Annotated in this window: 57 protein-coding genes (2 of these 57 cut by a window edge); 21 read left to right on the forward strand and 36 right to left on the reverse strand. The window is 40.0% G+C overall.

The window, feature by feature from the left end; translation table 11 throughout:
• Positions 1–538, forward strand: partial view of a bile acid:sodium symporter family protein gene (locus tag AC1M9I_RS10625; RefSeq protein WP_481594531.1) — the 3' portion only. The gene continues 428 nt to the left of window position 1, outside the view; the window shows 538 of its 966 coding nt (coding positions 429–966); its start codon lies beyond the left edge, outside the window; the stop codon is at positions 536–538.
• A 6-nt stretch (positions 539–544) separates the two neighbouring features.
• On the opposite strand, the gene AC1M9I_RS10630 is transcribed toward AC1M9I_RS10625, so the two are convergent.
• The 9 genes from AC1M9I_RS10630 to AC1M9I_RS10670 form a co-directional block, all read right to left on the reverse strand.
• Positions 545–1,009, reverse strand: a complete 465-nt coding sequence (locus AC1M9I_RS10630) for a 2-thiouracil desulfurase family protein (protein ID WP_035264844.1) — start codon at positions 1,007–1,009, stop codon at positions 545–547.
• Between the two features lie 60 nt (positions 1,010–1,069).
• A complete protein-coding gene (glmS, locus tag AC1M9I_RS10635; RefSeq protein ID WP_481611028.1) occupies positions 1,070–2,908 on the reverse strand; it encodes a glutamine--fructose-6-phosphate transaminase (isomerizing) in 1,839 nt (612 codons plus the stop codon).
• Positions 2,909–2,920: 12 nt separating this feature from the next.
• Entirely contained in the window at positions 2,921–4,285 is a 1,365-nt protein-coding gene (glmU, locus tag AC1M9I_RS10640; protein ID WP_481592787.1) for a bifunctional UDP-N-acetylglucosamine diphosphorylase/glucosamine-1-phosphate N-acetyltransferase GlmU, read from the reverse strand.
• Positions 4,286–4,311: 26 nt separating this feature from the next.
• Positions 4,312–4,788, reverse strand: coding sequence for a phosphatidylglycerophosphatase A family protein (locus AC1M9I_RS10645; protein WP_081403227.1), 477 nt, complete (start codon positions 4,786–4,788; stop codon positions 4,312–4,314).
• A gap of 10 nt (positions 4,789–4,798) precedes the next feature.
• Entirely contained in the window at positions 4,799–5,728 is a 930-nt protein-coding gene (thiL, locus tag AC1M9I_RS10650; RefSeq protein WP_481594523.1) for a thiamine-phosphate kinase, read from the reverse strand.
• A 12-nt stretch (positions 5,729–5,740) separates the two neighbouring features.
• On the reverse strand, positions 5,741–6,190 hold the full coding sequence (gene nusB / locus AC1M9I_RS10655) for a transcription antitermination factor NusB (RefSeq protein ID WP_035264834.1): 450 nt from the start codon (positions 6,188–6,190) through the stop codon (positions 5,741–5,743).
• A 3-nt stretch (positions 6,191–6,193) separates the two neighbouring features.
• Positions 6,194–6,664 carry a 6,7-dimethyl-8-ribityllumazine synthase gene (ribH, locus tag AC1M9I_RS10660; RefSeq protein WP_035264832.1) on the reverse strand — a complete coding sequence of 157 codons (471 nt, stop codon included), beginning with the start codon at positions 6,662–6,664 and terminating at the stop codon, positions 6,194–6,196.
• A 24-nt stretch (positions 6,665–6,688) separates the two neighbouring features.
• Positions 6,689–7,810: a bifunctional 3,4-dihydroxy-2-butanone-4-phosphate synthase/GTP cyclohydrolase II gene (ribBA, locus tag AC1M9I_RS10665; protein WP_035264829.1), complete on the reverse strand. Its 1,122-nt coding sequence runs from the start codon at positions 7,808–7,810 to the stop codon at positions 6,689–6,691.
• A gap of 284 nt (positions 7,811–8,094) precedes the next feature.
• Entirely contained in the window at positions 8,095–9,366 is a 1,272-nt protein-coding gene (locus AC1M9I_RS10670; RefSeq protein ID WP_481592789.1) for a hypothetical protein, read from the reverse strand.
• 77 nt (positions 9,367–9,443) lie between these two features.
• Here AC1M9I_RS10670 and serB point away from each other — a divergent pair, with 77 nt between their 5' ends.
• The 3 genes from serB (at position 9,444) to AC1M9I_RS10685 (ending at position 12,062) form a co-directional block, all read left to right on the forward strand.
• Positions 9,444–10,664, forward strand: a complete 1,221-nt coding sequence (gene serB / locus AC1M9I_RS10675) for a phosphoserine phosphatase SerB (RefSeq protein WP_180028375.1) — start codon at positions 9,444–9,446, stop codon at positions 10,662–10,664.
• 413 nt (positions 10,665–11,077) lie between these two features.
• A complete protein-coding gene (aciT, locus tag AC1M9I_RS10680) occupies positions 11,078–11,392 on the forward strand; it encodes a ciprofloxacin tolerance protein AciT (protein ID WP_035264816.1) in 315 nt (104 codons plus the stop codon).
• Positions 11,393–11,582: 190 nt separating this feature from the next.
• Positions 11,583–12,062 (forward strand): SCP-2 sterol transfer family protein, encoded by a 480-nt coding sequence (locus AC1M9I_RS10685; protein ID WP_481592791.1) that lies wholly within the window; start codon positions 11,583–11,585, stop codon positions 12,060–12,062.
• Positions 12,063–12,154: 92 nt separating this feature from the next.
• Here the strand turns inward: AC1M9I_RS10685 and dtd are convergent, their stop codons facing one another.
• Complete coding sequence (dtd, locus tag AC1M9I_RS10690; protein WP_481592792.1) at positions 12,155–12,595, reverse strand: D-aminoacyl-tRNA deacylase; 441 nt, start codon at positions 12,593–12,595, stop codon at positions 12,155–12,157.
• 233 nt (positions 12,596–12,828) lie between these two features.
• Between dtd and AC1M9I_RS10695 the strand changes: the two genes are divergently transcribed.
• From AC1M9I_RS10695 to asd, 5 genes are all read left to right on the forward strand, one after another.
• A complete protein-coding gene (locus tag AC1M9I_RS10695) occupies positions 12,829–14,343 on the forward strand; it encodes a catalase (RefSeq protein WP_481592793.1) in 1,515 nt (504 codons plus the stop codon).
• Positions 14,344–14,536: 193 nt separating this feature from the next.
• A complete protein-coding gene (locus AC1M9I_RS10700; RefSeq protein WP_481592881.1) occupies positions 14,537–14,986 on the forward strand; it encodes an ankyrin repeat domain-containing protein in 450 nt (149 codons plus the stop codon).
• Between the two features lie 113 nt (positions 14,987–15,099).
• Positions 15,100–16,302: a nicotinate phosphoribosyltransferase gene (gene pncB, locus AC1M9I_RS10705; protein ID WP_035264803.1), complete on the forward strand. Its 1,203-nt coding sequence runs from the start codon at positions 15,100–15,102 to the stop codon at positions 16,300–16,302.
• A gap of 111 nt (positions 16,303–16,413) precedes the next feature.
• Entirely contained in the window at positions 16,414–17,262 is an 849-nt protein-coding gene (locus AC1M9I_RS10710) for a sulfurtransferase (protein ID WP_180028378.1), read from the forward strand.
• Entirely contained in the window at positions 17,259–18,107 is an 849-nt protein-coding gene (gene asd, locus AC1M9I_RS10715) for an archaetidylserine decarboxylase (protein WP_035264801.1), read from the forward strand. The genes AC1M9I_RS10710 and asd overlap by 4 nt, the downstream gene beginning before the upstream one ends.
• 41 nt (positions 18,108–18,148) lie before the next feature.
• Here asd and phoR read toward each other — a convergent pair whose 3' ends face one another.
• The 3 genes from phoR to AC1M9I_RS10730 form a co-directional block, all read right to left on the reverse strand.
• The gene (gene phoR / locus AC1M9I_RS10720; protein WP_035264800.1) at positions 18,149–19,510 is read right to left on the reverse strand and encodes a phosphate regulon sensor histidine kinase PhoR; all 1,362 of its coding nucleotides are present in this window, start codon (positions 19,508–19,510) and stop codon (positions 18,149–18,151) included.
• A 10-nt stretch (positions 19,511–19,520) separates the two neighbouring features.
• Entirely contained in the window at positions 19,521–20,231 is a 711-nt protein-coding gene (phoB, locus tag AC1M9I_RS10725) for a phosphate regulon transcriptional regulator PhoB (protein ID WP_035264799.1), read from the reverse strand.
• A gap of 228 nt (positions 20,232–20,459) precedes the next feature.
• Positions 20,460–21,146 (reverse strand): TetR/AcrR family transcriptional regulator, encoded by a 687-nt coding sequence (locus AC1M9I_RS10730; protein ID WP_035264798.1) that lies wholly within the window; start codon positions 21,144–21,146, stop codon positions 20,460–20,462.
• 198 nt (positions 21,147–21,344) lie between these two features.
• Between AC1M9I_RS10730 and AC1M9I_RS10735 the strand changes: the two genes are divergently transcribed.
• On the forward strand, positions 21,345–22,190 hold the full coding sequence (locus tag AC1M9I_RS10735) for an SDR family NAD(P)-dependent oxidoreductase (protein WP_035264797.1): 846 nt from the start codon (positions 21,345–21,347) through the stop codon (positions 22,188–22,190).
• A gap of 51 nt (positions 22,191–22,241) precedes the next feature.
• Here the strand turns inward: AC1M9I_RS10735 and AC1M9I_RS10740 are convergent, their stop codons facing one another.
• From AC1M9I_RS10740 to AC1M9I_RS10750, 3 genes are all read right to left on the reverse strand, one after another.
• Positions 22,242–23,609, reverse strand: a complete 1,368-nt coding sequence (locus AC1M9I_RS10740) for an MATE family efflux transporter (RefSeq protein WP_092766554.1) — start codon at positions 23,607–23,609, stop codon at positions 22,242–22,244.
• Between the two features lie 104 nt (positions 23,610–23,713).
• Entirely contained in the window at positions 23,714–24,877 is a 1,164-nt protein-coding gene (locus tag AC1M9I_RS10745; RefSeq protein ID WP_481592794.1) for a methionine aminotransferase, read from the reverse strand.
• A 155-nt stretch (positions 24,878–25,032) separates the two neighbouring features.
• Positions 25,033–25,905 carry a LysR family transcriptional regulator gene (locus AC1M9I_RS10750; RefSeq protein WP_035264791.1) on the reverse strand — a complete coding sequence of 291 codons (873 nt, stop codon included), beginning with the start codon at positions 25,903–25,905 and terminating at the stop codon, positions 25,033–25,035.
• 97 nt (positions 25,906–26,002) lie between these two features.
• Here AC1M9I_RS10750 and AC1M9I_RS10755 point away from each other — a divergent pair, with 97 nt between their 5' ends.
• From AC1M9I_RS10755 to thrH, 3 genes are read left to right on the forward strand one after another with little or no spacing between them, the layout of a single operon-like run.
• The gene (locus tag AC1M9I_RS10755) at positions 26,003–26,773 is read left to right on the forward strand and encodes a 2OG-Fe dioxygenase family protein (protein WP_481594522.1); all 771 of its coding nucleotides are present in this window, start codon (positions 26,003–26,005) and stop codon (positions 26,771–26,773) included.
• A 3-nt stretch (positions 26,774–26,776) separates the two neighbouring features.
• Positions 26,777–27,385, forward strand: coding sequence for a LysE family translocator (locus AC1M9I_RS10760; RefSeq protein ID WP_035264787.1), 609 nt, complete (start codon positions 26,777–26,779; stop codon positions 27,383–27,385).
• A 12-nt stretch (positions 27,386–27,397) separates the two neighbouring features.
• Positions 27,398–28,030, forward strand: coding sequence for a bifunctional phosphoserine phosphatase/homoserine phosphotransferase ThrH (gene thrH, locus AC1M9I_RS10765; RefSeq protein WP_092766549.1), 633 nt, complete (start codon positions 27,398–27,400; stop codon positions 28,028–28,030).
• A 187-nt stretch (positions 28,031–28,217) separates the two neighbouring features.
• Here the strand turns inward: thrH and AC1M9I_RS10770 are convergent, their stop codons facing one another.
• The 3 genes from AC1M9I_RS10770 to AC1M9I_RS10780 are packed head-to-tail and all read right to left on the reverse strand — an operon-like array spanning position 28,218 to position 30,692.
• On the reverse strand, positions 28,218–29,525 hold the full coding sequence (locus AC1M9I_RS10770; protein ID WP_481591972.1) for a DUF445 domain-containing protein: 1,308 nt from the start codon (positions 29,523–29,525) through the stop codon (positions 28,218–28,220).
• A 37-nt stretch (positions 29,526–29,562) separates the two neighbouring features.
• Complete coding sequence (locus tag AC1M9I_RS10775; RefSeq protein WP_481594520.1) at positions 29,563–30,117, reverse strand: CC0125/CC1285 family lipoprotein; 555 nt, start codon at positions 30,115–30,117, stop codon at positions 29,563–29,565.
• A 35-nt stretch (positions 30,118–30,152) separates the two neighbouring features.
• Positions 30,153–30,692 carry a DUF924 family protein gene (locus AC1M9I_RS10780; RefSeq protein ID WP_035264779.1) on the reverse strand — a complete coding sequence of 180 codons (540 nt, stop codon included), beginning with the start codon at positions 30,690–30,692 and terminating at the stop codon, positions 30,153–30,155.
• Positions 30,693–30,904: 212 nt separating this feature from the next.
• Here AC1M9I_RS10780 and gshA point away from each other — a divergent pair, with 212 nt between their 5' ends.
• Together gshA and AC1M9I_RS10790 are read left to right on the forward strand one after the other, a co-directional pair.
• Entirely contained in the window at positions 30,905–32,482 is a 1,578-nt protein-coding gene (gene gshA / locus AC1M9I_RS10785; RefSeq protein WP_481611029.1) for a glutamate--cysteine ligase, read from the forward strand.
• Between the two features lie 18 nt (positions 32,483–32,500).
• A complete protein-coding gene (locus tag AC1M9I_RS10790; RefSeq protein WP_481592799.1) occupies positions 32,501–33,001 on the forward strand; it encodes a disulfide bond formation protein B in 501 nt (166 codons plus the stop codon).
• Between the two features lie 43 nt (positions 33,002–33,044).
• Here the strand turns inward: AC1M9I_RS10790 and AC1M9I_RS10795 are convergent, their stop codons facing one another.
• The gene (locus AC1M9I_RS10795) at positions 33,045–34,376 is read right to left on the reverse strand and encodes a PGAP1-like alpha/beta domain-containing protein (protein WP_481594518.1); all 1,332 of its coding nucleotides are present in this window, start codon (positions 34,374–34,376) and stop codon (positions 33,045–33,047) included.
• 248 nt (positions 34,377–34,624) lie between these two features.
• Between AC1M9I_RS10795 and AC1M9I_RS10800 the strand changes: the two genes are divergently transcribed.
• The gene (locus AC1M9I_RS10800) at positions 34,625–35,209 is read left to right on the forward strand and encodes a YqiA/YcfP family alpha/beta fold hydrolase (protein ID WP_481592801.1); all 585 of its coding nucleotides are present in this window, start codon (positions 34,625–34,627) and stop codon (positions 35,207–35,209) included.
• Between the two features lie 14 nt (positions 35,210–35,223).
• Entirely contained in the window at positions 35,224–37,104 is a 1,881-nt protein-coding gene (parE, locus tag AC1M9I_RS10805) for a DNA topoisomerase IV subunit B (protein WP_481592802.1), read from the forward strand.
• Positions 37,105–37,148: 44 nt separating this feature from the next.
• Here the strand turns inward: parE and AC1M9I_RS10810 are convergent, their stop codons facing one another.
• The 9 genes from AC1M9I_RS10810 to urtA all read right to left on the reverse strand — a co-directional run bounded on the left by AC1M9I_RS10810 (position 37,149) and on the right by urtA (position 46,083).
• Positions 37,149–37,445 (reverse strand): FmdB family zinc ribbon protein, encoded by a 297-nt coding sequence (locus AC1M9I_RS10810; RefSeq protein WP_035264759.1) that lies wholly within the window; start codon positions 37,443–37,445, stop codon positions 37,149–37,151.
• Between the two features lie 121 nt (positions 37,446–37,566).
• Positions 37,567–38,745 (reverse strand): formamidase, encoded by a 1,179-nt coding sequence (gene fmdA / locus AC1M9I_RS10815; RefSeq protein WP_092766540.1) that lies wholly within the window; start codon positions 38,743–38,745, stop codon positions 37,567–37,569.
• A 39-nt stretch (positions 38,746–38,784) separates the two neighbouring features.
• Positions 38,785–39,900 carry an AAA family ATPase gene (locus tag AC1M9I_RS10820; RefSeq protein WP_481611030.1) on the reverse strand — a complete coding sequence of 372 codons (1,116 nt, stop codon included), beginning with the start codon at positions 39,898–39,900 and terminating at the stop codon, positions 38,785–38,787.
• Positions 39,901–39,938: 38 nt separating this feature from the next.
• Positions 39,939–40,982 (reverse strand): aliphatic amidase, encoded by a 1,044-nt coding sequence (locus AC1M9I_RS10825; protein WP_035264753.1) that lies wholly within the window; start codon positions 40,980–40,982, stop codon positions 39,939–39,941.
• Between the two features lie 213 nt (positions 40,983–41,195).
• The gene (gene urtE, locus AC1M9I_RS10830) at positions 41,196–41,894 is read right to left on the reverse strand and encodes an urea ABC transporter ATP-binding subunit UrtE (RefSeq protein ID WP_035264750.1); all 699 of its coding nucleotides are present in this window, start codon (positions 41,892–41,894) and stop codon (positions 41,196–41,198) included.
• A 9-nt stretch (positions 41,895–41,903) separates the two neighbouring features.
• A complete protein-coding gene (gene urtD, locus AC1M9I_RS10835) occupies positions 41,904–42,662 on the reverse strand; it encodes an urea ABC transporter ATP-binding protein UrtD (protein ID WP_092766538.1) in 759 nt (252 codons plus the stop codon).
• Positions 42,659–43,825, reverse strand: a complete 1,167-nt coding sequence (gene urtC, locus AC1M9I_RS10840; protein WP_481590162.1) for an urea ABC transporter permease subunit UrtC — start codon at positions 43,823–43,825, stop codon at positions 42,659–42,661. The genes urtD and urtC overlap by 4 nt, the downstream gene beginning before the upstream one ends.
• Positions 43,826–43,844: 19 nt before the next feature.
• Entirely contained in the window at positions 43,845–44,765 is a 921-nt protein-coding gene (gene urtB / locus AC1M9I_RS10845) for an urea ABC transporter permease subunit UrtB (protein ID WP_035264743.1), read from the reverse strand.
• Between the two features lie 79 nt (positions 44,766–44,844).
• A complete protein-coding gene (gene urtA / locus AC1M9I_RS10850) occupies positions 44,845–46,083 on the reverse strand; it encodes an urea ABC transporter substrate-binding protein (RefSeq protein WP_179999684.1) in 1,239 nt (412 codons plus the stop codon).
• Between the two features lie 202 nt (positions 46,084–46,285).
• On the opposite strand from urtA, the gene AC1M9I_RS10855 reads away from it, so the two are divergent.
• The 3 genes from AC1M9I_RS10855 to AC1M9I_RS10865 all read left to right on the forward strand — a co-directional run bounded on the left by AC1M9I_RS10855 (position 46,286) and on the right by AC1M9I_RS10865 (position 51,196).
• Complete coding sequence (locus AC1M9I_RS10855; protein ID WP_481611036.1) at positions 46,286–49,762, forward strand: hybrid sensor histidine kinase/response regulator; 3,477 nt, start codon at positions 46,286–46,288, stop codon at positions 49,760–49,762.
• Positions 49,763–49,765: 3 nt separating this feature from the next.
• Complete coding sequence (locus AC1M9I_RS10860; protein WP_481595713.1) at positions 49,766–50,686, forward strand: response regulator; 921 nt, start codon at positions 49,766–49,768, stop codon at positions 50,684–50,686.
• A 108-nt stretch (positions 50,687–50,794) separates the two neighbouring features.
• On the forward strand, positions 50,795–51,196 hold the full coding sequence (locus tag AC1M9I_RS10865) for a nuclear transport factor 2 family protein (RefSeq protein ID WP_481611031.1): 402 nt from the start codon (positions 50,795–50,797) through the stop codon (positions 51,194–51,196).
• Positions 51,197–51,264: 68 nt separating this feature from the next.
• On the opposite strand, the gene AC1M9I_RS10870 is transcribed toward AC1M9I_RS10865, so the two are convergent.
• Both AC1M9I_RS10870 and alc read right to left on the reverse strand, forming a co-directional pair.
• Entirely contained in the window at positions 51,265–51,762 is a 498-nt protein-coding gene (locus AC1M9I_RS10870; RefSeq protein ID WP_481611032.1) for an ureidoglycolate lyase, read from the reverse strand.
• Positions 51,763–51,855: 93 nt separating this feature from the next.
• On the reverse strand, positions 51,856–52,863 hold the full coding sequence (gene alc / locus AC1M9I_RS10875; RefSeq protein WP_481611033.1) for an allantoicase: 1,008 nt from the start codon (positions 52,861–52,863) through the stop codon (positions 51,856–51,858).
• Between the two features lie 212 nt (positions 52,864–53,075).
• Between alc and hpxO the strand changes: the two genes are divergently transcribed.
• Positions 53,076–54,233, forward strand: a complete 1,158-nt coding sequence (gene hpxO / locus AC1M9I_RS10880) for an FAD-dependent urate hydroxylase HpxO (RefSeq protein WP_481611034.1) — start codon at positions 53,076–53,078, stop codon at positions 54,231–54,233.
• A gap of 32 nt (positions 54,234–54,265) precedes the next feature.
• On the opposite strand, the gene AC1M9I_RS10885 is transcribed toward hpxO, so the two are convergent.
• The 5 genes from AC1M9I_RS10885 to uraD form a co-directional block, all read right to left on the reverse strand.
• Positions 54,266–54,772, reverse strand: coding sequence for a GNAT family N-acetyltransferase (locus AC1M9I_RS10885; RefSeq protein ID WP_092766530.1), 507 nt, complete (start codon positions 54,770–54,772; stop codon positions 54,266–54,268).
• A 95-nt stretch (positions 54,773–54,867) separates the two neighbouring features.
• Positions 54,868–55,617: an outer membrane protein OmpK gene (locus AC1M9I_RS10890; protein WP_035264928.1), complete on the reverse strand. Its 750-nt coding sequence runs from the start codon at positions 55,615–55,617 to the stop codon at positions 54,868–54,870.
• Positions 55,618–55,739: 122 nt separating this feature from the next.
• Positions 55,740–57,098 (reverse strand): nucleobase:cation symporter-2 family protein, encoded by a 1,359-nt coding sequence (locus AC1M9I_RS10895; protein WP_481591961.1) that lies wholly within the window; start codon positions 57,096–57,098, stop codon positions 55,740–55,742.
• A 34-nt stretch (positions 57,099–57,132) separates the two neighbouring features.
• Entirely contained in the window at positions 57,133–57,459 is a 327-nt protein-coding gene (gene uraH / locus AC1M9I_RS10900) for a hydroxyisourate hydrolase (RefSeq protein ID WP_481588786.1), read from the reverse strand.
• Positions 57,456–57,671, reverse strand: the final stretch of a protein-coding gene (gene uraD / locus AC1M9I_RS10905; RefSeq protein ID WP_035264722.1) for a 2-oxo-4-hydroxy-4-carboxy-5-ureidoimidazoline decarboxylase. It continues 288 nt past the right edge of the window; the window shows 216 of its 504 coding nt (coding positions 289–504); its start codon lies beyond the right edge, outside the window — the gene reads right to left on this strand; it ends in the stop codon at positions 57,456–57,458. The genes uraH and uraD overlap by 4 nt, the downstream gene beginning before the upstream one ends.

Raw genomic sequence — 57,671 nt, forward strand, 5'->3', positions numbered from 1 at the left:
TTTTTATCTCTTAGCGAGTCAGTGGATCGATATAGATGCGGTAGCAATGCTTGTATCGGTAATGCAAGTGATTTTGTTCCCTATCATTTTAGGGGTGATCGTGAGCGGCCTATTTAAGCAAAAAATAGATCGATATATCGCAATGATGCCTATGGTTTCAGTCATCGCGATTGTATTGATTGTGGCTGCGATTATTGCTGGAAGCAAAATGCAAATTTTACAGTCAGGGTTACTGATCCTTGCTGTTGTAATTTTACATAATGGATTAGGATATTTTATAGGTTATTGGGCTGCAAAATTATTGCAGCTCAATCAAGCAGATGCTAAAGCAGTTTCGATAGAAGTAGGGATGCAAAATTCTGGCTTAGGCGTTGCTTTAGCTGCGGTTCATTTTGCGGCAACCCCCATTACAGCACTTCCAAGTGCAATTTTTAGTTTGTGGCACAATATTTCTGGACCCGTCTTGGCAAGTTATTGGGCGACGCGTGACAAAGCTCACCTTAAAAAACATGAATATGACGATGATGTGATTAAGTAGCTGATTTTATTTCATTAACTGATCTAGAAATTCTTTTTCAGTCATGATGTGAATACCATGTTGCTTTAAAAGCGCTGCTGTAACACCGTCCGCATTTATTTTTGACCCCGAAAAAGAGCCATCATAAATCTGACCAAAACCACATGATGGACTTTTAGCTTTCAAAATCGCATGAGTAATCCCATGTTTTTTCGCAAAAGCTAAGGTCTGTTTGGCACCTAAAATAAATGCTTCGGTAACATCTTTTCCCGAAAGATCAAATACTTTTGCATGGCCACTCAAAACATCGGAGCCTGTTCCTTTTTGAATTTCAGCAGGGGCTCTGGGAGTGCTAAGTCCTCCAGAAATTTCAGGGCAGATTACGACGGCCTGATCGGTATCAATCAGCGTTTTAATTTTTTCTTGAAGGCAATGTTGACCATCGTAGCGAACTGGATGTCCGACTAAACATGCACTGATAAGATATTTCATTTGATAAAAAAAGACCGATAATTTTCATTATCGGTCTTTTTAAGTGTAGATCAAATTGAATTATTCAACCGTAACTGACTTAGCTAAGTTACGCGGCTGATCTACATCGGTACCGCGTAGTACAGCGACGTGATAGGACAAAAGCTGCACAGGAATACTGTATACGATTGGTGATAATAGTGCTGAAACGCTCGGAACTTGAACAACGTGTTGGCGCTCTTTTTCCTTAATGCCACTATTTTCATCTGCAAATACAAACAGCTCACCACCACGTGCTTGAACCTCTTCCATATTTGATTTGAGCTTATCAAGCATGTCATCCTGAGGAGCAAGAATGACAACAGGCATATCATTATCAACTAAGGCCAATGGGCCGTGTTTCAACTCACCAGCTGCATAACCTTCAGCATGAATATATGAAATTTCTTTCAGTTTAAGCGCTCCTTCAAGCGCGATTGGGAACTGTGTTCCACGACCTAAAAATAGGCAATGTTGTTTTTCAACAAACAATTCAGATAGGCGTAAAATTTCTTTATTACATTGTAATGTGTCAAGAATCACTTTAGGTGTATGCCACAATCCAGTAATGATTTCAGTTACTTGTTCATTAGAAATCGTTTGTTTAACTTGACCGAACTTAAGCACGAGAAGCATCAAGGCAGCAAGTTGTGTGGTGAATGCTTTGGTCGACGCAACCCCAATTTCTGGACCTGCTAATGTCAATAAGCTGTAATCTGTTTCACGCACCATGGAAGATGTTGCAACGTTACAGATCGTCATCGTGGTGATATTAATATTTTTCGCTTTGGCACGTTTTTGTGTATCACGAAGAGCAGCCAATGTGTCGGCAGTTTCACCTGATTGAGAAATACACACATAGAGTGTATTGTTCACGATGACTGGAGTGCGATAGCGGAACTCACTTGCAATTTCAACTTGGCAAGGTACATCAATCAGTTGTTCAAACCAATATTTTGCGATCATGCCTGCATGGTAACTGGTACCGCAAGCGATGATTTGAACTTGCTGAATCTGAGAAAAATCTTCTACAGCATTTGCAAGAAAATCATCACGTAAGTGATCGGCATTTAAGGCTTGAGAGATGGTTTGCTTGATCGCTTCGGGTTGCTCATAAATTTCTTTCAGCATGTAATGCTTATATTCACCTTTTGAAGCATTACTCACTGTCGCATCAAGTTCTTTGACAGGGCGTTCAACGCGCTCACCTTGTACATAGACTTCAATCGTATCACGTGTTAAACGCGCAATATCACCTTCTTCAAGGTATATAAAACGATTGGTAATCGGTAATAGGGCCAATTGATCAGAACTGATAAAGTTCTCACCAATTCCCACGCCGATCACGAGCGGTGAACCTTCACGAACAGTGATCAATTCATTTGGGTAATCTGTATGTACGATACCGAGTGCAAATGCACCTTTGAGTTGAGGCACAACTTGTTCAACGGCTTTAAGCAGGTTAGGAGCAGACTTCAGTGCATCATGAACTAAGTGTGCAACAACTTCAGTATCTGTTTGGGATGTAAACACATATCCTAATGCTTCAAGATCATCTTTAAGCTCTTGGTAATTTTCAATAATACCGTTATGTACCACAGCGACTTGACCAGATATATGCGGATGTGCATTATTTTCTGTAGGTTTGCCATGAGTAGCCCAACGTGTATGTGCGATACCAAGCGCGCCAGTGATCGCTGCTTCTAAAACCGCTTCTTCAAGGTTGATAACTTTACCGACACGACGTTCACGTAAAACTTGACCTGCATTGATTAAAGCTAATCCCGCTGAGTCATAACCACGGTATTCAAGACGCTTTAAGCCTTCAATTAGAATATTCGTTATGCTTCGTTCTGCTACACCGCCGACGATACCACACATATTGTAATCCCCTTAATTCTTAATCTTTTGTGGACGTGGATAATTGTCTTTCACAAATTGTTTAGAGCGTTCTACCGCTAAACTATGATCATCCACATCACGAGTAATCGTCGATCCAGCACCAACTGTTGCACCATTACCAATTTTAACCGGCGCGACTAAAGAGCTGTTTGAACCTATAAAGGCTTGGTCACCAATGATCGTTTTAAACTTGTTGGCACCATCATAATTACATGTGATCGTACCCGCGCCGATATTTGAACCCTCACCCACTTCAGCATCACCTAAGTACGTAAAATGATTGGCTTTAGAGCCTAAACCAATGGTGGTGTTTTTCACTTCAACAAAGTTGCCAATGTGTACTTCATTTGCCAATTTAGCACCAGGGCGCAAACGTGCGAATGGTCCAATTTGAGTCTGCTCACCCACAATGGCTGAATCAAATACGCTATACGGTTGAACTTTCGTGCCTGCAGCAATTTTGGAGTTTTTAATTACACAGCCTGCACCGATTTCGACATTGTCACCAAGTTCACATTCGCCCTCGATAATGACATTGATATCGATACGTACATCTTGACCAACCTTGAGTGAACCTCGGAGATCGAAACGACTCGGGTCGATCAAATGTACACCTTGCTGCATCAGTAATTTCGCTTGGTAGTTTTGGTATTCTCTTTCCAATGCTGCCAATTGCACACGATCATTTACACCTTCAACTTCGAAAGCTAAAGCAGGTTCAACTGAGGCAATTTCGAGTCCATCGTCAATAGCCATTGCTACGATATCTGTTAAATAATATTCGCCTTGCGCATTATTATTATTCAGACGTGGCAACCACTCGTGCAATTTGGCATTGCTTACTGCATAAATGCCAGTATTAATTTCTTGAATTAAACGTTGCGCTTCAGAAGCATCTTTATGTTCAACAATGGCTTGGATTTTACCATTTTCTCTCACGATACGACCGTAACCTGAAGCATCGTCTAGTGTAAGTGTGACTAAGCCAATACCTTTAGATTGTGTTGCTTCAAGTAATTTTTGTAATGTATCGGCTGTAATACAAGGCACATCGCCGGATAAAATTAAAGAAATACCATCTTTGGGTAAGACAGGTAAGGTCATTTGAACAGCGTGACCTGTACCAAGTTGTTCAGCTTGTTCAACCCAGTCAATATTTTCTGTCGAAAATGCTTGTTTAACTAGAGCGCCGCCGTGACCGAAAATAGTAATAATATTTTCAGCTTGTATTTTTTTTGCGGTTTCAATGACATGCCCTAAGAGTGGACGTCCTGCTAAAGGCTGTAATACTTTTGGTAGTTTTGAACGCATTCGCGTCCCTTTACCTGCAGCAAGAATAACAACTGTGGTTGACATACAACATCCTTTCTTTGGAGCTTGGCTTAAGCCATATCAATATAGAGATAAATTATAATACAAAGTGCTGCCCACAGACCTGCGATCAGGTCATCAAGCATAATGCCGAAACCACCGTCGACTTGACGATCAATGACGCGAATCGGCCAAGGTTTCCAAACATCAAAGAGACGGAAAAGTGCAAAACCAATAAAAAGCCATACCCAATTCATCAGGCCTAGGTAGATTAAAGGGAGAAACGTGATCGATTGACCCGCAAATTCATCCCACACAATTCGTCCGTCATCATGGACGCGCATTATATCAGCGGCTCTTCCACAAATATATATCCCAATCAATGACATAACGATTATGGCAATCGTGCTATACAAAAAACCTATTGCCATGAAAGCAGGGATAAACAACAAGGCAAAAGCTGAACCAAAAGTACCAGGTGCTTTTGGCGCTAAACCAGAACCGAATCCAACGCCACAAAAAACAATGAAACGTTCAGACCAAGTCATCGTTTTAAAATTAATTGGTTGTTTTTGCAAAGTGCTGATATCCCTGTAATTCTAGTTCTTGTGGTTGTTGATGATGATAAAAATCTAATTGCTGTGTCTCTTTTACGACACCAATCACCGTGATCGGTGTATCGCAGTGTCGAGCTTTTAATTCATCCAAGGCAGGTAAAGGAATGGTAAAACACAATTCATAATCATCACCACCTGCTAAAGCCAATTTCCATTTTTGCTGATTGGACAATGCTTGTAAGGCAGGACTAAGTGGAAGTTGATCTAAGTGTAGGTCGGCACCAACATAAGATGCTTTGAGAATATGTCCTAAATCTTGTGCTAAACCATCGGATACGTCAATCATACTATGCGCCAATCCTTTAAGCGCTTGACCGAGTTCACAACGTGGAGTGGGATAATCGAGACGTTTTTTTAAAGCATGATCGGGATATTTTAATCCGAATGCAGCATCACCGACAGTGCCGGATACACAGATTAAATCACCTGCTTGAGCACCAGAACGTGGCACGGCTTTTCCAATATCCACCCAGCCTAGAGCGGTAACTGATAATGTGAGATGTGGGCTTTGCGTTGTGTCGCCGCCAATTAAACTTACTCCAAATTGATCGCAACAATCATACAAACCCTGACTAAACCCTTTTAGCCAATCATGATCAATTTGGGGTAGACTCAATGCCAAGAGAATGCTTTGAGGTTTTGCACCCATGGCTGCAATGTCTGAAAGATTCACAGCTACAGATTTCCATCCAATCGCATGGGGATCTGTATCGATGGGGAAATGTCGACCAGCAACGAGGGTATCGGCACAAATGACCAATTGTTGCTGTGGAGGTGGGGTGAGCAGGGCTGAGTCATCACCGACACCTAAATCGACTGAAGAATAACTCGGTCGATTGAAATAGGTGTCAATAATAGAAAACTCAGCCATTTCAACAACAACTTATTTTGCTTGTTGCTTTTCTGCTTCACGCAGGCTTTGTGCCAAACGGTCTAATACACCATTGATGTATTTGTGACTATCTGCACCGCCGAAGTGTTTAGCTAATTCAATTGCTTCATCGAGAACGACGCGATATGGAATTTCAAGATGCTCTTTCAATTCATACGCGCCAAGACGCAAAGTAGCTAATTCAACGCCGTCCAGTGCCGAGATCTCACGATCTAGTACTGGAATTAATAACGCATCCAATGCTTCATGATTTGCAATCACTTGTGTGAGCAACTCGTGATAATAGCTGAGATCCACTTTATGCATGGCATTTTCAGCACGTGTACGTGCTTCAATTTCATGCACAGGGTTGTGGCTCATTTGCCATTCATAAATCCCTTGTACAGCAAAACGACGTGCTTTGCGTTTAGCTGCATAAGTAGCTTGGAGTGTCTGCGACATGCTTTAGATCGCCTTTAGCAAGTTAACCATTTCAATTGCAGTCAAGGCAGCTTCACCACCTTTATTACCTGCTTTTGTACCTGAACGCTCGATGGCTTGTTCAATGCTGTCTGTAGTCAATACGCCATTGATTACAGGTAAACCAGCTTCTAAACCAACAACACCAAGGCCTTTTGCACATTCACCAGCAACAAAGTCAAAGTGAGGAGTGCTACCGCGAATAACTGCACCAAGTGCAATTACCGCATCAAACTTACCAGAATTTGCGAGTTTTTTCGCCACAACCGGAAGTTCCCAAGCGCCTGGCGCGTGAACGACAGTGATATTATCGTCTTTAACACCATGTCGATGCAATGTATCAATTGCACCTTCTAATAAATGTTCAACAACAAAGCTGTTAAAACGACCAACTAGAATCGCGTAACGATCTTCGCTCGCGAGATGTAATAAACCTTCAATACGGCGAATCGCCATAGCAACCTCGATATTTAATAAGAGTTATGAATGAGAGCTCTGATCAGCTGTGATGTATTCGACCACTTCTAAATTAAAGCCAGACAATGCATTGAAGCGTAAAGGTGAGCTCAGGAGCTTCATTTTCTGTACGCCTAAATCACGTAAAATTTGTGCACCCACACCAATCGTTTGGTATTGCTGCGATAAGGCAGCATTTGACTTGGCTGGTTTTGGCGCAGTTAATGCTTCTAATGCTGGACCTAAATCAGACGGCTGACGTTGTCCAATCCATACCAAGACACCACGATCGCTTTGAGCAATTTCTTTTAAAGCACGATCTAAATTCCAAGCTGCTTCACCATCTTGCTTATTAAGCTTTAATAAGTCTCGCGCCGGATTGAAGCCATGAACGCGAACAGTCGTCACACCCTCTTCAGGTTGACCTTTAACCAATGCCAAATGAATATCAGGATTCCCGACTTCACGATAACGGTAAAGATCAAAAGTACCATACTCGGTATCGAGTTTTTGTTGATCCAAACGCTCTACCGTTTGTTCATTGGTCATACGGTAGTGAATAAGATCAGCAATTGTACCAATTTTTAGACCGTGTTTTTCAGCAAAAATTTCAAGGTCAGCACGACGGGCCATAGTCCCGTCTTCATTGATAATTTCACAAATCACAGAAGCTGGTTCAAGACCTGCAAGACGAGCTAAATCACAACCTGCTTCGGTATGACCTGCACGATGGAGCACACCACCTGGTTGTGCCATGAGTGGAAAAATATGGCCTGGCTGAACGATATCTGCTGGTTTTGCATGTGCCGCAACTGCTGTTTGAATCGTGTGCGCACGTTCTGCTGGAGAAATACCTGTAGAAATGCCATTTGCAGCTTCAATAGAAAGCGTGAAGTTTGTCCCGTGTTGAGCGCCATTCGCATCAACCATCAACGGTAAATTTAATTGTTTGCAGCGTTCACGGCTTAAGGTTAAACAAACTAAGCCACGAGCATGCGTGATCATGAAATTAATGTCTTCAGGTCGTACGTGCGTTGCAGCAATAACGAGGTCGCCTTCATTTTCACGATCTTCATCATCCATCAGGATGACCATTTTTCCTGCACGGATATCTGCTACAAGTTCTTCTACAGTATTGAGCGACATCAACCTTCACCTTTTTGTTATGTCATTCTGACATTTGAATAAATTTGTTGCGCCATAGTCTAACGCTTTTTTAGTCAGTTTGCCTATGCTTATGACTGTACCATTCAACACAGTCCAACTTACACCTTCATAGCACATTGAAAAGAGAGATAAAATTACCAAAAGAGCAATTTTGTATAGAAACTAGACGCTTAGTCTAACTTTTCACGACTGTGAGCTTTAAAAAAGAAAAACCAGATTTAACTTAGCATCAAATCTGGTTTACTTATTAAAATTTAATCTAATTAAGAGCTGATTGTGCGATCCGTCGAAGAGCTTTGAGCTTTGCCTTTCAAAATTTCAGTACGGATATTTTGTGCAAGTTCGGCACAGGCTTCGTTCATACCATTAATCATGAAAGCGTGACGTGTTAACACACTGGTTGGATTCGGCATCGGAACCAATTGATAGCATTCACCAATATGCTTTAACTGATCGTGGGTCAAATATAGCGCCATTTCTTTCGCAATCAGGTGATGTGTGAGTCTTTCCGCCGCTTGTACTGAGTCGAGTTGCATTGCTTCCACTGGCGCGGTTACAGCACAGCGCGTTTGTAATACGAACCGTTTATCCTCACGGTAACGTTTATAGAGTACTTCTGACAATAATTGAAACACCGAACCAATCATTAAGATGCAAGCAATCGAGTTATTCTTGAGTGAAGAAATACTGATGACAGCGCCTTGTTGATCAAAACTACGATTCACAACGATATCATCAACATTCAAATGATAATGCGCTGTACACAGTTCGATACTCTTATTTAAGAAAATTTGACATAAATTAAAATAAGGTAAAGAGACAGATTTGTTGACCGTATTAATTAATTGTTTCGGATCATAAAATTGGATATTCAGTGATAAAGCATCCTGATTTAACTGCAGAGTCGGTACTTTTGGCGTAATTGCAGCTTGTTCTTTATTTTGCTCTGGCGTATGAGGTTGTTTAGGCTGACTCTTTTCCAGTTCTAATGCTTCAGTGAGCAGTTTGATCTCATGACGTAAACGGGACTCATTATTTAATCTCGCAAGATATTCGCTACGAGTAGGGCGAGCAATGGCACGATAAGCCAACCATAATAAGCCATGAATAAAGAGTGACGAGAGGATCGCCAGCCATTGTGTTCTTAATATTTCACCGATACTTGATTTAACCAATGTGATTTCCACACTGCCAATTTTCTTTTCATTTTGTAGTGCATCTCGAACGAAGATTTCACCCTGACGCGTCTTAGACAAGCCTGCAGTCGCGAGAACTTGATCTCCTGTGCCAAGAATACGTATATATGCAACACTTGGATTCGTTGCATAGCGGTTGGCTAATAATGCAAGAGATACAGTATTGGCAGGTTCAAGTTCAGTTAAGCTATCTGCGACCAGTTGAGTCGTCATTAGCAAACCTTGGCTTGCACGGTTTTCATTTAATTGATGTGTCGTTGCAATAACCAATAAAAAGGTATGCAAGGCAAAACTTACAATCAGCAGGCTAGCAAATAGCCCTTGTCTAGGCGCATTCAACGTAAACTTCCAAAGAAAATTAATTCAATTTCGATTATGATTCTTACAATATTCGTAGCTCAGACCCGAGTCAATTCATGCGAGAAATCATTCTTATTTCATTTTTAGGACCTGACCAACCGAATCAGTTTACTCGATTGATGCAGGTGTTGTCCGTACATTCTTTGCAAATTTTAGATGTAGGACAAGCAGTTATCCATAACCAATTGACTCTCGGCATCGTGGTTGCTTCCGAAGACCAGACAGCAACGGCTTTGGCCATGAAAGATATTCTGATTTTAGCACACGATATTGGTCTTACTGTGCGCTTTAAACCGATCGATTCAGAAGATTATGAGCAATGGGTGAAAGAGGGTGGACGTACACGATATATCGTGACGGCATTGGCACCTGAACTTACCGCAGCACATTTGCAAGCAGTGACTAATATTGTTTCAAGTCAAGGGTTTAATATTGAAACAGTCACTCGTTTGTCTGGTCGCCCAACGTTGAATCATTTTGAAAATGAACCAAAACGTGCTTGTGTGCAATTTGGTTTGAGCGGTCAGATGTTAGATGCTGCAGCGATGCGAGCGGCATGTTTAAGTTTATCAAATGACCTTAGTGTCGATGTTGCAGTACAAGAAGACACGCCGTACCGTCGTAATCGTCGTTTAGTTTGCTTTGATATGGATTCAACGCTGATCGAACAAGAAGTGATTGATGAGCTTGCAATTGAAGCAGGTGTCGGTGCACAAGTCGCAGAAATTACTGAGCGTGCTATGCAAGGTGAGCTGGACTTTCAGAGCAGTTTCCGTGCGCGTGTGGCGCTACTGAAAGGTATGGATGCTTCTGTATTGCCTAAAATTGCAGAACGTTTAACGATTACTGAAGGTGCAGAACGTCTTATTTCAACCCTGAAATCTTTGGGTTATCGTACGGCTATTTTATCTGGTGGCTTCCAATACTTCGCTGAATATTTACAAGAAAAACTTGGGATTGATGAAGTTCATGCCAATATCTTGGATGTTCAAGATGGGCAGGTCACTGGCGAAGTTAAAGGGCATATTGTGGATGGCGCTCGTAAAGCATTTTTATTAGGCCAAATTGCGGATGAAATGGGCATTTCACTTGAGCAAACGATTGCAGTAGGTGATGGTGCGAATGATTTGCCAATGCTCTCTATAGCGGGCTTGGGCGTTGCATTCCGTGCTAAACCATTGGTGCGTCAAAATGCAAATCAAGCCATCTCAAGTGTTGGGTTGGATGGTGTTCTGTACCTGTTAGGTGTACATGATAAAGATTTAAGTCGAGCTTAAAATCAAAAAAAGCTTATTAAAAAGGCGACCAAATGGTCGCTTTTTTTTATCTAAGTGAATCATTCTTAGACAAATTTTAATCAGCTAAGTTCAGACGAAAAAACAGATGGTCATCATCGAAAAAAAGATGTTTTTGACAAAAAATTACGAGGTATTTTTTTGTAATGACACGCCAAGTTTGACTGATTCTGACTCTATGAAAAATGTCTAATCTTAAAAAATGTAATGACAAAAGAATGTTGCGACAATATGTGTCGCTTACAAAAGCATCAGGTCTTTTTTTCTGAAAAAAACTCACCATAATGCTTTCATAAACGCCAACAAGACCATTGAAGAAAGTGAAGCGTTATTTAATTTGTTGTGAAACACCATTAGGCAGTATTTGAAACATCTAAATTTTGACGGAGATTTTTATGGTCACTTTAACTTTTGCAACGATACTCGGATTTGCTCTGATCGCTGTAGCATTGGCGGCCGTATTCTTTTCACCTTATCGTCATTGGCTAGGGTTTATGTTGGCGGGTATGGTCTTCTGGGGTTTACTTGAAGGTATTCGTTATAGTGTCCAACACGTCTTTGACATGTCTTTGGCATATAGTTATTTAACAGCGATTAGCTTAGCCATGGTGGCTTTAACGGCTTTCTTACTTCGCGAAGATAGTCGTGCGCAAAAGGCTTTAGAAAATCGTCGTTATATTGAACATACTCCTGTATATGAGGACGATTAAATCCTACTCATGACAAATGATATGTAGACCAAAACTGCGTGGTAACAATTTTATATTTAAAGGTGTATCAAAATGATATACCTTTTTTTTGCCTATACGTTTTGTTAAACAAAGCTGCATTTCCTTACTTATAAGATATGCTAGGATGAATCAATTATTTTTGATATTAAAAAAACGGACTTAAATTGTCATGAAACTATCTTCAATACCTGTTGTGAAATTACCTATCGTTGATGCAAGCACAGATCCACTAGACCTTTTGGTGTTAGGTTTGGCGTTGCGTATGAAACAATTGTCACGTACGAGTCCAAAATTTATTGAGTTAATTCATGATCGTCAGTTCCGTATTCAAATAGGTACAGATCTAGGTGTTGCACGTCAGATTTTAGTCAACAATGGTCAGATTGATTCTGTTTCAGGTGATGCAGAGAAAGCAGATTTCGTACTTCAGTTTGCTGATAGCGAGCAAGGTGTTAAAACCCTGTTGAAAGGTGATCCAACTGCATTCATGACGGGTATGCAAAATGGCAGTATTAAAATGGAAGGTGATTTCAGCTTATTGGTATGGTTTAACCAAGTCGCTAAATTAATTCCACCAAAAATTCCTAAACCTGTAAAAGAAAAAATACAATTTGCTCGTCAATTTATTAAAGAAAAGACAGGTAAGTAATACAGCACCTAAATACGGACTTTTCTCGTTTTGATTCTAGAGATGAGTATTGAAATGCAAGAAAAAAAGCCCTCATCAGAGGGCTTTTCTAGTCATTCAACTTCAAGATTGAAGGTTACCGGACCATCATTGATGAGATGCACTTTCATATCCGCTGCAAAGATTCCGGTTTGTACATGTTCAAACTGAGATTTTGCGTATTCAACTAACTGTTCATACAGTTCTTTTGCTTCGAGAGGCGGCATTGCAGGGCCGAAGTCAGGACGCAAACCTTTTTGGGTTTGTGCCATCAGGGTAAATTGCGAGACTAATAATAATCCGCCTCCGACTTGGCTAAGATTCCAACCCATTTTTCCTTGGTCATCATCAAAAAAACGGTATTTTAAAATCTTATCGATGAGCTTCTTACCTTTTTCAAAGTTATCTTCTTTGCCAATACCAATAAAAACTAAAATCCCTTTTTCGATTTGACCAGTAATCTCACCATCCACAACGACTTTCGCTTCAAGGACGCGTTGGAGTAAAGCACGCATAATTCAACCAAGTTTGATGTTTTTTAATTCAAATGAATTGTATCAAATTGGAAAAAAGAAAAGGGATAAAGTCGTCATCTATCCTAATAAGTCATTGATAAAAAAATAATTAATCGGAGTATATACTTTTAATCTAATAAAGCGATTGAAATAATAAAAATTAACCTTTTTACCAATTTTGTTAAAGAAGGTAATTTACGCGTGCAGGAAAGGTAAATTTGAGAGAGAAAACGATGTTTAAGCGTTCAATGTTGGTTGCAATGCTTGCAACTGCGACAGCAGCATCAGCTGCACCATTAACAAAAGATAACGGCGCACCAGTGGGTGATAACCAAAACTCAATCACTGCAGGTCCAAATGGTTCTGTATTATTACAAGATGTACAGTTGATTCAAAAACTTCAACGTTTCGGTCGTGAGCGTATCCCCGAGCGTGTTGTACACGCACGTGGTACGGGAGCTTATGGTGAATTCGTTGCAACTAAAGATTTATCAGATCTTACTATTGCTTCACTTTTCAAAGCAGGTACGAAAACTCCAGTATTCTTACGCTTCTCTACAGTAATTCATGGTAAGCATTCTCCAGAAACTTTACGTGACCCACATGGCTTCGCAATTAAGTTTTATACTCAAGAAGGTAACTGGGATTTAGTTGGTAACCAAACGCCTGTATTCTTCATTCGTGATGCGATCAAGTTCCCAGACTTCATCCACGCAATGAAACCAAGCCCAATTGACAACGTTCAAGACGCTAATCGCGTATTTGACTTCTTGTCTAGCCAGCCATGGGCAACAAATATGTTGACTTATGTATATGGTAACCAAGGTGTTCCTACGAGCTACCGTGAACAAGACGGTTTCGGTGTACATGCATTTAAATTGTACAACGACAAAGGCGAATATAAATACGTTAAATTTAACTTCCGTTCTAAGCAAGGTGTTAAAGGTCTAAACGTTAAAGAAGCTGCTGAATTACAAGGTAAAGACTTCAACCACTTAACGAATGATCTTTATAAGAACATCAATGCGGGCAATTTCCCGAAATGGGATCTTTATATCCAAGTGTTGGATCCTAAAGATTTGAATAGCTTCGATTTCGATCCACTTGATCCAACTAAAATCTGGCCTACTGATTTAGTACCAGAAACAAAAGTGGGTACTTTGACATTAAATCGTATGCCGAAGAATTTCTTCCAAGAAACGGAACAAGTTGCTTTAGCACCAGGTAATTTAGTACCAGGTATCGAGCCATCAGAAGACCGCTTACTTCAAGGTCGTATCTTCTCTTACTCTGATACACAAATGTACCGTTTGGGTGCAAATCACCAGCAAATTCCAGTAAACCGCCCATTGGTAAATGTGAACAACAATAACCAAGATGGTTATATGAATGTTGGTGCAACTTCATCTAACGTGAACTATGAACCAAGCCGTATGGAGCCAAAACCATCTACAGCGAAAGCTCGTGCTGTTGAAACTCCACTTTCTGGTACGGTTCAGCAACGTGGTGTGAAGGAGCAAAACTTTAAGCAAGCGGGTGATTTATACCGTTCATACTCTGCTAAAGAGAAATCTGACCTCATTATGAACTTAGCAGCTGATCTTGGTAACGTAAAAGATTCAGAAACTAAACACATCATGTTGTCTTATTTCTATAAAGCAGATGCGGATTACGGCACACGTATGACTAAAGCTGTAAACGGTAACTTAGCGACTGTTAAAGCGAAAGCGGCAGCTTTAAAAGACTAATCAAGATTAGTCCTTGGATTGGTGATTAGGGTCTAAGGTGTCACCTCAAAAAAGTCCTGTAAAACTCAATTCCTTTCCTGCAACCCTAGGGGAGTTTTACAGGCATTCGTTATCGAATTTAAACTCAGGTGAGGGAAGAATGAAAAATATTGTATATAGTTTATTAATCGCTTTACTGAGTTTAAGTTCAGTAATGCTTCACGCTCAAACGACGTCTGTCAGTAGCTCACAACAATCAGATCAGAAAGAAGTGATTGACTTATTTTTTGCAGCAGCGAAAACAGGAAACAAAGAAGTTATTCATGAATTTTTGAAACATGGTTTTCCAGTCAATATTAAAAACCATGCTGGTTTTACACCATTAATGATGGCGACCTACTATGGTCATCAAGATATTGTAACGACTCTATTGGAAAACGGCGCAGACCGCTGTGCTCGTGATAATAAGGGTAATACAGCTTTGATGGGTGCTATCTTTAAGCTTGAATGGTCAATTGCCAAACAATTACGCCAGGTCGATTGTGATGCTCAAGCAAAACAGACAGGACACAAGACCACAGAAGAATTCGCAAAAGTTATTGGGCAAGATAAAGCATTGAAAGCTTTGACTGAGTCATATAGTCAAGACAATGCAAAAGAATAATCAGTTTAAGTTTTAGTAATTAGTCGAATAATCTTCGACAATTACTAAAACGAGCTATGAATCGCAACAAAATGTGCTTTAATGCAATAAGTTGCTAAAAACTGAAAAATAATATGTCTGCCATTATTCAATCCTTACTTGATACTGACTTGTATAAATTCACGATGCTACAAGTGGTATTACATCAATTTCCTCAAACGGATAGTGTCTATCAATTTCGTTGTCGTAACCTTGAAGATACAGCCTATCCACTCGTGGATATATTAGAGGAACTGAACGAACAGTTAGATTTACTGTGTCAGCTCAAATTTAAAGAAGATGAATTACAATATTTAAGAAGTTTACGCTTTATTAAAAGTGATTTTGTAGACTATTTAGAATTATTCCAACTTAAGCGCCGCTTTATTAAAGCCAGTATCGATGATCAAGGTCGTTTAGATATTCGTATCGAAGGACCTATGGTTCAAGCAATGATGTTTGAAATTTTTGTGCTTGCAATCGTCAATGAACTCTATTTTCGTCGTATTCGCGATGAGCAGGTATTGGCAGAAGGAGAGCGCCGTCTTAAAGCTAAAATTGAATTGTTGAAACACTATGAAAGTAGTCAACAACCCAATGATCCACCATTCCTTGTTTCCGATTTTGGAACACGCCGTCGCTATAGTTTTGACTGGCAGAAACATGTGGTGGAAGAGTTTAATAAGGCTGCACCACATATTTTTCGTGGCACAAGTAATGTTTTATTGGCAAAGCAGTTGGGTATTACACCCATTGGTACGATGGCGCATGAATTTTTACAAGCTTTCCAAGCACTTGATGTTCGCTTACGTGATTTCCAAAAAGCTGCACTTGAAACTTGGGTGCAGGAATATCGCGGAGATTTAGGCATTGCACTGACAGATGTTGTTGGTATGGATGCATTCCTAAGAGACTTTGATTTGTATTTTGCCAAATTGTTTGATGGTCTACGACATGACAGTGGTGATCCATATGAGTGGGGCGATAAAGCCTACGCACATTATAAAAAATTAAAAATTGACAGCAAAACTAAAATGCTCACTTTCAGTGATGGTCTAAACTTAGAGAAGGCATGGGATTTGCATCAATATTTTAAAGATCGTTTCCAAGTCAGTTTCGGGATTGGTACTAACCTCACCAATGATATGGGACAAACTGCTTTGAATATTGTTTTAAAGTTAGTCGAATGCAATGGTCAATCGGTAGCTAAACTCTCTGATAGTCCAGGAAAAACGATGACTGATAATGATACCTTCCTCGCATATTTGCGTCAGGTATTTGATGTTGAGTCTCCTTAATCATAATTTCCCTTTTCTGATTTTTTGCTAATACCATGCAAAAAATCAGAATAATTTTGAAAAAGTCTTGTGCTAAGATTTGAACAAGGCCAATAGAACTATTCAATAAATATGACCACTAACGCTTTTGATTTCGGTCTGCTCATTGAAGCAGAACAACTTGTTCCTCATTTAGGAAGTGAAAAGTTACGTATTGTTGATTTGACCCGAAGTTCGGTCTATGAGCAATTACATATTCCGCATGCTATACATCTGAAGCCAAAATTTTTAGTGCGCCAAGAGGAACAAACTACGGGTTTATTGCCTGATGATGAAGGGCTTCAGCAGCTAGTCCAGATATTAAACATATCACCTGAGCATCATGTCGTGGTCTATGATGATGAAGGTGGGGCATGGGCTGGTCGATTGATCTGGAATCTACACTGTATGGGTTTTTATAACACCAGTTTATTAAATGGTGGTATTCATGCATGGTTAGGCGCCAACTATCCTACTTCTTCAGAAGTTGAAGAGGTTCAGCCAGTCACATGTCTTTTTCAAGTTAAGACATCCAATGTTGATCAACACCGTATTGATTATTCAACTTTAATAAAAAAAATTGAAAATAAAACTTGCCAAGTATGGGACTGCCGAACGGCTGAGGAGTATACCGGGCAACGTCTCGCGGCACGTCGTGGTGGACATATTCCAACGGCTAGACATTTTGAGTGGAGTACTGCACTTAATCGTCAAAATCATTTAAAATTGCACCCCTTAGAACGCACGCAACAACGTTTAGAACAATTGGGCTTTCAATTTGATCAGCCAGTCGTCGTATATTGTCAGTCTCATCACCGTTCAGGTTTAGCTTACATTATTGGTCGATTACTGGGTTGGGATATCCAAGCTTATGATGGTGCGTGGAGCGAGTGGGGCAACCGCCTCGACAGTCCAATCATTACTGGAGAGTCACCTGAGTGAGTCTGACAAATTTAAAAAAGAAACTATTTATTCAAGCGCAGCAAATCGTCCCGCAACAAAAACTCAGCCGTTTGGTGGGTAAAGTCGCAGCTAGTGAAAACCCAGTATTAAAGAATGTTGTCATTCAAGCATTTAAAGCAAAATATGGCATTGATATGTCAATTGCTGAGCAACAAAATGCCTTGAAATTTAAATCCTTTAATGAGTTTTTCACTCGCTCTTTGAAAACAGGCGTTCGTTCAATTGATCCTAATCCTAAAAGTGTCGTGTCACCTGCAGACGGTGCAATTTCACAATTAGGTAAAATCAATGAGGGCGATATTTTTCAGGCAAAAGGTCAAAGCTTTTCAGTTGAAAAGTTAATTGGTGATCCTCAATTGGCAGCACCATTCAAAAATGGTGAATTTGCAACAGTGTACTTATCACCGCGTGATTATCATCGTGTGCATATGCCTTATTCTGGTACATTGACTGAAACTTTATATATTCCAGGTGAATTATTTTCAGTCAACCAAACTACAGCTGAAAATATTCCGGGTTTGTTTGCACGTAATGAACGAATGGTATGTTTATTCGATACTGATATTGGTCGTATGGCTGTTGTTTTAGTTGGCGCAATGATTGTTGCTGGAATTGAAACTGTTGCGACAGGTAAAGTAAAACCAACAGGTCGCTTAGAGCTGAACCATCATGCGATGAAACTTGAAAAAGGTGATGAGCTCGGACGTTTTTATTTGGGTTCAACGGCTGTAGTTTTGTTTGAGAAAGATAAAATGCAATGGGACCAAGCATTTAAGGCGAACTCAACTGTAGTAATGGGTGAAGCGTTGGGTCATCTTATTTGAGTATATCTTTTGAATAAGAAAAGCGCCTAAGGCGCTTTTTTTTATTCGTGCATTTTATACAAGCGTTCTTTGGGAAACACGGCAATAAATGTAGAGCCTTCGTTTTCTTTCGACTCGATTTCAATATGTGCGCCATGTTGCATAAGTACGTGCTTAACGATGGCAAGGCCTAAACCAGTACCACCTGTTTGACGACTGCGTGCACTATCCACACGATAAAAACGCTCAGTTAAACGCGGTAAGTGTTTTGGATCAATTCCAATACCAGTATCCTGAACAGAAAAATAGCCACGTTCTCCATCATCATGCCAGCCGATGGTGATGGTGCCACCTTTCGGGGTGTACTTTATGGCATTGGTAATTAAGTTGCTAAATGCACTCGCCAATTCCATATCTGAACCAATTAAGTCACAGTGGCTGTCTATATCAAGGTTAAGTGTATGACCATAATCAATATTGTAAGCTTGCGCATCATCAAACAGATGGTTCATTAAACTTGGCATTTCGATAATTTGATTTTTCGCAATTTGTTTTTCATTTTCTAAACGAGACAAAAGCAAAAGATCATTGACCAATGCATTCATGCGTTTAGTTTGCGATTGCATTTGTTCAAAGGCACGTTTCCAACGCGGATTGATATCTTCTTGATCTGTGAATGTTTCGATATACCCACTTAACACTGTGAGTGGTGTTCTTAATTCATGTGAAATATTGTCAACAAAATCTGAACGCATTTGCTCGAGATTTTTCATACGCGTAATGTCGTGCGCAACTAAGAGGCGACTTTCATTGCCAAAGCGAGTCAGTTTGATTTGCGCGTACTTATTATCATGGTTCACCAATTTAATTTTTACACCATCTGGTGCTTGATGGGTATTATGAAAATATTCAATAAAATCTGGCTGGCGAATAATCGTGAGCAGGTTGCGGCCACGATCAACAGCTTGAATGCCAAATAACTTTTCCGCAGCAGGATTCCACCATTCGATTTGATGGGAATCATCCGTAAGAATAATCGCTTCTGATAAAGCCACGAGAGAAGATTGAGTTCGATCGATCAGTCCAACCATTTCAGACTGAACAATACGTTCTTGGCGTTGAGCCCGATATACATTGAACAGTAATGCCCCCCAGATTCCATTTAAATTTGGTGGTACATCGTAAGGACGATTCGAAATCCAATCATTGACTAAATATAATGAGCGTAATTGGATACCAAAAAATATGAGACAGGCAATGCCTAAGCATATCCAAAGATAGCCAATCCCTAACCCGATACAGCCCGCAATAATCAGTAGAAATACCAGTAAACGTAAGTCTTGCTTGGCAAAAGTCCATAAACTGCTATATAGAAACTTTTGATGTTCACGTGCCAATTCTGGGACGGGGTAGGGTTCGTACATAAAATCTAAATTAACCTAAAGCAACATCAGCTCGTGTTGAAAAACGATAGCCAGTACCACGCACAGTTTGAACATAACGGTCTGCACCATAAGGTTCGAGCACCTTACGTAAGCGACGGATATGGACGTCGATGGTTCTGTCTTCAATATACACATTTCCACCCCATACCTGATCAAGTAATTGAGCACGGGTATAGGCACGTTCTGGATGAGTCATAAAGAATGCCAATAGACGATATTCTGTTGGCCCCATATCAAGAATATTTTGATTATAGCTGACACGTTGGCTTACTGGGTCAAGAATTAAGCCATTTGCATCAATGGTTTTTTCGCCATTTAACGCATTTGCACGTCTTAACACCGCTTTAATACGGGATACCAACTCACGTGTTGAAAATGGTTTCGTCATATAGTCATCTGCTCCAGCATCAAGACCTTGAACTTTATGGTCTTCTTCGCCACGCGCAGTCAACATAATGACTGGAATTTCGGAAAGTGTTTCATCACGCTTAAGGCGACGACACAAATCTACGCCACTCACGCCACCCGGTAACATCCAGTCGAGTAGGATAAGCGCTGGACGTTGATCAACAATCATTTGATGTGCTTGTTTCGCATCTTCTGCTTCCAAGCATTGAAAGCCTGCCATATCTAAAGAAGTATGGATCATTTCCCGAATTGGGAGCTCGTCGTCGACAATTAAAATGTAGTCATCTTTCACAACGCAATATCCTATGATGAACGGTGAACCGTTTTATATTTATGACAGGCTTATTACAAAGATTAATTATGACAGTATCATTGCAAGATGGAAATCGAAGTTAAATATAGCAATGTTTTGTGACAATTAGGCTGATATTTTGGCTCATTGATATTTATTAATTTGAAATTAAATCAATATCTTAAATTTACTTACGATTTGTCACAATTTCTTCATCTTAATTTGATGCTACTTTTTCATTAGATCATTCAATAGGGCGAGAAAAACGGTTTTACATGCCTGAACGACCTCAGCACGTGGAAGTTTAAAACCACCTACTACCCAGCGAACAGCAACTTGAGTGACATAGCCATTTAGACCAGTTGCAATCAAGGAGATCTCTTTTTCAGTGAGATGGGTATGTGGCATCATTAATGTGACAAAGGCATGAATCATTCGGTCGAAACGGCCCATTGTTTCTTGAATGGTTGCATGATTATGAAGTTCTTGGACGAGCATTGCATCAATATAAATAATCCGAGCGGTACGCGGATCATCTTCTAAAAAACTAAAGAACGCATTTAGACCTGCATCAATCATGTTTAGAGGCTCAGGAGAGGCTTTCATAATAGCTTGCATTAATGTTTGTTGAAGCTTCTCAATCAGTTCTAAAAAGATCGTTTGGAATAAGTTTTCACTTTTCTTAAAAGATTCATAAAAGTAACGTTCAGTTAATTTCGCTTGTGTGCAAATATCTTTAACGGTTACTGAGAAAAAACCATGAGTTCCATATGCTTCAATACCCGCTTCAATAAGTTTCTCACGGCGTGCTTGTTTGCGTTCAGTTAAGGACATCCCTTTAAATTGACGCTCTTTTGCGGGAGGCTTTTCAATCGCTTGCTCGTGTTCTGATGGAGTGAGGTTCTCTGGGTTCATAGCAATTCGAGTCTTTTTATAAAAGTGTTATGCTGCGGTCAGTATAGAGTACTGATCAGCTAAAGATACTAAATTGGCCTATAGTAACAATAAAAATGGTCGATAGTTACATTGACAATAATAATTGTCAAAATTATAGTGAACATGAATGACCCAGATCAACGCTGTGGTGCATAAAAATCAAAAAAAGGATTCACAATGAAAAATTTTAAAAACAAAGTGGCTGCAATCACAGGTGCAGGTTCTGGTATTGGTCAACAACTTGCGGTGTTACTGGCTAAGCAAGGTTGTCATTTGTCTTTAAGTGACGTAAATGAAAAGGGCTTAGCAGAAACAGTTGAACTGACGAAGAATGCAAATGTACGAGTCACAACCAAAAAAGTAGATGTTGCGAATCGTGACGAAGTTAAAGCATGGGCGGCTGAAACTGTACAGAATCATGGTTCAGTGAACATGATTTTCAACAATGCTGGGGTGGCATTGGGTTCGACCGTTGAAGGTGCAACATACGAAGAGTTGGAATGGATTGTTAATATTAACTTCTGGGGTGTCGTATACGGCACCAAAGAATTCTTACCATATATTAAGAAAACAGGTGATGGACACATTATCAACATTTCAAGTTTATTCGGTTTAACTGCGCAACCAACTCAGTCTGCTTATAATGCAACTAAATTTGCTGTACGTGGTTTCACTGAATCTCTTCGTCAAGAGCTAGATATTGAAAATGTGGGTGTGAGCGCGCTTTGCGTACATCCAGGTGGCATTCGTACCAATATTGCGAAAGCTGCAAAAATGAATGACAGTTTAAAATCTTTGGGCATGAATCCACAGAAATCTGCACAGACATTTGATAAATTATTACGTTGTCCACCTGAAGAAGCAGCGCGTCAAATTCTAGAAGCAGTGCAAAAAGATCGCCGTCGTTTACTGATTGGTAACGATGCGAAAGTGATTGATTTAATGCAACGTGTGATGCCAACGGGCTATCAAAAAGTGACTGCATTTGCGACTAAAATGAGTAAACGTTTCGATTCTAAATAATCGTTAAAAAAACCCGCGTCATGCGGGTTTTTTATTTTCTTGATTTCTAATTTAAATCAGTACTTGAACAGTTTTCTTTTTCCAAACAAATTGATAATACAAACCTTGCATCACACATAAGCAAACGAAGGCCAAAGCATAAGCGTACCAGATTCCCGCCAGCCCCCACCATGCGCTAAATAGATAAGCTGCTGGGAGTTCTATACAGAGTATGGCTACAATATTGATGATCATTGGCATAGTCACAGTGCCACTTGCACGCATAATTGAGGCGAAAATAGCACTCGCGCCAAAAAATAAAATTGACCACAGCACAATAAACAATAATTGTTGCCCGAGTATCACGACTTTTTCATCTGTAATAAATAATGCCATGAGATATTTTGAGAACAAATAAGCCAAGATTACGAGCCCGCCTGTAAAGACAAAATTCATGCCCAGTGCTGTTTTAGTTACACGTGATAAAGAATCCGCTTTACCTGCACCAATCGCTTGAGCCCCAAAAATAGAAGCGGCAATTGCGATAGACAGAGCAGGGAATTGGATATAGTTCAAAACCTGATTGACTGCGCCATAAGCAGCTGTTGCTTCTGAACCATAGCGATTGACCAAGCCGACAATGACTAAACCTGCCACAGAAGTCGTGACCATTTGAATGCCAGTAGGAACGCCAAGCCTGAGAATAATTTTGCTTAGTTCAGGATTGTGGCGTACATGTTTACACATTGCTAAATCTGGACGTAATGGATGATTTTTTTTATTTAAATAAACGTACAGAAAAATAAGCACGGCCAGATAACCCACAATCGTGGCGATGGCAGGTGCAATGATACCCAATTGAGGAAATCCAAAATATCCAGCGATGAGAACAGGGGTAATAAAGAGCCCAATTAAACTGGTCATTCCCAAAGCGATGAGAGGTGTAATGCTATCACCGACACCACGTAAGATAGAGGTATAAATAATATAAATAAAAAGGAGTGGGCTACCTGCTAACATCCATTGAACATAAGGCAAAGATAAATGCATGACACTTGGGTCTGTGCCCAAGGCCTCAAGAATGTGGCGTGCAGATAGAACACCTAAAATGGCAATAATCGTCCCGCCGATCAATGTCATAAAAATAGTAGAGCCGACAACCGCTCTTACTTTTTCTAAATTTTGTGCTCCCCACGCTTGACCAACCAATACCGTCGAGCCAGCCGAAAGCCCAATTACGAAAGCCAAGAGACAGAACAAAATAGGGAAGAAGACGGAAACAGCAGCAATTGCTTGGACGCCCATCATTTGCCCGACGAAGATCGTATTAATTGTGCCTGATAAATTTTGCAGGATATTGGTTGCAATCAGCGGAACTAAAAAAACTAAAAAAACTTTCCAGAAACCAGGTTCATCAATCGGCCGTAAGGTTCTCGCCATATATAAGTCTTATCCATTATTGTTTTCTATATCAACGGATTGACCTTAACACCTTATCATTCAAATTGCTTTAGTAATAAAGTAATCCGTCTCGTCTCTTTTCGTTATTGTGATTGAACCTTCGTTAAAATTTCTCCTGCAAGATGCAAGGTTTCCTCTCGTTTTGCAAAACAGACCCGAACGAGCTTCAGATCTTGAGGTGGCTGTTGATAAAACACTGATATAGGAATCGCTACCAGTTTGTGTTGTTCTGCAAGATATTGGCACATTTCTATATCTGTGAGCTCAGGTCTTAGTGTACTGAAATCTAAGTTTTGAAAATAAGTTCCTGGTGACGGCAGATATTGAAATTTTGAATGTTGAATTCCATGGATGAATAAGTCACGTTTAGCTTGATAAAAATTGGGGAGATCTAAAATATGTTCAGGATGTTGTTCGATGAATTGATTAAGCGCGACTTGAATCGGATGGACACCACAGAAATTGGCAAATTGATAAATTTGACGAAATACTTTCATCAGTGCCTGAGGTGCAACGCAATATCCAGTTTTCCAACCAGTAACATGAAACGTTTTTCCGAATGAACCAATCACAAAACTACGATCTCGAAGTTCAGGAAAACTAAGCGCAGAATAATGTTGTTGACCATCAAACACTAAATGTTCATAGACCTCGTCAGAAAGTACACAAATGTTTTTATCCTGAATCAACTCGATCAGTTGTTGCCAATCTTGCTTGGACCAAATTGCACCTGAGGGATTATGTGGTGTATTTACAATGATTAATCGCGTTCGTTCATTTATTCGATCTTTCACCACATTCCAGTCAACATGGAAGTCTGGATGTACCAAGTTGATATGGATCGCTTGCGCCCCAGCGAGTTTCACTGCAGGTGCATAACTGTCATAAGCAGGATCGAAAATAATTACTTCATCTCCAGCATTTACAACAGCTTGAATCGCACACAAAATTGCAGTCGTTGCACCAGGTGTAATGGTAATTTCGCTGATCGGGTCTAAATGGACTTGGTCTCGTTGGCAGAATTGGGCTGCAATTTTTTGTCTTAAACTCAGCAGACCGTCACCAGGTGGATATTGGTTATAGCCTTGTTGTGTGGCTTGAGCTAAAGCTGCAATTAATTCAGGAGGAGGTGGAAAATCAGGAAAACCTTGAGAAAGATTTAACGCGTTCAACTTTTGGGCGAGTGCTGACATCACGCTAAAAATAGTGACACCTAAGTCTGGTAATTTAGATTCAATTTTAATCATGCTGGATAGTAATATTTAGCCCGTTTCTTCGTAGTTTAGCAGTTGAAATGCCTGCACTAAATACAAATATCTGCGACATATTCGTTTTAATTTTCATAAGATTCTAATGATCTTCAATTAAGTTTAAAACCTTAGATGATCTATGTGATCTCATGTTAAAAATGATTGATCTGACTTTGCTTCATTTCATTTTTTAACCAATTTAAAAAAATAATCTTCCGAGGATCTTCAATAAATCTAGTATGGGACAGTAGATAATAGGCAGAACCATCCTGAAGAATTGGTGTTATTTTTTTTACAGACTTGAGCTCTAATTCTTTTTCAATCATGTAGATAGAAATGATCGTCTTTCCTAAGCCAGCCAAGCAGCCTTCTAAGCATAAGTAAAAATGCTCTAATTCTATTTTGGAATGTTTCTTCAGAATATCTTTGAGTTCATCCAATTGGTGTAATTTTTTTGAAAAATAAGGGCGTGATTTAGAAATTAACAATTCTTTGGTTTTAGGGTGGTGAGATGCTTGGACTGCCACAATATATTCATCGCCAATTTTCTCACTAAACAGATGCGATCCCCATTCAAAATCATTTCTTCGTATTGCGATATCGATATTATCTTTTTCAAAGTCGACTACACCACCACCTGTGAGCAAAACCACTTCAAAATCATGTCCAAGTTTTTTAAATTCAACAAGTCGTGGAATTAACCACTTCATCGAAATGGTTGGTTCACAGGACAGTACCAATTGTTTGTTTTCAGTTTTATTTTGAGTTAGTCCAATTAAACAATCATCCAATTGATTGAAAATATTCTGAGCGCAATGAAAAAGAGTTTCTCCTTCTTTGGTGAGTATCAAGGTTTTATTTCGTCGTTCAAATAATGTGATATTTAATATTTCTTCGAGATTGTAAATTTGCTTACTGACGGCACTTTGCGTAACAAATAATTTCTTTGCTGCAATCGTGACACTGCTGTATTTAGCGACAAAATAAAAAAACTTCAGTGAATTCAAAGATATTTTTTCTATCATTCCAAAAACTCATATATTTTTAGTCGATTTTATTGATTTTATTTTTTTAACTTTTGTTCAAAATGAAGATTACCAAAAGCAAAATAAAGCTAATACAATGGAAAATATATTAAAATTCAGTCCATTTAACAAGCAGCATCTCCATGAATACACATATTCAAAAGAGATAATCAAAAAGGGTTATGCGTTTATTGATTTAAATACATTCCAAGAAATACAGAAAAATAATAATTTTCACGATGTTAATGAGCAAGATGTCAGTGATTTTATAGACAGTTGGAACGCTCTAGATTTAGATCAATTTATGTCGGATAAAGGTAAATATCGAACAAGAAAACATGCAACTTTTACTATTAATGATAAGCATAAAATTTTACTGAAAAATTCTTATATTCCTCATTTTCAGACGATTGAATACAACACTTTGAATGGTGGAATTGCGAGATATTTTTCAGAGATTGATAAAAATACAATTGAAAATCCAATTTTTAGAAATTTACTACAATTCGCATATCTCACCTTTTCAGAAATTGAAACTGAAAATTGGTTTATCGAAGCGCATCAATTTCGCATTGAAGCAAAATTTAACGATAGTGGTAAGCCAACCCCTGAGGGGATACATCGAGATGGGGTGGATTTCGTTTTAATGGCCATGATCAACCGTCAAAATGTTCAGGGTGGAATGACCCGAATTTATGACTTAAATAAGAATTTGAAAGCAGAATTTATGCTTGAAAATTTTTTAGATATCGCACTTGTGGATGATCATCAGGTCTATCACAGCGTAACGGAAATCAAAGTCAATGATTTTACGTTGGGTGATATTGGATTAAGAGATGTATTAGTGATCACGTTTAAAAAGGCATAATGAATGGGTGAGTTTATAGCAGTTATTCTCATCACCATACTCGCTGTTGTGAGTCCTGGTGCTGATTTCGCTATCGTGACAAAAAACAGTTACTTATATGGTAGAAGGATAGGTGTTCTCACTTCACTGGGAATTTCTTTAGGTGTGTTGATTCATGTGACTTATACGCTCATTGCTGTCGCATTTGTCATGGCGTATACACCTCAAATTCTAAATATTGTGAAGTATATTGGAGCCATCTATCTCATCTATATCGGTTATAAAACTTTTGTACAAAGTCCGGTTGTCGAGACGTCATCAACTGCTGCAATTAATCCTTTTCAAGCAGTGAAATATGGCTTTTTCACCAATGCACTTAATCCTAAAACGACTTTATTTGTGATTAGTACATACACTCAGATCATCAGTGTGAGTACGCCGAAAGCGATTCTGGTCGGTTATGGGCTATTTATGTCTTTTGCTCATTTTTTATGGTTTGGATTGGTGGCTTTGCTTTTTTCATCGATTGTTTTAAGACAGAAAATGTTAGCTAAGCAAGTACAGATTAACAGAGTGATTGGAACTGTATTATGTCTGCTAGGGATAGCACTTCTGTTTGCTAAATTTCAATAATAGGGTAGCAATATGAAAAAGATGGCTTTTATCGATATGGAAGGTGTTCTTGTCCCTGAAATATGGAAACACTTTTCAAATGTATACAATATCCCAGAGTTGGCGATTACAACTCGAGAAGTCGCAGACTATAAGTCTCTGATGGAATTTAGAATTAATTTACTGAAAGAAAATAAAATTCCTTTAAAACAATTAATCGATGACATTAAAGAACTGGATGTCATTCCAGATGCTAAGGAGTTTTTAGAATATTTGCAAAAGGCTGAAAATTTTGAAGTTAACATTATTTCAGATTGCTTTTATGAGTTTTTATTTCCCTTTTTTGAAAAATTAAATCTTCCTGTTAAAAATACATATTGTCATCACTTAGAAATTGGACCAGATGGATTTATAGAAAATGTTCTGTATACACGAGATAAAGGGAAACATGAAATTATTGTAAAGTTCCAAAAAGAAAACGTTTCAATGACCAATAGTATTGCGATCGGTGATGCATTCAATGATTTTTCGATGTTGCATTTAGTTGATTATGGTTTTTTATTTCAACCCTCAGAAGACGTGAGAAAGAACTCCCCAGCTTATTTTTGTAAAGTAGACTCTTATCAAGATATTATTTCACATTTAAATCGTAAAAAAATTATGTAACCTTATAATATTATTATGGTTTATATAAGATGAAGTAGATAGGAATGACTCTAGTGATAGCTTAGTTCTTTAAATGGATTAAGAATAATAAATACAGCCCATTCATGCAGAAATGGGCTTTTTGATGACGTCAATTCACAATGAATTCAATTTTAGTCAGCGACCAAATTTAAATTTCATTTCTAAGTTAAATCAAAAATTCAACTGCTGCTCGGATGATCCCTAACACTAAACCGATAAATGCACCAACGACAACACCGTTGACGCGAATCATATGTAAGTCACCACCGACTTCATTTTCAATTTTATCGATCATTTCTCGTGAGTCCCATTCGTGAATGCGTTCACTGATAAATAAAATGACTTTTTCGCTGTATTGATCACTGAGATTGACTGCCATTGAACTCATTTTTTCATTTAATAATTGGCGTAATGCAGGATTGGAAATGATGTTTTGACCGACTTGTTGAATCGCAACACGTAAATTTTCAGCTATACCTGAATCTGCTTTCTCCAAATCTTCACGAATGGCATTGCACAGAATGACGACGGCACCAGTAATAAAATTTAAAACTTGAGGACTATCTAACAATGCATTTTTAGTTTCATTTAATTTAAGACTCGCCTGACTTTCAGGATTTGCGAGTTCAGTCATTAAATGCTGTGCAATACTCTCAATTTTTTGACGCCATGGATGCTCTGGATCTGCCAACATTGACTCGACACGCTCTATTAAAGAGTCAATCGTTCTTTGTTGAACATCGATACCGATCCAACTTGCGCCTTTGGCTAAACGCCACACTCCGAGTTCTTTAAATAGGGTGCGGGTTAGCTCCCGAGTTTGTTCAGGATGTGAAGTCACCCAACCGTGCGCAACATCGAGACCACGTTGTAAAACATCTTGGTGGAAGTCATTTTCTAATACGGCACGAATCATTTCACTGGCCAGGGTATTGATTTGAGTGTTCTTTACCCATTGCACACTGTTAGTTTGAATAAACCTACCGACTTGTTCTTGTCCAACAAACTCAAAAACTTTAGGCACTGTCTGTTGAATCACTTGAGTCACTTGACGATTGTTATCTGGATTGGCTAGCCATTGTCCTACTGCCAAACTCACATCTGTTTGACTCAAGCTTTTTGCCACAATCTGTGGCGATAGGAAGTTTTCTTGAACAAAACGTCCCATGGATTCTGCAATACGCGCTTTGTTACGTGGAATAATTTCGGTGTGATCTTTTAAAAACTTAGGAATAGGGATACGGCCGAATGGGTTCCGAAACAAAACCGTAATGGCATACCAATCTGCTAAACCACCAACCACACCTGCTTCAGCAGACAACATTAAAATATGAATAAGCCAAACATATTCTGGAAAAATTTTGGCAGCCACCATGAGCGATATCCAAGCCAATACAGCGACAACCAGTGCGATCATGGCAAACCGTTTGCTTCGATCCAGACTAGGGGTAGTCATTGTTGGTGATACACTCATGCATAATTCCTATGTAAGTTGTTGTATTAATATTATTTTATTGTGATTGAGAAGGCTGTGTTTGTACAGGCAGTATGTCGCCTGTAGCACTTAAACCATATTTAGACCCTAAGGCCTGTAAAATTAAACGTGCATCAAAAGCATCTTGAGGTGCTGTTTTTTGATCTTTAAAACAGGTGATGGTATAGGCTACTTGAACTGGCTCTAAACTGACCACCTGTGGCACATCATAAAAAGGATCAAAGAACATAGGATGTCTACGATATCCATAACCATACGGGTAAGGATTGGAATAAACCACAGCTTGACGAGGTGGTTGTTGTGTGCGATTGCTTGGATCATCTTGGACTTTAAAAAAATGAAAGCTCTGTTTGACTGTTGTTTGTGCAGCTTTAAGTAAGGTTATTTCTTCAGCTGTACCATAGCTCATGTTAGATGAGCCTTGAAAACTAATACGATACGTTGATTGGTTCAAGGGAATAGTTGCGAATTGCCCAAGCTGATCAAATGTACGCGGTTTACTTGGCGTCGTGACACAACCAGACAGCAGGAGCATGCCAGATAATCCCAAAATCATGCATAAGTTTTTCATTTCGCTCTCCTGAAGTCTGTTGTGTCAATATCAATTTAGAAGCTACTGTTTGGCTGTTTTAAGAATTCTATTTCCTCAGGCGTAGAGAGACGATTTAAAATTTCATTACGATGAGGATAGCGGCCGAAACGTTCAATGATGACTTGATGCTTTTTCTCAAAGTCTAAATTTACAGGGTTGCCTAATGCCTCAAACAAACGAAGCGCTTGAGTGTGAATGATTTTTGATTCGCTATGCATGAAAGGCATATATAAGAAGCTACGTTGTTCAGGTTCCAGTTCGAGATCTAAACCAAGACGAACCGCTTCTTGAGCTAGCCCAAGTGCTAATGGATCTTGGGCAAAAGATTCAGCTTTGCCACGATAAACATTACGAGAAAATTGATCCAAGACAATGATTTCTGCTAAGCGTCCTAAAGCAGTTTCCCGCCATGTCCATAGTTCGCCTGCGGCAGCTTGTTGGATGGTGTGACCAAATTGCGCTTGAATAAGTTGATCGAAAGCATCGCTTTTCGCAAACCAATGTGGTTGAGTTTCAGCACTGAACCAAAAATCTATAACGTTGTGATAATTCATATTCTTTACAGTTTGTTAGCATTTATTCTGCAATAAAATCACAAATTTCAGATGTCTTAAAGACTAAGATTGTGTTAAAAATTTGCCAAAATAAAAGGTTTATCCAACTGAAATGTATATGCAAACTGCATTTGGGAATATAAATCACGGTATACTTGATATAAATCAATAATTTTTTATCTCAGTCGTTCTTCTAGATAAGCGAGTAAGTAATGAGTCAACCCGAAGCGCTCTCTGAAACAATTTTACCAAATTGGGTGGATTCGTCGGTGTTTAAAGGTATGTTACGAGGCATTGAGCGCGAAAGCTTAAGGATGCAAAGTGATGGCTTTATCTCCCAGAAAGATCATCCTAAGGGTTTAGGCTCTGCGTTAACTCATCCTCATATTACGACAGATTATTCTGAAGCCTTACTTGAGTTTATTACGCCTCCTCAATCTTCAATTCCTGAAGCATTAAGCTACTTAGAAGATATTCATGCTTTCACTCATCGACATCTAGAAGATGGTGAAAAGCTATGGCCAATGTCGATGCCATGTATGTTGGATGATGAAGAAGAAAGTATTCGTCTTGCGCAATATGGCTCGTCCAATATTGGTAAATTCAAAACCTTATACCGTCGTGGTTTAGGTGTACGTTATGGTCGTCGTATGCAGACGATTTCAGGTGTACATTACAATGTTTCATTCCCTGATGCGTTGTTTGAGCAGTTGCAAGCAAACGAGCAAGATGAAGCTTTAAAACAGCTCAGTTTGCAGGATTATCGCAGCCATCGATATTTCGCTTTAATTCGAAATTTCATTCGTTTAACCCCATTGGTTATGTTCCTGATAGGTGCAAGCCCATCAGTCTGTCGTTGTTTTATGACGGGTCGTGAACATCATTTATTGCCTTTAATTAAGGGAACATTGTATTTGCCATATGCCACTGCATTGCGTATGGGGCGCTTTGGATATCAAAACTCGGCGCAGAAAGAGTTAGGTATTCATTACAATGATTTGAAAGGATATTTAGCAGGTTTACAAAAGGCGGTGAAAACATCTTATGCTGCTTTCAGTCGTTTGGGATTAGATGACGAAGCGGGTGAGCCGATCCAAATTAATGATCACGTACTGCAAATTGAAAACGAGTACTATAGTCTTGTACGTCCTAAACAAGTACCACAGTCTGGTGAAACACCATCTGATGCATTAGCAAACCGTGGGGTAGGGTATGTTGAATTACGCGCAGTAGATGTGAATCCATACAGCCCAATTGGTATCAATGAAGATACTGCAGGCTTCCTAGAGGTATTAGCGCTTTATTGTTTATTAAAAGACAGTCCTGAGCTGCTAGATGATGAACTTGAAGTGATTGAACAAAACCAGCAAGAAGTTGTGAATCGTGGGCGTGCCCCAAATGCTGCCATTGTTGAAAATGGTCAATCAATTGAAATTGAGACATGGGCAAATCAATATCTCAAACAGATGCAGCCTTTAGCAGAAACGTTAGATAAAGCTCACTCAACCTCGTTGTATTCTGATGCAATGCAAATTATGCAATCACGAGTAGATGAAGTGGATGAAACCTTCTCTGCGAAAATAGTAGAAGATACACTAAAACATAGTGGTACTTGGAGCTTAGGTAGTGTGCTCGCGCATCAACATGCTGATCATTATCAAAATTATGTGTTATCTCAGGATAAAGTCACCTATTTTGAACAACTTACAGTGCAATCACTTGAGCAGCAACAACAGTTGGAAGCAGAGTCTAGTTTAAGCTTTAAAGAATATCTAAAAGCATATCGATAAAAATATTGAGGAAAGTATATGCAGTGGCAAAATTACCGCATGGTGAGTGGCCTGTTGTTTATAGCCAGCGTGATTGGAATGGCCTTCGCGTTGTATCTCGAACATGTCCAAGGTCTTGAACCTTGTCCATTGTGTGTATTTCAACGGTTAGGTCTGATCGGATTGGGGCTGATTTCTTTTATTGCGTTTCTACACAATCCCGTCCGTAATGGTTTAAAACGAGTATATGCTTTCCTAGGGACATTATCGATTTTATGGTCAGCGGGTGTTGCTGCACGTCATGTCTGGCTGCAGAGTTTACCTCCAGATAAAGTGCCAAGTTGTGGTCCTGGTTTAGATTATTTGGTAGATGCTTTGCCGCTTAAAACAGTGCTTCAACAAGTGCTGTCAGGATCAGGGGAATGTGCGGTGGTAGACTGGACTTTCCTAGGTCAGTCTTTACCTGTATGGTCTTTGGTATTTTTTAGTATTTTGCTGATCATTTCGATTTGGCAGTTATTCAGAAAGTATCCTGCTTAAAATAAAAAAGCCAACTAATAGTTGGCTTTTTTATTGAAGATGGTCAGGTTTCTACGATTCCTTCCATGCTTTCTAATTTGATTAAATATTTACGGATTTGCTCTTCAGCTAATTCATCGTGATGTGGATAGAACCATTTAACGATTTGCTCAGCAACACTGGAATGGTATTGAATTTCCATATGATTGAGCCCGTAGAACACCGCTTTATGTGATTCTGGCAATTTCAGTTGGAATCGCGGATTTGGATGCTCACCCAAAGCACTTTGCACACTCACTAAGTAATCGCCAATGACTTTGAGTGTGCGATTTTTACGATTTTCAAACTCAATTGTTCCAGCTACTAGGAATGTATTGATATGTGAAGGCAGCGGTGCAGGTTTACGATTATCATCCATCATGCCAATACGAGCGTGATTGTGTTCCCAGTCATCATCACGGACACTACCATGGCGTAAATCCAAAATACCATCACTGCGAATATTCACAATGTGGCTGGCTAACTTGATGATGGGAAAGTGTCCAATTTTTTCTTGAACGGCAAAGCCAATACGTTCTAGAACCGCACCATGATGTGGAGAACCTAAGCAGACCAAATTCTCTGCCATGTGAAACCATTGATGGAGATTTTGTTTACCATAAAACAAAGCACTTCGAGAAACCAAACCACCCATACTGTGACCGATTAAATCAAGGCTGGTGATACGTGGATTGCGCTTTACCAAGTCTTCAAGCATATTGGCCAACGAACGACCATTCGCTGAAATTCTGCGACCAGTGTTGTAATGCAAATAAAGCATGGTGTTGTTGTCGCGTTGTGCAAGCAGTTTTTCACCAATACCGCCATAGTTGCGATTCGTCCAATCAAGATGATTCATGCACAGACCATGGCAAAAGATCACGACACGACCTGACAGGTCACCCTGTTGTAACTCTCCATAGTGATCATACAGATTACTGGTAATCGCCAACGGATTTTGATTTTTGAGTAAATAGTCGCCAATCACACCATTAAGAGCACTGACCAAAAAAATCATTTTTGGCGTGAGGGGCTTATCATGGAGTTTCGGAAATTGATCAATGATTTTGCGCAGGGCTGGTGCGACCAAATAATTTCCGTAATTTAGAAGCGTGTCATATGAAAATTGATATAACTTTCGAACGTAGGTTTTCTTTTGAAATTCTTTTGATGTTTTTTTACTTAAACCAAATACGGTTAAGAGCACTTCACGTTGAAGCGATTGAATGAGATTTTGAACAGCATGGTTGATTGGAGTGCTGACCAGTTGTGCCAAACCTTCAAGCACATCGGCCTGACTCGGAGGAGATCGATCCCATTTACAATAGGTTTCATGTAGTGGCGTTAAACTCGGCATCTAGTCTTATCCTGATAGTGCATGATCATCTAAAGACACTTTATTTTTAGCAATGATCACTGTATAAAATTCCTTGTATTTATCTTATGTTGTTCATCCCGAACAATTTTTAAGATAACTTTGATTTCAGATCGGCTCTAATTTTTTTGTCTGACAATATTTGTTATCGTACAAAAGAGAAACAAATATGTGATATGATTCACAATAAAAATTAGAACAATTTTGAGGAAAATGCAATTAATCAGTTCATGAATATTATCTATCTACATGGATTTCAAAGTAGTCCTTTTTCGATTAAAGGGCAACTGATTCGTCAGTATTTTGAAAGACATGAGCATATACAGGTGCATTTGCCCGATTTAAATATGCCGCCTGATCAGGTCATTACTTCGATTTCGACACTCATCGAGTCTATGTCAAATGTGGTTTTGATTGGGAGCAGTTTAGGTGGATTTTATGCGACGCAGCTTGCCGCAAAACATGGAGTCGCAGCTGTACTGATTAATCCCGCTATGCAACCATGGAAATTATTTAGAAACTTGTTTTCAACGGTGCAGTTTCCTTATCCAGTCACTGCGAATTGGTCGTTAGATGAAGCTCAGCTTGATCAATTGGAGCATATGGCAGTTCCGTTTGTGCAAGATGCAGACAAAATCTTGGTCTTGTTACAACAAGGTGATGAAGTTTTGGATTATCGTGAAGCGGAACGTTATTATAATTGCGATGGTCATCAAGCGTTCCTCATTACAGAAACATATGGCAATCACGCGATGGATGATTTCGCGGATAAAATACCCTTGGTATATCAGTTTTTAGCTGACAGCTTAAAATAAGGAAACAATTTAACGTGTCTCAATATACGGCCCAATCCCTTGAAGTCTTATCTGGTTTAGATCCTGTACGCCGTCGTCCAGGCATGTATACCGATACCACACGTCCAAACCATTTGGCGCAAGAGGTCATTGATAATGCGGTCGATGAAGCATTGGCAGGACACGCGAATAAAATTACAGTGACCGTGTATAAAGATGGTTCATTGTCAGTAGAAGATAACGGGCGTGGTATGCCAGTTGATATTCATCCTGAATATGGTCAAAGCGGCATTGAAATTATTCTGACTAAACTGCATGCAGGTGGGAAATTCAGTACAGATAATTATCAATTCTCTGGTGGTTTGCACGGGGTTGGTATTTCTGTTGTAAATGCGCTTTCCACACGTGTGGAAGTCCAAGTTCAGCGCCAAGGTAATTTATACAAAATGGCCTTTGAGCAAGGTGAAGCAACGGCACCACTTGAAGTTCTGGAAGGTAAAGCACCCAAACGTGCATCGGGTACCTCAGTTCACTTTTGGCCTGAAGCGAAATATTTTGATTCACCTAAATTTGCATTGAAGGCGCTTAAACATAATTTAAAAGCGAAGGCGGTATTAGCTGCTGGCTTACAAATCAATTATGTTGATGAAATTAACGACGAAAAGATCACGTGGCAGTTTGAAAATGGTCTCGTCGATTATTTGATGGATGAGTTGGAAGATCGTGAAATCATCCCTATGCCTGCATTTGTCGCTACAGGTGACGCGGAACGTGCCAGTGCGGAGTTTGCGATTTGCTGGAATGTTGAAGGCGGAGAGAGCATTCAAGAATCTTATGTGAACTTGATTCCAACGGCTCAAGGTGGCACACATGTGAATGGTCTACGTTCAGGTGTGACGGATGCGATCCGTGAGTTCTGTGAGTTACGTAATCTCTTACCACGTAATATGAAGCTTTCAGCAGAAGATGTTTGGGATGGCGTGAACTATATTCTGTCTTTGAAATTTCAAGAGCCACAATTTTCAGGTCAAACCAAAGAGCGTCTTTCAAGTCGTGAAGCCTCTGCGATTGTGCAGAACATCGCAAAAGATGCTTTTGCCTTATGGTTGAATCAAAACTCTGAAATTGCAATGCAATTGGCTGAAATGGCGATTTCAAAAGCGGGACGTCGTTTAAAAGCAGCGAAGAAAGTTGAGCGCAAAAAAATCGTTTCAGGTCCAACTTTACCAGGCAAATTATCTGATTGTGTGGGACATAGTTTGGAAGAGTCAGAACTATTTATTGTGGAAGGTGATTCTGCTGGAGGATCTGCCAAACAGGCGCGTGATAAGAATTTCCAAGCGATTATGCCGATCCGCGGAAAAATTTTAAACACTTGGGAAGTCTCTTCAGATGAAGTACTTGCTTCTCAAGAGGTTCATAATATTGCAATCGCAATAGGAGTCGATCCGGGTTCTGATGATTTGTCTGAACTCCGCTATGGCAAGATCTGTATTCTTGCCGATGCAGACTCAGATGGATTACATATTGCGACTTTGCTATGTGCATTATTTGTGAAGCACTTCCCAAGTCTAGTTGAAGCAGGGCACTTATTTGTTGCGATGCCACCTTTATTCCGTATTGATGACGGTAAAGATGTGCATTACGCGCTTGACGAAGCAGAATTAGAAGGCATATTGAAAAAAGCCAAAACTAAATCCCCACAAATCACACGATTTAAAGGTTTGGGTGAGATGAATGCAAGTCAGCTCCGTGAAACAACATTGGATCCCAATACTCGTCGTTTGGTGCAACTAGATTTGGATGATGTGCATTTTACTTCAGGTTTATTAGATAAATTATTAGCCAAGAAACGCGCAAGTGATCGTAAAGAATGGTTGGAACAAAAAGGCAACTTAGCTGAATTAGTCGTTTAATTGTCCGTAGACACGAGCATTAAAGCCCGCAGATGCGGGCTTTTTTATACTTCACAAAGTGAACAATTCACACCACGACAGTTGTGCAGCACTGAACTGCGCGCACTATTTTTATTGGTACCTGGACCGCCGACTAAAGGTCCTGCAAGTTGTTCTGCGCCTGACCCTGGGCGCCATTTGGTCTTCATGTTGATTTGTTGTCTGCCAGTAATCATTGGTTTAGCTAAGGTGGGTTGTTGGCAGTATTTGCATTCGATGGTGTCAGTTGCAATCCTAGAAATAGGCACACGTTGTTCAAAAATTCCTTCGCAGTGCTCACAACGGAAATCGTATAATGGCATGGTCGTGCTCCTACTTATTTTTAAGCATGCGCATATTTAAAAGTTAAAAAGGAGGTAGCTCGCATGCTTACTCAAGCTACCCCGTAAAATGGTGAAACCTGTAACAACAATAATGCGCTAATTAGCGTTTATGCCCCCAAAATTTATCGTCATTTAAAGCACCTTGCGGCAAGATATTTTGTTCAAAAATGGAGGTTGGGAGTGAGACGGTACATGCACAGTTTGGAATATCTACAATACCTCCGATACGACCTTCAACTGGTGCAGCGGTAAGTAACATGTAGGCTTGTGACCCAGTAAAGCCAAAGTTTTCAAGATACTTGATGGCTTTTAAACATGCTTGGCGGTAAGCCACTGTCGCATCGAGATAGTGATTTACACCATCTTCAACACTGATCCCTTCGAAAGTCAGCCATTGATCATAATTTGGACGAACATTGCTTGGAACAAAGATAGGTGAATCAATATTGTATTTTTCCATCCCACCTTTAATTAAATCGAAACCGACACGTGTAACACCGTCCATTTCAATCGCACCACAGAAACCAATTTCACCATCACCTTGTGAGAAGTGGAGGTCGCCCATTGAGAAACCAGCACCTTTTTGATAAACAGGGAAGTAAATACGGCTTCCTGCAGCAAGGTCTTTAATGTCTGTGTTACCCCCATGTTCACGTGGAGGAACTGTGCGTGCAGCTTCAGCCGCCATACGATCAAATTCGGGACCTTTCACACCACGCAGAACGGCTGTACGTGGATCAGGAGGGTTTGCCTGACCTTTAGGAACGAGCAATGCTTCACGGCGATTCCATTCTTTCAGTAAATCATGTGATGGTAGAGTTCCCATCAAGCCAGGATGTTTTAATCCTGCAATACGTACACCAGGGATATGACGTGAAGTTGCAAATAAACCTTTTAAATCCCAAATGGCTTTATCTGCCTCTGGGAAATAGTCCGCCAAGAAGCCACCACCATTTTCCTTGGCAAAAACACCCGAAAAACCCACATCAGAAATCGGTTGAATGTCTAGTAGATCAATGACCAACAAATCACCTGGTTCTGCACCTTCAACATAGAATGGCCCTGTTAAAGGATGAGCACGTGTTAAATCCACATTTTTAACATCAGAAATATCGTCAGTATCTTTAATTTGTGCGTCAAGGAAATCCAAACTTTCAATCAGAATTTCTTCACCAGGTTTTACTGATGTCAGAAAAGGTAAGTCTGGGTGCCAACGGTTGTGACCAATTTCGGCTTGCTCCGCAAGTGGAACTCCTGGTTTGATTTTAATATGTTGCATAATGTATCCCCTGTATTGAGGTCAAATAAAGTTTAGGTCTCAGTGTTGTTGTGATGCTTCGTGTATCAGTAACGGATCAAGTTGTTTCACTGCAGGCTCAATCATCTGAATTTGAAGCTTCATATTGTCGTAATCGATGATGAATTCACTAATGTGCTTGTTGTTTAGAAAAGCTTTCGCGAGTGCAGGTTCAACTAACACTTTAAAACGACGGCTTAAACCCCGAGCACCAAATCGAACATCATGTCCTGAACTCAGGAATCGAATGGCAGCATCGGTCAAAGCAATGGTTCGACTTTGCTTTTTTAGACGTTGGTTCATTTTGTCAATTTCGAGTTGGACTAAGGTTGCAGCAAAATCAGATTCAACTGGCTGATAATGTAAGATTCGCTCAATTCGATTTAGAAACTCAGGATCAAACTTTTTATCGAGTGCTTTTGTCGTGATTTCACTGTCATCTAATTTCAAATGCTTGGCTAAATTCTGGAGTGGTTTTGGTAATTGACTGAGTTGTTTCAGACGCTTTTGAGCATCTTTGGCACCTACATTACTGGTCATAAAAATCATGCAGTTTTTAAAGTCTAAAACCTTTGTACCCGCAGTTAATTTTAAAGTTCCTGTTTCAAGCACATTGAGTAGCCCTCGAATGACTTCAGTACTGGCTTTTTCAATTTCATCAAAGAGAACAATGCCAGGTTTGGAGAAACTCCCTTGAATCAGGGCTTCATCGAATAAAGTATTTCCTTCTTTAGAGCCGACATAGCCTGGTGGGGCACCTGTCAGGGCGGCTGCATAATGCTCTTGTGCCAATGTATTCATATCAATTCGGCAGAATGCATCAGCTTTACCGTGTATCGCTTCAGCAATGAGGCGGACTGTTTCCGTTTTTCCTACACCGGTAGGACCTAACATCAGTGTGACACTTAAAGGACGATGAGCTGCGTTAAAATCTGCTTTCACTGTGGTGAGCATATTTTCAATTTCATCAAGTGCGGCTTCTTGTCCAATAATATGTTCACGTAGATGGGTCATCACGGCATCTGGTTCAAAACTGAATCGGGAAGTACGTGCTATACATTCCTTGCTTTGCATGTCATAGCGTTGTTTTGCCAAACTTTCCTGATTGGCATGTATACGGTCACTGGCAAATGTCATGTTCGAAACCTCCTGAAATCAAGTCGGACGAAGCTTCTTTAAGAAGCTTCTTTCTCTAACCCTTCGTGAGGTAAGTTGCCAATTGGGCACTCTGCAACGCCAATGGTTGAACGCGTAAACTGCTCAACATTTTCCTGTGCTTTTTGTGCGTCTAAGACCCATGTTTTGTAGAAGTCGAATGGACAATCGGCAACCCCTTTATCACCATCACCATTGTTGTATACGCCTGTGTAACCACGGTGTAGCAGCTTGAACAAGTGGTTTTGTGATTGATCGTATTTACGTGCATCACGTATTTCTGTGAGTGATAACTGTGCGTATTGGATACCATTTTCTTCCGTACCACATTCACCTAATGTACGTCCGTCAAAGCCGACCACTGCCGAATGTCCAAAGTAGGTATATACCCCATCAAAACCAGTACAATTGGCAACAGCCACATAAACGTTATTTGCCCATGCCATACATTTGGCCATATTGATTTGCTGTTCATCAGCCGGGTACATATAACCTTGGCATCGCACCACAAGTTCAGCACCTTTCATCGCACAGTCGCGCCAAATTTCAGGGTAATTGCCGTCGTCACAGATAATGAGTGACATCTTGATGCCTTTAGGGCCCTCTGTCACATAAGTCGTATCTCCAGGGCACCAGCCTTCAATTGGGCACCATGGAATAATCTTGCGATATTTTTGAACGATTTCACCTTTGTTATTGATGAGCACTAAGGTGTTATATGGCACTTTATGCGGGTGTTCTTCGTGCTGTTCTCCAGTAATTGAGAAGACGCCCCAAACATTTGCTTCAATACAAGCTTGAGAGAAAATTGCCGTTTCATCACCTGGGATTGTGGCTGCAGTTGCCATCATTTCATCATGATCATACATAATGCCCATGGTGCTGTATTCAGGGAAAACAATGAGATCCATGCCTGGAATACCTTGTTTAATCCCTTTCAACATTTCAGCAATTTTTTTTGCATTCTCAAGTACTTCTGCTTTGGTGTGCAGGCGTGGAATTTTATAATTCACCACTGCTACACCCACTGTATTAGGACTACTTGAGATATCACCGTGACGCATTCAACTTACTCCCCATATCTTTAAAATTAAAATCTATGTAAGGAGTTTCTCGTGAAATTGATCGATGCAAAATACGGTGAATTGCGTATATGAAGCGATATTTTGAATGAGTCTTTAGATCGAAATAACAATACCACTCCAACAAATGGTCAAAAAAAATCCCCCGAAAAATCGAGGGAGATGCCAAATTAAGAATTGATGAGATGACGTGCTTTAAACTGAAAGATATTTGCTAATGGTTGCTTCATCGACATTCGCTCTGACATCTTCATAAGCAAAACGGCCTTTATCGATGACCAAGAAGCGATCTGCCATCGCCATAGTAAAGCTCAGTACTTGCTCGGAGACCACGATAGTGAGGTCTCGTTGATCGCGAATTTCTTTTAGCGTTTTCGCAATATCTTTAATAATCGAGGGCTGGATTCCCTCGGTAGGTTCATCGAGCAGCAATACTTTGGGATTGGTGGCGAGTGCACGTGCAATTGCCAATTGTTGCTGTTGTCCACCAGATAAATTTCCCCCTTTGCGTTTACGCATATCCCAAAGTACAGGGAAAAGCTCATACAGATCGTCAGGTACTTTGCCATGGGCAGACGCAGGGAGACCTGTTTGAATATTCTCTAGAACAGACATGGTTGAGAAAATCATACGACCTTGAGGAACATAAGCAACACCATTTTCTACACGTTGATACGGGTCAAGCTTTTCTAAGTTTTTACCATCGAGCTTGATTTCGCCTTGAGTATTTTTAATATCACCGATAAGGGTTTTAAACAGTGTGGTTTTTCCCATCCCATTTCGACCCATAATCGCCACAATTTCTTTGGGTTGAATTTTAAGTTCTAGATCATGAATGACTTGGCTTTGTTTATAACCTGAACACAAAGAACTAATTTCTAATAATCCGCTCATAAGGCCTCCTTAGTGTCCGAGATAGACTTCAATGACTTTTGGATCACTTTGCACATCATCCATTTTTCCTGCTGCGAGGATTTTCCCTTGGTGCAATACTGTCACTTTATCTGCAATGGTTTTTACAAACTCCATATCGTGCTCAATCACGAGGACTGAGCGTCCTTTACTGATTTCACGAAGCAGTTGTGCTGTCTGTTCGCGCTCAGAAACACTCATGCCTGCCACAGGTTCATCCAGCATTAACAACTCGGGGTCTTGCATAAGCAACATCCCTATTTCAAGCCATTGTTTTTGTCCATGAGACAATAGGCCTGCGGAGGTGTGTAATAAATCAGTGAGGAAAATTTTTGAAGCGACTTCTTGGATACGCTCTTCGACATCTTTGGTTCGCTTAAAGAACAAAGCCCCAAACACATTACGACCACGTGGGAAAGACATTTCGAGGTTGTCATAGACTGAAAGGTTTTCGTAAATATTGGGATTTTGAAATTTACGACCGACACCTTTACGAACGATTTCGAACTCTTTGAGCTTAGTCAGTTCAATATCATTAAATTTGATCGTGCCAGAAGTTGCTTTAGTTTTACCGCAAATCAAATCTAACACTGTTGTTTTACCTGCACCATTAGGGCCGATCACCACGTGAACTTCGTTTTTATCGAGATAGAAGTTGAGATCGCTGACGGCTTTAAAGCCATCAAACGAGACTGTGAGATCTTCGATAACAAGTACAGGTTTTGCCATTTCTACGCCGACTTTACTCATTTCACACCTCCTTCTACTTCAATATTGCTATCTTTTTTGGACTCCGTGGGTTGATGGGGGATAGGCGAAGCCGTTGTTTTTTTATCTTTGAAGATAAGTGGGCGAACATATTTTTCATATAAGCCAGCTAAACCATTCGGTAAGAACATCACAACGCCTATGAACAATGCACCAAGGAAGTACAACCATACTTCAGGGAATGCTTCAGAGAAGTAAGTTTTACCGAGGTTAACTAAAACTGCACCATATACAGCTCCAATCAGTGATAAACGACCGCCTACTGCAGCCAAGATCACCATTTCAATAGATGGGACGATGCCAATAATCGTAGGTGACATGAAGCCGACTTGCAGCGTAAACATTGCCCCACCGACGGAAGAAACGACTGCCGCAAAGCAGAAGATAAAGACTTTGTACATTGAAACGTCATAACCAGAAAAACGTACACGTTCTTCTTTTTCACGCATTGCAGAAAGTAAGCGACCTAACTTTGAGCTGAGAACAAAGCGACTGATCATGATGACTGCGATGAGTAATAATGCATTGATGTAATACAGAACGTACTTTGCCTCATCCGTACGGATGTCCCAGCCATGTAATGTCTTGAGATCAGTAATACCGTTGATACCACCAGTAAAGCCTTGTTGACCAATAATCAAAATTGTCAAAATCGCCACAATCGCTTGCATGATGATAGAGAAATACACGTCTCCTACACGACGAGTAAACATTGCAAAACCAATAATAAAAGCCAATAAAATTGGAATAATTACAATCGCGAATAGGGTAAATGTGAAACTATGGAACGGTTCCCAGAACATTGGTAAACTGGTAATTTGGTTCCAGTCCATAAAGTCAGGAATACCGGGTGTGGTTTGAGCTGCTGTGGATTGCATGTCAGAAGCTTCGAGCTTGAGGAACATGGCCATACAGTAGCCACCGATCCCAAAGAAAATACCCTGACCTAAACTCAAAATGCCGCCGTAACCCCAGCACAGCACTAAACCAATCGCGACAAAGGCAAACGTAAGATATTTACCCATTAAATTGAGACGGAAAACATCTAAAAACATGGGCATTACAAATAGGATCAGTACTGCCAATATAGCCAGTCCAATCGCACCTTCTTTACCGCCTAACAAGGCATTCATTGGATTACTCATATCAATCTCTCCTGAATACCTATTTACGAACTTTGATTGAGAACAAACCTTGAGGACGTAACATCAAAATGATGATGACCGTCGCTAAGGTAATGACTTTGGCAACAGAGCCTGACAGGAAGAACTCTAGGATTGATTGGGCTTGTGCAATACTGAAAGCCGAAGCGATAGTGCCTAATAGACTTGCAGCTCCACCAAACACCACAACCAAGAACGTGTCTACGATATAGAGAGAGCCTGCAGTTGGACCAGTTGAGCCAATTGTCGTAAACGCCGCACCAGCAATACCGGCCAAACCACAACCTAATGCGAATGTTAGACTGTCCACACGCTTTGTATTAATACCAACGGCACCACTCATGAAACGGTTTTGGTTTGTCGCACGAAGCTGTAAGCCCCAGCGAGAACGATAGATGAGGAAATAGACGAAAGCGGTCACGGTGAGTGTGACACCGACAAGGAATAAGCCATTAATAGGAATATCAATCGTCTCTGTCGGTTGATAAGAGCCCATAAGCCAATCAGGTAGTGTTGGACTCACTTCTTTGGGACCAAATGTAGAGCGAAACACTTGTTGCATGATTAAGCTCAAGCCCCAAGTTGCAAGCAAAGTATCGAGTGGCCGCTGATAAAGCCGACTAATCATGAGCCGTTCGACCATATAGCCGATAATGCCTGCTGTCAGAAAAGCTGCCACAATCGCTACAATAAAATAATAGGGAAGCAATTGAGGAAAATAGCTTTCAGTCAGGGTTGAAATGACAAATGTGGTATACGCGCCTATTGTGAGGAATTCACCATGTGCCATATTGATGACACCCATTTGCCCAAAAATAATTGCAAGGCCCAGTGCCATTAACAACAGCACACAGAAAACAGAAAGACCATTAAAGCCTTGCATCGCAAATATTGCACCGAAGTCAGCTAAAGATAAATCCATCGCCTCATCCTCCAAGCTTTAAATAATAGGTTTGAAATGAAAAGATCAGGAGAGGGCTCTCCTGATCATGTGCTGTCGATTAGTAGCCTTTAGGGAATGGATTAGGCTTGATTAAACCTTTTGATTCGTAGACTACTTTGAATTGACCATTGGTTTGCACTTGTGCAATACGTGATTTGCTCCATAAATGATGATTGGCATCAATTTTCACGTAACCTTCAGGCGCATTTTTCATTTCGATGCCTGGAGAGGCTTTGGTAACTTTAGCAACATCAAAACTACCAGCTTTTTCAACTGCGGCTTTCCATAACCACGGACCAAGATAAGCGGCTTGAGTCACATCACCAATTACTGCTTTAGGACCATATTTCGCTTTAAATGCTTTTACGAAAGCTGCGTTACTTGGATTATTTAGACTTTGGAAATATTTCATTGAAGAGTAGAAGCCCTTCATATTTTCGCCACCAATACCCAGTAATTCATCTTCTGTCACAGAGAAGGTGAGCAGTGTTTGCTTATCGCCAGTCACGCCTGCAGCTTTCATTTGCTTGTAGAATGAAACGTTTGATCCACCTACCACGGCAGCGACAATTGCATCTGGTTTACGAAGTTTGGTTTTGTTAATTAAAGAACCAAATTGCGTATGGCCAAGCGGGTAGTATTCTTCACCGACGACTTTACCTTTCAACACTTTTTCAATGTGTGTACGGGCAATTTTCATGGTGGTACGTGGCCAAATATAGTCAGAACCGATTAAATAGAATGTTTTGGCTTTTTTCTCACGTGCAAGCCAATTCAGAGACTCAAGCACCTGTTGTGTAGCTTCTTGACCGGTATAAATCACATTTTTAGATTGTTCTAGACCTTCATAGAATGTTGGGTAATACAGAAGCGAATTATTTCGTTCAATAATAGGTAATACGGCTTTACGAGAAGCTGAAGTCCAGCAACCAAAAATTGCTGCAACACGATCCTTTTCAGTTAATTTTCGGGCTTTCTCAGCGAAAGTTGGCCAGTCAGATGCACCATCTTCTTGAACAATTTTAATCTGACGACCTAATACACCACCTTGTTTGTTGATCTGCTCAATGGCTAAGCGTTCTGCTTGGATGGCCCCTGTTTCAGAGATTGCCATCGTTCCCGTCGCTGAATGAAGCTGACCGACATAGACGAATTTATCATTTACGTTAAGTTTGGTTGTATTTACTTTTGCTGTCGCTGGAGCACTCGCAGTGGTCAAGACAGGTGCCAGTAAAAAAGGAACAGCGAGTAGTCCTGCGAGTAAGCCAGATGTTTTAACTTTAGATTTTAAGGTCATTGGTGTTCCCCTGATGAAGTGGATAAGGCCATTGCGCGATTTATTGTTTGCGCTTGCTATGGACTTAAGCCTAAGGGGTGTTAAAAAATGAGCATATACGTCACTTTACGTATATCGATGTTCCTCAAAATGTTTTTTGATGAAAGTTAAGCTGGGCATAGATTTTGCTAACTGTAAGGGTCTATTTAAATTGCCTAGCTTTATGGTTTCATCTAGCAATACTCCTCAAGCACCGCAACGGGTGATTCATACTCGCCGTAAATACAATACTTGGGTGGTTGATGAGAGTATTGAAGACTATGCACTACGCTACGCACCGAGGTCAGTAAGACGGTGGTCCCTTTGGACGGTGACCAATACAGCGCTTGCAGCAGTCAGTTTTCTAGCGATGGAAGCGCTTGGTGCAACCATGTTATGGCAATACGGCTTTAGCAATGCATTCTGGGCCTTAGTGGTCGTTTCAATCATTATCTTTTTGACCAGTTGGCCTATTGGATATTACGCGGCCAAATACAATGTTGATATTGACCTACTTACGCGGGGCGCAGGCTTTGGCTATATCGGCTCATCTATAACTTCAGTCATTTACGCCAGTTTTACTTTCATCTTCTTTGCTTTTGAAGCCGCTATCATGGCTTTGGCGCTTGAGCTTGGTTTAGGTGTACCGCTGAGTCTAGGTTATTTAATTTCTGCGCTTATTATTCTGCCCCTAGTGATCAAAGGCATAGGGTTTATTAATAAAGTACAAGCGTTTACCCAACCATTATGGATTTTTTTATTATTACTACCATGGTGCTTTGTTTTGGTGAAGCATCCGACTCTGCTCTCTGAAGTTGCCCTAATAGAAGGCGCGCAAAGTCAAAGTGCAGGATTCAATTTGGCTTTTTTTGGCGCATCTTGCACTGTTTTGTTTGCGCTGATTACGCAGATTGGTGAACAAGCTGATTATTTAAGATTTTTGCCAGACAAAAAAAATGCTCAAAAGAAATGGAATTGGGCGGTATTTTTAGGCGGTCCTGCATGGATATTGGTGGGATTCATTAAAATTTTTATGGGCATGATTTTAATGGTACTCGCCCTTAAATTTATGGTACCGAATCATGAGTTAAGCAATCCGAATTATCTATATTGGATCGCCTACCAACAAGTGATTGAGCATCCTGGTGCTGCATTATTTCTTACAGTCATGTTTGTGTGTATCGCACAGTTAAAGATCAACGTAACCAACGCTTATGCTGGCTCATTGGCATGGTCTAATTTCTTTGCACGCTTAACGCACAGTCATCCCGGACGTGTGGTCTGGTTAGTATTCAATATTTTTATTGCGCTATTGTTGATGGAGCTGGGTGTCATCCATGCGGTGGAGCGTGTATTAGGGCTTTATAGTAATGTGGCCTTGGCATGGGTGGGTGCCATCGTTGCTGATCTCGTCATCTGTAAGCCATTGGGGCTGAGCCCGAAAGGAATTGAGTTTAGGCGTGCTTACCTCTATGACATTAATCCAGTCGGTGTTGGCAGTTTATGTATTGCATCCTTATTGTCGATTTTATGCTACTGGGGATTATTTGGTGATATCGCAAAATCCTTAGCAGGATTTATTGCTTTAGGTTCAGCTATCGTCTGTGTCCCTATGCTTGCTTATTTTACTCGTGGCAAATACTACATCGCACGTCATGAAGATAAATCATTAAAACCAATAGAGACACAACGATGTGTGGTTTGTGAGCATGAGTATGAAATGGCTGACATGGCAACTTGTCCTGCTTATAACAATATGATTTGTTCTTTATGCTGTACCTTAGAAGCTCGTTGCCATGATTTATGTAAGCCTCATGCACGGTGGTCTGCACAACTTAAGCATTTTGCAGTTTGGTTTCTACCGCGCCAATGGTTGAGATACATCAATACTAGATTGAGTCTTTATATTTTGATGATCTTTGTTCTGAGTGTGGTTTTGGCAGTCAGTTTAAGTCTGGTTTATTTACAAGAACTGAGTAAATTCGGCACAGTATTTGGATCAACTCAACAGCATGAGTTGCTGATGCTATTTGTGAAAATTTATGCCGTATTATTTTTACTGTTATGTGTTGCAGCATGGTGGTTGGTGCTCAATGATGAAAGTCGCCGACAAGCTCAGCTTGAAAGTAATATGCAAACACAACTGCTCATGGACGAAATTGAAGCGCATAAAATTACAGATCGGCAATTACAAGATGCACGAACTCAAGCTGAAAAAGCCAATGAGGCCAAAAGTCGTTATGTTGTTGGGATTAGTCATGAACTGAGAACACCTCTAAATAGTATTTTAGGATATAGCCAGTTACTCAATAAACAAGAACAACTCTCTGAACAAGGAAAAGCTGCGTTGGCCGTGATTCGTCGTAGTGGGCAGCATTTAACGTCCTTGATTGATGGTTTACTTGATCTTGCAAGGATTGAAACAGGTAAAATTTCTTTAGAAATGTCGAATATTGAATTTCCGAAGTTTCTCCAACAAATCGTGAATATGTTTGAGCCACAATTCCAACAAAAACAACTGAAATTTACGGTCGAAATTAGTGAAAAAATACCACAATACGTGCGTATAGATAAAAAAAGACTTGAACAGATCCTTATCAATTTAATGGGAAATGCTTTGAAATTTACGCTCGAAGGAGAGGTGAAATTTCGAGTAGATTATCGCTTTCAGACGGCATATTTTGAAATTCATGATACGGGATGCGGGATTGCTGAAGCAGATCTAGAGCGAATATTCCAGCCTTTTGAGCGCGGACAAAATGTCGTACAAGGGAGCTTTGCTGGAACAGGTTTGGGTTTACCAATTGTTAAACTATTGGTGGATATTCTCGGTGGGGAGTTAAAGGTAAGCAGTACGTTAAAAAACGGTTCAATTTTTAAAATAAAACTATATTTACCTTCAAAGTCGGTCATTCATCCCATTGCTGATGTCGCATCGAATACGGTATTTGGCTATACGGGACATCGCCGTAAAATATTGGTCGTAGACAATGAAGCAACTGATCGTGGACTAGTTTTAAATTTCCTTAAACCTCTCGGCTTTATTCTTGAAGAAGCAGAATCGGGATTGCAATGTCTGAGAAAAGTCCCTGAATTTCGACCAGATTTAATTTTAATGGATTTGAGTATGCCTTTGATGGGAGGGTGGGAAACTGCGAAATTATTGAGAAATAATAAAATGACCAATGTTCCCATCATCATTATTTCCGCAGATGCCAATGAACGAATGCAGAACCCTGAAACCGATGTATTGAATGAAGACTTTCTGGTCAAACCAGTGGACTTAAATCTGCTACTGAACAAAATTGGAGATAAATTAGGCTTGAACTGGGTTCATCAGAATGAGCCAACTCAAGTCGCAGAAGAACCTCAAAAACAGGTTGAACCCTTACACTATGATAGTAACGCTTTATCTGTCAGCGTGATTGATGAGGATGATGTAGCACCAGAACAAGCGCTAATCAAACTAGAAGATTATTTGAGTATTGGTTATATCCGTGGAGCCAAAGAGATGCTCGAAATTTGCAAGAAACGCAATGTCTGTGATCCTTCTATATGGCAACACATAGAATTTGATATTCAACGCTTCGATACCCAACGTGCATTACAACGATTACACGAGCACCTATCTGATATCAGATCTGATTTGGAAGGGAGTTAAGCTATGTTAGAAAGCATTTTAATTGTGGATGATATTCCTGAAAATCTAAGTTTATTACATGAGAGTCTTGATCAAGCAGGCTATCAGGTCTTAGTTGCCACCAATGGTTTTACTGCTATTGAAATTGCGCACCGTTCACAGCCAGATATGATTTTATTGGATGGGAGTATGCCTGAGATTGATGGTTTTGAAACCTGTATCCAGCTTAAAGCAAGTCCAATGACTGAGCACATCCCTGTCATATTTATGACGGGTTTGACGGAAACCGAACATATTGTAAAAGGCTTTCAAGTCGGGGGCGTAGATTATGTGACAAAGCCACTGAATATCGATGAAGTACAAGCACGTGTCAAAACGCATTTACTGCAAGCCCGTTTAATGCACCAACAGAAACAAATGCTCGATGCAACAGGCAGTGCAATTTTGTCGATGAATATGGATGGGGAAATTATTTGGCAGACACCTGTAGTGCAAGGTTTATTAACGCAACATGGAATTGATATTACTCATTTTAGAAAGAGTATAAATCAGTGGTTAAAAGCACTTTTCCAGCAATCTTATCAAGAAGAAATGCTACATGGTCAATATGGTCATGGGCATCAGCAATTACAATTAAATTTATTGACCAAGCTGAAAGAAGGACAATTACCTAAACATGTTTTGGTTCAGCTCAAAGAGCAAACACACATGCCAAGTGTTGAGGAGATCGCTCAAGCTTGTCCGAATTTAACACCACGTGAGGCTGAAGTTATGCATTGGGTAACGCTTGGCAAAACCAACCGAGATATTGCAGAAATTTTGGAGTTGAGTCCTCGCACCGTGAATAAACATTTAGAGCATGTTTTTGAGAAGCTGTTTGTGGAAACGAGAACTGCTGCGGTATTACATGTGATGTCAGCTTGTCAAAATCAAGCAGTCGTATAGAACTCATCGTTTCTAGCAAAATCTTTAAATCGCTATACCAGCTGATAGTGATCTTTCACTCTCCCTTCATTAACCTCTTTTTATCCTAAGATAAAAAGAGTAAATAAAATGAGTACGATCAATTCACATCAAATCATAGAACAAATGTTTGAGGCATTTAGGTCTCAAGATTTACATGCTGCTGTTGCAACAGTAACTGAGGATACGGTATGGATTCACCATGGCTCACAAAAACTGCCTTCAATTCGATTTGAAGGAAAAACGGGTGTAGAACAGTTCTTCAATACCAATTTCACAACCATGCATGTCGCATACTTTGATATTTTACGTATGGTCAAAGAAGGTAACAAAGTGGTGGTTTTTGGACGCGAAAAATTTACGATTGATGGTCAAGATGGTGAATTTGAGCAAAAATGGGTACAAGAGTACACCATTGAAAATGGACTGATTTCAAGAATGGAAGAATATGCGACATCGGTGAATGACACTGATTACCTAGTTGTAAAATAATAGTCAAAGATGGACATAAAATTAGATGGTCTCATGATCTGCATAACTGAGATGCATAAGCACCAGATTCAATGTGATATTTCAATTTGATCAAACTTAAACACATCGCAATTAGGTCCACTGCCAATCTGATCCACCACCGCAAAATCACTCGGGCTTTCCAATGTTAAAAGTGGATGATGCCAAGTCCCCGCCCGATAGTTCACACCTTGAGAGCCATTGGTTATAAAAGCTTGTAGGTTTGAAATATCGGGCTGATCCGCATTTAAGTTTGGTGCAACCACTACTAAAAACTTTTGTCCCTGCATCGGAATGAAAGCTTGTGATCCATGAGGATGACGTTCAAGCATTGAAATTTTGAACGGAATATTGGTACTTTGAATATTTCGAAAAATACTAATCCCGGCTTTGGCATCGCCAATAATTTCAGTGGTCACTAAAGCATGATAGCGCTCTGTATGCGCATCGTTAATATGAAAATAATCATTTCCTTGGCAAGCAATGACGTCACCAAAAGGTGCAAAATTTTCGGAGGTTAAAGGCTGTAGGGTAATGGTATGCATCATAATAATTCGCTAAAAAGATACTGCATTTTCAATTTAGAATTCAGTCGAAAATGCAGTCAAAATAAGATCACTTTAAAAGTAACAAATGCTCAACTAAGGATTTACTTTACCCCAGACGCGTATACGACTAATCCCTCCATCAGGAATCATATTCACCCGAATATGAGAAATTTTTTCGTGTCCCAATACTTCATTTACAAAGTTATGAATGTGATCCATTTGCATTGGTTGAGCATCTAATAAGAAAGGCCAAAACATACTTTGTGGAATCAATTGAGGATCCGTTGCATCTTCTATATAAATGGCTTGAATGGACACTTCAGCAGGATAATTTCCTTTAAAGTGGGCTGTATCAATCTCGATCTTTTCAATGTGACCAGCTTGCCCTAAAGCTAAAATACACCAGTCGAAACCGGGTGCACGACGGCGTACGGTTTCCCAACCATCACCCATATTAACCCCACGTCCTGGATTGATCAGATTACGTGGATGTCCGAAGTGTGCATCACTATAGGCAATAACACGTCCACCATTTTCAAGTGCAAGCAGGTCGAGGGTTTGGCTTTGATCTTGGATTTTAACGCTGACTTCACCATATACGCGGAATCGTGCGATACCCCCATCTGGAAAAATATTTAAACGAAGATGGGTAAAGATCTGATTCATTGAAACTTCAAAGACATGGTGCTGACTTGGTCCCAATATACTATTTGGTAAAATTTGGTGCCATTCAGTATCATCTAAGTTTTCATTTGGTGCATAACACCCTTCTACTGAAGCAGAAGCGGGATAATTACCACTAAAAAAAGTGGTATCAATATCGAGTGCTTTAATTTTACCTGCAACACCTAACTGAACAATCGCCCAATCATAACCACTGTGACGTTTACGACGAGTTTCCCATCCATCCATCCACTTGCCATGATCATCAAATTTACCTTCTACAAAGATAGGCGCATCAAACTGAAGCATACGTTGAGCTTCAGCAAAAAATTCATCAGAACATGTTGTGACTTTTGCACCAATTCGGGCATCTGCAAGGTTAGTAAGTTGCTGTAAATGAGTAGGGATTTCAAATTCCGGTGCCAATAGTGTTGCCATGTCATCTTCCATTATTGCTTTAAAACTTGATTCTTATCAAAAGAATGCATTCTTAGAATCATGATGCGTTGTTATGTCGCATCTGCTTAAGGGCTTTAAAAAGAATGCACAGCATGTGCCAACCTTGCACTTATGTAGCGCTATATTGGTGGAAATGGCACGTTTTTCGCTTTAAGCAGTGGGTTAAAGCAAAAAAAATTGTGGAAGTAAAAATGAATATCACCATTATTGGTGCCGGAATGGCAGGATTAACGACCGGAATTGCGCTGAAGAAATTTGGTCATCAAGTTTCAATATATGAACAAACTGAAAAAATTTTACCCGTGGGTGCTGCGATTTCATTGTGGTCAAATGGTGTGAAATGTTTGAACTATCTAGGACTCACGGATCAAGTCGCTCAACTTGGTGGGAAAATGGATCACCTTGCTTATGTCGATGGGCTCACGGGTGATGTCATGACGCAATTTAGTTTATATCCATTGATTGAAGAAGTCGGGCAGCGGCCTTATCCTGTTTCTCGCGCTGAATTACAAAATATGTTAATGGATGAGTTTGGACGTGAAGATATTCATCTTGCAAAAAAAATGATCGGACTTGAGGATCAAGGTGATGACGTCAAAATCCATTTTGCTGACGGAACACAAATAACCACGGATTTATTGGTCGGCGCGGATGGCACTCATTCGATCACGCGTGCCTATGTTTTAGGTGAGCAAGTGGAGCGTCGTTATGCAGGTTATGTGAATTGGAATGGGTTGGTCGAAATTTCTGAGTCGCTGGCACCTGCTGATCAGTGGACCACCTTTGTGGGAGAAGGGAAGCGAGCTTCTTTAATGCCAGTCGCAGGTAATCGTTTTTATTTCTTCTTTGATGTACCACTTGAATTAGGTTTGGAAAATGATCGTACTCAGTATAAAAAATTACTAAAACAATATTTTGACGGTTGGTGTCCGCAAGTACAAACTTTGATTGATGCTATTGATGAACAGCGAACCAATCGTGTTGAAATCCATGATATAGAACCATTTGCAGATTTCTATAAAGGGCGAGTGGTGATTGTTGGCGATGCAGCACATAGTACAACACCTGATATTGGGCAGGGCGGTTGCCAAGCGATGGAAGATGCCATTTATTTGGCTCGGGCATTACAGATTAATACATTGGGAATTCAGGATGCGTTAAGACGTTATCAAAACAAACGTAATGAACGCACTGCTGAAATGGTATTGAGAGCGCGTAAACGTTGTGATGTGACGCATATGAAAGACGAATCGATTACTCGTGAATGGTATGAGGACTTAAGAAAAGAACAAGGACCTCATATTATGAAAGGTATTATCAGTAATATTGTTGGAAATCCTTTGGATTAAGAGATTTTAACTAAAAGGGCTAAATGCCCTTTTTAAGTATTTAGATTCAGTTGGAATAAGACGAGATTGCGCCAAGATCCAAATTTTTGTCCGACTTCAGGTAAATAGCCTGTTTGTTTAAATCCAAAGTATTCATGTAATTTGATGGATGCAAAATTTTCATGATCTATAGCAGCGATCATGACATGAATTTTATGTTGGCTTGCGTATTGAATTAAATGTTGGAGTAAAGCTTTGCCTAAACCCAAACGTGTAAAATTGGGATGAATATACACAGAGTGTTCGACAGTTTGTCTAAAACCACTGATCGCTCTAAATGTACTATATTCAGCATAACCTGCAATTTGTTGGGTGAGTTCGTTTTCAACCACAAAAATAGGGAAATGATCTATTAGATGCTGACGATACCAATTCTGATAATAATAAATGTCTTGATCTTGCTCATTCCATGTTGCAAAACCATTCAGAATTTCATCGTTGTAAATATCTTGGATTTGAGTTAAATCCTGTTCAGTTGCGAAACGAATTTTAAAAGACATTTTTTATTCTAATCGTCAGTATTTATAACTTTATTTTGATTATTGAGCATAAAAAAAGCAAGACACTAGTCTTGCTTTTTTATTATAAATATCAATTAGAAATGATATTTAACCAATGCGCTTACATCGTTTTGGTCTTGACCTTTTTGACCGAATTTATTGTTCCAGACAGAGTGTTCAACACCTACATACAATTTGGTTTTTGGAGAGATATGTTTACCAACATTCCATTTATATTGGCTTGTCCAGTTCAATTCACTCGCATGACCAGGACCTTCATTTGTAGACCAATCAAGGAATGCATCTGCCAAGAATTCTTCATTGCCTAGCTTGAATGGAACAGCGTAAGTGATCGTCATTTGGTAGTCATCTTCAGTCAAGTCATTGTCAACTCGATAGAAGTTAATATTTGCATATTGCGTGTAAGGAATATCTAAAGCAAAGCCTACGCCATACAAGAAGTTATTGAACTCAGTATTGTTGTTATAACCAGCGTTGTGTTCCCAAGTCGTTGCAATCAATACATCTTTGATTGGACCAGCGCTTAGTTTTTGGCCAGAAACTTCACTTAAACTTAATCGTGGAGCTAATTCAAGATAAGTTGAATCACCATCTTTTCCGCCCCATTGTTGATCGACGAAAAAGAAAACATCAGAGTACTTAAGCTTTGCAGCATATTCAGCAGTGATGGTATAGCGTTCACCTTCTTGTTGAGAGAAAGGGTTTAGGTAGTTATCGCCATAAAGACCAGTTAGGCTGAAATCTTGCCAAACAATTGGACTTGCTTGAGTAAACGCTGCTGTAGAAGCTAATGCGCAAAGTGCTGCGATTTGATTAAGTTTCATAAAAGAATCCCCAGAGAAAGCGGTAACAGAATAACGATTCTTTTGCAAAAATAAAGCCAAAAGTGGATGAAAGGAAAAATTAATGCCCACGTATGCAGGCATTGATACAAAGATGGTTTAAATTAATGATGAGAATCAATTATTTGTTTACTTTTAATACTAATTTTCGGTCCAAATAATTTTAAGTGATTAAATAATATATTGAGGATTATCGCCATTAAGCAGGTTGAGCTAATACCGGAATGGAACAAGGTTTGGACCCATTTTGGGAAGTCGGAATAGAACGAATGGTCAATAATGGGTACCATTCCTGCAGCAATTGAAGTCGCGACAATAATTAAGTTTTTCTGATCGTTATAATCAATTTTTGCCAGTGTACGGATACCACTCGCGGCTACTGTACCAAATAAAACAAGGCCAGCCCCCCCAAGTACAGGCACAGGAATCGCTGCAATAAAACGCCCCATCACTGGGAGTAATCCAAGTACGACCAGAATTATCCCGCCAGCAGCGACAACATAGCGACTTTTAATCCCTGTTATTGCAACTAAACCAACGTTTTGCGCAAACGCACTTTGCATAAATGAACCAAAGATCGGTGCTGCTGCACTTGATAACATATCTGCGCGTAGACCATCTGAAATACGTTTTGAATCTACATCGGTACCGATAATTTCACCGACTGCAATAATATCAGCTGTAGTCTCAGTCATAATCACGAGGGTAACAATGATCATGGAAAGTATTGCTGTAAACTCAAAGGTCGGCATACCAAATGCAAAGAAGCTAGGAACCTGTAACCAATGACCTTCCCCAACTTTGCTAAAATCACCAAAGCCAAACATAAATGCTAAGACAGTGCCAAGAATAATTGCCAGTAAAATTGAAAGGCGTCGAATTGTGGCACTGCCAGCCATATTCAATATTATGACGATTGCAAGCGTCGCTAACGCTAAACAAATATTTTCAGCACTTCCCCAATCAGGTGCACTTTTATTGCCGCCCATCATCCAACGCACAGCAACTGGCAGGAGTGATAAGCCTATGATTGTAATTACACAGCCTGTAACAACTGGGGGAAAAAATCGAATAATTTTAGAGAAGTAGGGCGCTAAGAAAAACCCTAAAAGTGATGCCACAATGACGGCACCATAGACTGCCTGTAATCCGCCACCTGTGGTGACAATTGCGACCATTGTGGCTACACCAGCAAAAGAGACACCCTGAACCAAGGGCAATTGTGCACCAATATGTTTAACGCCTATGGTTTGTAAAATTGTCGCTAAGCCACCGACAAATAAAGCAGCAGCGATGAGTAGCCCAATTTCCATACCTGATAAGCCTGCAGCCGTACCCACGATCAGAGGAGGCGCTATAATACCACCATACATGGTTAAAACATGTTGTAAGCCATAAGCAGCACTTTTACCAGTACCAAGATATTCATGTTCGGGTGATTGTTGTTGTTCGTGTGCAGTCATAATAAATCCCTCTATATTTTAAATTTGCGAGTGCTCAGCTGCCACGATAGGTGGAGTAGGCATAAGGGCTAATGAGCAAGGGAATGTGATAATGTTGGTGAGCATCGGTTACTGAAAAATGAATGACGGCTTTTGGAAAAAAAGTTGGGATGTTCTGCGCTGAGAAATAAGCTTGCGTCATAAATTCGATGCTGTATTCAGCGACATCAATTTGATCGAGTCCAAAATCTGCTGCTGTCACACGTCCATCAGAATTGGTTTTGGCTATCGCTAATAACTCTCCAGACGCAGAAAAAAGCTTAACTTCAACATTACTTGCAGGACGTCCAAGGTGGGTATCTAAAATATGTGAGCTGATCATGCTTGAATTTCCTGTGAGAGGCGCAGTAAAGCAATTTCTAAAAGTTGGCGATGGACGATTCTTTTTTCAGTCTCAAAATCGTTTAGCAAGCGGTATTCCAATGCAGTCAGAATCTCTTCACTATTCAAACCAGAAGCTTTAATCAGAAAAATAAAACCGAATTTTTTTTCATAGGCCAAGTTGCCTTTATATAACGCATCTAAAACTTCTTG

Source organism: Acinetobacter sp. ANC_7553 (assembly GCF_056779895.1).

Coding starts and splice junctions, on each gene's coding strand:
- AC1M9I_RS10745 (WP_481592794.1), bottom strand. CDS start 24,877: ATGATTAAAATTGAATCTAAATTACCAGACTTAGGTGTCACTATTTTT.
- AC1M9I_RS10685 (WP_481592791.1), top strand. CDS start 11,583: ATGAAACTATCTTCAATACCTGTTGTGAAATTACCTATCGTTGATGCA.
- AC1M9I_RS10860 (WP_481595713.1), top strand. CDS start 49,766: ATGTTAGAAAGCATTTTAATTGTGGATGATATTCCTGAAAATCTAAGT.
- serB (WP_180028375.1), top strand. CDS start 9,444: ATGCGAGAAATCATTCTTATTTCATTTTTAGGACCTGACCAACCGAAT.
- AC1M9I_RS10870 (WP_481611032.1), bottom strand. CDS start 51,762: ATGATGCATACCATTACCCTACAGCCTTTAACCTCCGAAAATTTTGCA.
- nusB (WP_035264834.1), bottom strand. CDS start 6,190: ATGTCGCAGACACTCCAAGCTACTTATGCAGCTAAACGCAAAGCACGT.
- AC1M9I_RS10795 (WP_481594518.1), bottom strand. CDS start 34,376: ATGCCGAGTTTAACGCCACTACATGAAACCTATTGTAAATGGGATCGA.
- AC1M9I_RS10630 (WP_035264844.1), bottom strand. CDS start 1,009: ATGAAATATCTTATCAGTGCATGTTTAGTCGGACATCCAGTTCGCTAC.
- AC1M9I_RS10890 (WP_035264928.1), bottom strand. CDS start 55,617: ATGAAACTTAATCAAATCGCAGCACTTTGCGCATTAGCTTCTACAGCA.
- AC1M9I_RS10855 (WP_481611036.1), top strand. CDS start 46,286: ATGGTTTCATCTAGCAATACTCCTCAAGCACCGCAACGGGTGATTCAT.
- glmU (WP_481592787.1), bottom strand. CDS start 4,285: ATGTCAACCACAGTTGTTATTCTTGCTGCAGGTAAAGGGACGCGAATG.
- urtC (WP_481590162.1), bottom strand. CDS start 43,825: ATGAGTAATCCAATGAATGCCTTGTTAGGCGGTAAAGAAGGTGCGATT.
- AC1M9I_RS10775 (WP_481594520.1), bottom strand. CDS start 30,117: ATGAAAAACTTATGCATGATTTTGGGATTATCTGGCATGCTCCTGCTG.
- AC1M9I_RS10790 (WP_481592799.1), top strand. CDS start 32,501: ATGCAGTGGCAAAATTACCGCATGGTGAGTGGCCTGTTGTTTATAGCC.
- alc (WP_481611033.1), bottom strand. CDS start 52,863: ATGGCAACACTATTGGCACCGGAATTTGAAATCCCTACTCATTTACAG.
- urtA (WP_179999684.1), bottom strand. CDS start 46,083: ATGACCTTAAAATCTAAAGTTAAAACATCTGGCTTACTCGCAGGACTA.
- hpxO (WP_481611034.1), top strand. CDS start 53,076: ATGAATATCACCATTATTGGTGCCGGAATGGCAGGATTAACGACCGGA.
- AC1M9I_RS10760 (WP_035264787.1), top strand. CDS start 26,777: ATGGGTGAGTTTATAGCAGTTATTCTCATCACCATACTCGCTGTTGTG.
- AC1M9I_RS10810 (WP_035264759.1), bottom strand. CDS start 37,445: ATGCCATTATACGATTTCCGTTGTGAGCACTGCGAAGGAATTTTTGAA.
- glmS (WP_481611028.1), bottom strand. CDS start 2,908: ATGTGTGGTATCGTCGGCGGTGTAGCAGAACGAAGCATAACGAATATT.
- ribBA (WP_035264829.1), bottom strand. CDS start 7,810: ATGTCGCTCAATACTGTAGAAGAACTTGTAGCAGATATCCGTGCAGGA.
- urtD (WP_092766538.1), bottom strand. CDS start 42,662: ATGAGTAAAGTCGGCGTAGAAATGGCAAAACCTGTACTTGTTATCGAA.
- urtB (WP_035264743.1), bottom strand. CDS start 44,765: ATGGATTTATCTTTAGCTGACTTCGGTGCAATATTTGCGATGCAAGGC.
- AC1M9I_RS10700 (WP_481592881.1), top strand. CDS start 14,537: ATGCTTCACGCTCAAACGACGTCTGTCAGTAGCTCACAACAATCAGAT.
- urtE (WP_035264750.1), bottom strand. CDS start 41,894: ATGAGCGGATTATTAGAAATTAGTTCTTTGTGTTCAGGTTATAAACAA.
- ribH (WP_035264832.1), bottom strand. CDS start 6,664: ATGGCGATTCGCCGTATTGAAGGTTTATTACATCTCGCGAGCGAAGAT.
- AC1M9I_RS10645 (WP_081403227.1), bottom strand. CDS start 4,788: ATGACTTGGTCTGAACGTTTCATTGTTTTTTGTGGCGTTGGATTCGGT.
- AC1M9I_RS10800 (WP_481592801.1), top strand. CDS start 34,625: ATGAATATTATCTATCTACATGGATTTCAAAGTAGTCCTTTTTCGATT.
- AC1M9I_RS10825 (WP_035264753.1), bottom strand. CDS start 40,982: ATGCGTCACGGTGATATCTCAAGTAGTCCTAATACAGTGGGTGTAGCA.
- thiL (WP_481594523.1), bottom strand. CDS start 5,728: ATGGCTGAGTTTTCTATTATTGACACCTATTTCAATCGACCGAGTTAT.
- uraH (WP_481588786.1), bottom strand. CDS start 57,459: ATGATCAGCTCACATATTTTAGATACCCACCTTGGACGTCCTGCAAGT.
- AC1M9I_RS10820 (WP_481611030.1), bottom strand. CDS start 39,900: ATGACATTTGCCAGTGACCGTATACATGCCAATCAGGAAAGTTTGGCA.
- thrH (WP_092766549.1), top strand. CDS start 27,398: ATGAAAAAGATGGCTTTTATCGATATGGAAGGTGTTCTTGTCCCTGAA.
- phoR (WP_035264800.1), bottom strand. CDS start 19,510: ATGTACGAACCCTACCCCGTCCCAGAATTGGCACGTGAACATCAAAAG.
- gshA (WP_481611029.1), top strand. CDS start 30,905: ATGAGTCAACCCGAAGCGCTCTCTGAAACAATTTTACCAAATTGGGTG.
- aciT (WP_035264816.1), top strand. CDS start 11,078: ATGGTCACTTTAACTTTTGCAACGATACTCGGATTTGCTCTGATCGCT.
- AC1M9I_RS10895 (WP_481591961.1), bottom strand. CDS start 57,098: ATGACTGCACACGAACAACAACAATCACCCGAACATGAATATCTTGGT.
- AC1M9I_RS10740 (WP_092766554.1), bottom strand. CDS start 23,609: ATGGCGAGAACCTTACGGCCGATTGATGAACCTGGTTTCTGGAAAGTT.
- AC1M9I_RS10780 (WP_035264779.1), bottom strand. CDS start 30,692: ATGAATTATCACAACGTTATAGATTTTTGGTTCAGTGCTGAAACTCAA.
- AC1M9I_RS10770 (WP_481591972.1), bottom strand. CDS start 29,525: ATGAGTGTATCACCAACAATGACTACCCCTAGTCTGGATCGAAGCAAA.
- fmdA (WP_092766540.1), bottom strand. CDS start 38,745: ATGCAACATATTAAAATCAAACCAGGAGTTCCACTTGCGGAGCAAGCC.
- AC1M9I_RS10710 (WP_180028378.1), top strand. CDS start 16,414: ATGACCACTAACGCTTTTGATTTCGGTCTGCTCATTGAAGCAGAACAA.
- AC1M9I_RS10730 (WP_035264798.1), bottom strand. CDS start 21,146: ATGAACCCAGAGAACCTCACTCCATCAGAACACGAGCAAGCGATTGAA.
- dtd (WP_481592792.1), bottom strand. CDS start 12,595: ATGCGTGCTTTACTCCAACGCGTCCTTGAAGCGAAAGTCGTTGTGGAT.
- AC1M9I_RS10735 (WP_035264797.1), top strand. CDS start 21,345: ATGAAAAATTTTAAAAACAAAGTGGCTGCAATCACAGGTGCAGGTTCT.
- AC1M9I_RS10695 (WP_481592793.1), top strand. CDS start 12,829: ATGTTTAAGCGTTCAATGTTGGTTGCAATGCTTGCAACTGCGACAGCA.
- pncB (WP_035264803.1), top strand. CDS start 15,100: ATGTCTGCCATTATTCAATCCTTACTTGATACTGACTTGTATAAATTC.
- AC1M9I_RS10750 (WP_035264791.1), bottom strand. CDS start 25,905: ATGATAGAAAAAATATCTTTGAATTCACTGAAGTTTTTTTATTTTGTC.
- AC1M9I_RS10885 (WP_092766530.1), bottom strand. CDS start 54,772: ATGTCTTTTAAAATTCGTTTCGCAACTGAACAGGATTTAACTCAAATC.
- AC1M9I_RS10865 (WP_481611031.1), top strand. CDS start 50,795: ATGAGTACGATCAATTCACATCAAATCATAGAACAAATGTTTGAGGCA.
- AC1M9I_RS10755 (WP_481594522.1), top strand. CDS start 26,003: ATGGAAAATATATTAAAATTCAGTCCATTTAACAAGCAGCATCTCCAT.